At 40.1% G+C, this 41,157-nt stretch carries 31 protein-coding genes, 1 pseudogene and 1 riboswitch (1 of these 33 running past the window's edge); of the genes and pseudogenes, 23 read left to right on the forward strand and 9 right to left on the reverse strand.

Annotated elements, in window-relative coordinates:
* The 3 genes from OQ279_RS06460 to OQ279_RS06470 all read right to left on the reverse strand — a co-directional run.
* Positions 1-1,652: the 5' portion of a zinc-dependent metalloprotease gene (locus OQ279_RS06460; RefSeq protein ID WP_266069037.1), read on the reverse strand. It extends 898 nt beyond the left edge of the window; the window shows 1,652 of its 2,550 coding nt (coding positions 1-1,652); the start codon lies at positions 1,650-1,652; its stop codon lies off the left edge, out of view.
* Positions 1,653-1,748: 96 nt separating this feature from the next.
* On the reverse strand, positions 1,749-3,167 hold the full coding sequence (locus OQ279_RS06465; protein ID WP_266069038.1) for a sensor histidine kinase: 1,419 nt from the start codon (positions 3,165-3,167) through the stop codon (positions 1,749-1,751).
* Positions 3,168-3,381: 214 nt separating this feature from the next.
* On the reverse strand, positions 3,382-4,152 hold the full coding sequence (locus tag OQ279_RS06470; protein ID WP_266069039.1) for a LytR/AlgR family response regulator transcription factor: 771 nt from the start codon (positions 4,150-4,152) through the stop codon (positions 3,382-3,384).
* Positions 4,153-4,857: 705 nt separating this feature from the next.
* On the opposite strand from OQ279_RS06470, the gene OQ279_RS06475 reads away from it, so the two are divergent.
* The gene (locus OQ279_RS06475; RefSeq protein WP_266069040.1) at positions 4,858-7,083 is read left to right on the forward strand and encodes a TonB-dependent receptor; all 2,226 of its coding nucleotides are present in this window, start codon (positions 4,858-4,860) and stop codon (positions 7,081-7,083) included.
* 86 nt (positions 7,084-7,169) lie between these two features.
* Positions 7,170-7,385: pseudogene (locus tag OQ279_RS06480) on the forward strand (OmpA family protein); the annotation flags it as partial.
* Positions 7,386-7,520: 135 nt separating this feature from the next.
* Here the strand turns inward: OQ279_RS06480 and OQ279_RS06485 are convergent.
* Positions 7,521-7,688: a hypothetical protein gene (locus tag OQ279_RS06485; protein WP_266069041.1), complete on the reverse strand. Its 168-nt coding sequence runs from the start codon at positions 7,686-7,688 to the stop codon at positions 7,521-7,523.
* Between the two features lie 300 nt (positions 7,689-7,988).
* Between OQ279_RS06485 and OQ279_RS06490 the strand changes: the two genes are divergently transcribed.
* From OQ279_RS06490 to OQ279_RS06500, 3 genes are read left to right on the forward strand one after another with little or no spacing between them, the layout of a single operon-like run.
* A complete protein-coding gene (locus OQ279_RS06490; RefSeq protein ID WP_266069042.1) occupies positions 7,989-9,236 on the forward strand; it encodes a Glu/Leu/Phe/Val family dehydrogenase in 1,248 nt (415 codons plus the stop codon).
* 11 nt (positions 9,237-9,247) lie between these two features.
* On the forward strand, positions 9,248-9,664 hold the full coding sequence (locus tag OQ279_RS06495) for a GreA/GreB family elongation factor (RefSeq protein ID WP_266069043.1): 417 nt from the start codon (positions 9,248-9,250) through the stop codon (positions 9,662-9,664).
* 8 nt (positions 9,665-9,672) lie between these two features.
* A complete protein-coding gene (locus OQ279_RS06500; protein WP_266069044.1) occupies positions 9,673-10,086 on the forward strand; it encodes a hypothetical protein in 414 nt (137 codons plus the stop codon).
* 436 nt (positions 10,087-10,522) lie between these two features.
* On the opposite strand, the gene OQ279_RS06505 is transcribed toward OQ279_RS06500, so the two are convergent.
* Positions 10,523-11,848: a sigma-54-dependent transcriptional regulator gene (locus tag OQ279_RS06505; RefSeq protein WP_266069045.1), complete on the reverse strand. Its 1,326-nt coding sequence runs from the start codon at positions 11,846-11,848 to the stop codon at positions 10,523-10,525.
* A gap of 3 nt (positions 11,849-11,851) precedes the next feature.
* Entirely contained in the window at positions 11,852-12,949 is a 1,098-nt protein-coding gene (locus OQ279_RS06510) for a sensor histidine kinase (RefSeq protein WP_266069046.1), read from the reverse strand.
* A 474-nt stretch (positions 12,950-13,423) separates the two neighbouring features.
* A riboswitch (adenosylcobalamin-variant (AdoCbl-variant) riboswitch) is annotated at positions 13,424-13,518 on the forward strand.
* A gap of 133 nt (positions 13,519-13,651) precedes the next feature.
* On the opposite strand from OQ279_RS06510, the gene OQ279_RS06515 reads away from it, so the two are divergent.
* The 3 genes from OQ279_RS06515 (at position 13,652) to OQ279_RS06525 (ending at position 17,456) form a co-directional block, all read left to right on the forward strand.
* Positions 13,652-14,626, forward strand: coding sequence for a ribonucleotide-diphosphate reductase subunit beta (locus OQ279_RS06515; RefSeq protein ID WP_266069047.1), 975 nt, complete (start codon positions 13,652-13,654; stop codon positions 14,624-14,626).
* Positions 14,627-14,662: 36 nt separating this feature from the next.
* Complete coding sequence (locus OQ279_RS06520) at positions 14,663-16,357, forward strand: ribonucleoside-diphosphate reductase subunit alpha (RefSeq protein ID WP_266069048.1); 1,695 nt, start codon at positions 14,663-14,665, stop codon at positions 16,355-16,357.
* 700 nt (positions 16,358-17,057) lie between these two features.
* Complete coding sequence (locus tag OQ279_RS06525; RefSeq protein ID WP_266069049.1) at positions 17,058-17,456, forward strand: PEGA domain-containing protein; 399 nt, start codon at positions 17,058-17,060, stop codon at positions 17,454-17,456.
* Between the two features lie 543 nt (positions 17,457-17,999).
* Here the strand turns inward: OQ279_RS06525 and OQ279_RS06530 are convergent.
* Entirely contained in the window at positions 18,000-18,992 is a 993-nt protein-coding gene (locus OQ279_RS06530) for an endonuclease/exonuclease/phosphatase family protein (protein ID WP_266069050.1), read from the reverse strand.
* Between the two features lie 1,428 nt (positions 18,993-20,420).
* On the opposite strand from OQ279_RS06530, the gene OQ279_RS06535 reads away from it, so the two are divergent.
* The 10 genes from OQ279_RS06535 (at position 20,421) to OQ279_RS06580 (ending at position 33,903) form a co-directional block, all read left to right on the forward strand.
* Complete coding sequence (locus tag OQ279_RS06535; RefSeq protein ID WP_266069051.1) at positions 20,421-21,644, forward strand: outer membrane beta-barrel protein; 1,224 nt, start codon at positions 20,421-20,423, stop codon at positions 21,642-21,644.
* Between the two features lie 1,477 nt (positions 21,645-23,121).
* On the forward strand, positions 23,122-23,964 hold the full coding sequence (locus OQ279_RS06540; RefSeq protein ID WP_266069052.1) for a hypothetical protein: 843 nt from the start codon (positions 23,122-23,124) through the stop codon (positions 23,962-23,964).
* 160 nt (positions 23,965-24,124) lie between these two features.
* Positions 24,125-25,300, forward strand: a complete 1,176-nt coding sequence (locus OQ279_RS06545; RefSeq protein ID WP_266069053.1) for a hypothetical protein — start codon at positions 24,125-24,127, stop codon at positions 25,298-25,300.
* A 182-nt stretch (positions 25,301-25,482) separates the two neighbouring features.
* Positions 25,483-26,802: a TolC family protein gene (locus tag OQ279_RS06550; RefSeq protein WP_266069054.1), complete on the forward strand. Its 1,320-nt coding sequence runs from the start codon at positions 25,483-25,485 to the stop codon at positions 26,800-26,802.
* 233 nt (positions 26,803-27,035) lie between these two features.
* Positions 27,036-28,118 (forward strand): efflux RND transporter periplasmic adaptor subunit, encoded by a 1,083-nt coding sequence (locus OQ279_RS06555; protein ID WP_266069055.1) that lies wholly within the window; start codon positions 27,036-27,038, stop codon positions 28,116-28,118.
* A 124-nt stretch (positions 28,119-28,242) separates the two neighbouring features.
* Positions 28,243-31,494, forward strand: coding sequence for an efflux RND transporter permease subunit (locus OQ279_RS06560; protein WP_266069056.1), 3,252 nt, complete (start codon positions 28,243-28,245; stop codon positions 31,492-31,494).
* Between the two features lie 436 nt (positions 31,495-31,930).
* Positions 31,931-32,236, forward strand: a complete 306-nt coding sequence (locus OQ279_RS06565; RefSeq protein WP_266069057.1) for a hypothetical protein — start codon at positions 31,931-31,933, stop codon at positions 32,234-32,236.
* Positions 32,237-32,297: 61 nt separating this feature from the next.
* On the forward strand, positions 32,298-32,519 hold the full coding sequence (locus OQ279_RS06570; protein WP_266069058.1) for a YgaP family membrane protein: 222 nt from the start codon (positions 32,298-32,300) through the stop codon (positions 32,517-32,519).
* Positions 32,520-32,664: 145 nt separating this feature from the next.
* Complete coding sequence (locus tag OQ279_RS06575) at positions 32,665-33,723, forward strand: Tll0287-like domain-containing protein (RefSeq protein ID WP_266069059.1); 1,059 nt, start codon at positions 32,665-32,667, stop codon at positions 33,721-33,723.
* Between the two features lie 12 nt (positions 33,724-33,735).
* Positions 33,736-33,903 carry a hypothetical protein gene (locus OQ279_RS06580; RefSeq protein WP_266069061.1) on the forward strand — a complete coding sequence of 56 codons (168 nt, stop codon included), beginning with the start codon at positions 33,736-33,738 and terminating at the stop codon, positions 33,901-33,903.
* A 114-nt stretch (positions 33,904-34,017) separates the two neighbouring features.
* Here the strand turns inward: OQ279_RS06580 and OQ279_RS06585 are convergent, their stop codons facing one another.
* Positions 34,018-34,485: a hypothetical protein gene (locus OQ279_RS06585; protein ID WP_266069062.1), complete on the reverse strand. Its 468-nt coding sequence runs from the start codon at positions 34,483-34,485 to the stop codon at positions 34,018-34,020.
* 250 nt (positions 34,486-34,735) lie between these two features.
* On the opposite strand from OQ279_RS06585, the gene OQ279_RS06590 reads away from it, so the two are divergent.
* The 4 genes from OQ279_RS06590 (at position 34,736) to OQ279_RS06605 (ending at position 39,000) form a co-directional block, all read left to right on the forward strand.
* Positions 34,736-35,209, forward strand: coding sequence for a DoxX family protein (locus OQ279_RS06590; protein WP_266069063.1), 474 nt, complete (start codon positions 34,736-34,738; stop codon positions 35,207-35,209).
* Between the two features lie 75 nt (positions 35,210-35,284).
* Positions 35,285-35,899: a glutathione peroxidase gene (locus tag OQ279_RS06595; RefSeq protein WP_266069064.1), complete on the forward strand. Its 615-nt coding sequence runs from the start codon at positions 35,285-35,287 to the stop codon at positions 35,897-35,899.
* 99 nt (positions 35,900-35,998) lie between these two features.
* The gene (locus OQ279_RS06600; protein WP_266069065.1) at positions 35,999-36,439 is read left to right on the forward strand and encodes a MarR family winged helix-turn-helix transcriptional regulator; all 441 of its coding nucleotides are present in this window, start codon (positions 35,999-36,001) and stop codon (positions 36,437-36,439) included.
* A 197-nt stretch (positions 36,440-36,636) separates the two neighbouring features.
* On the forward strand, positions 36,637-39,000 hold the full coding sequence (locus OQ279_RS06605) for a GH92 family glycosyl hydrolase (RefSeq protein WP_266069066.1): 2,364 nt from the start codon (positions 36,637-36,639) through the stop codon (positions 38,998-39,000).
* Between the two features lie 287 nt (positions 39,001-39,287).
* Here OQ279_RS06605 and OQ279_RS06610 read toward each other — a convergent pair whose 3' ends face one another.
* Positions 39,288-39,716 carry a CBS domain-containing protein gene (locus OQ279_RS06610; RefSeq protein WP_266069067.1) on the reverse strand — a complete coding sequence of 143 codons (429 nt, stop codon included), beginning with the start codon at positions 39,714-39,716 and terminating at the stop codon, positions 39,288-39,290.
* A 168-nt stretch (positions 39,717-39,884) separates the two neighbouring features.
* On the opposite strand from OQ279_RS06610, the gene OQ279_RS06615 reads away from it, so the two are divergent.
* A complete protein-coding gene (locus tag OQ279_RS06615) occupies positions 39,885-40,913 on the forward strand; it encodes a M28 family metallopeptidase (RefSeq protein WP_266069068.1) in 1,029 nt (342 codons plus the stop codon).
* The last annotated feature ends 244 nt before the right edge of the window (positions 40,914-41,157 follow it).

The raw sequence follows: 41,157 nt of genomic DNA on the forward strand, positions 1-41,157 counted from the left end.
CCATAAAAATAGTCAGGATCATCCTCATGCTCCCTAATCCACTTATTTAATTCAGGTAATTCCTGGTGAGCGTTTTCAGCATCAAGCCAACGATATCCCCAGTTTATGGCATATTTATCATACACTCCAATCTTTGGGGTAATGTCCACCACACTGTCTTCGGGCTGGGCGACATAATTGAACCTCGCATAATCCATTATGGATGGAGCTGTACCTCCCATTCGAGAAGTGAAATTTTTAGATCTTAAAGAGTCTACAGGATAACTGAAGGAAGCCCCCATATTATGTTTAAGACCAAACGTATGACCAACTTCGTGTGAGGAAACAAACCTAATAGCATCTCCCATATGCTCATCTGAAAATGTATTTGCTCTGGCCTTAGGATCTATAGGACCTGTCTGCACACGTATCCATGAATGCAATCCTTTCATCAAATTGTGCCACCAAATAATATCTGATTCGAGAATTTGACCGCTCCTGGGGTCAACAACTGAAGGCCCCATGGCATTTTGCTTTTCTGATGCTGCGTATGTAATAACAGAATACCTCACGTCATCCACATCAAAATTCTCATCCTCTTCTAAAGGCACCTTTACCTCTACCGCATTTTTGAAACCAGCCGATTCAAAAGCAGTATTCCAGTCATACACCCCCTGCATGATATATGGCACCCATTGATGTGGAGTGGACGGATCTATATAATATACAATGGGCTCCCTTGGCTCTACAAGGATCCCTCGCTTGTATTTCTCTACATCCTCAGGTTTAGGCTTCAGCTTCCATCGCGTGATTAATCCTCTGGATTCTACTTCGTGCTGATTATCTGAAAAATAATCCATTGGCGTGGTAAAATACCCAATCCGTTTATCAGAAAAACGTGGCGTCATCACTTCAGAAGGCAATAAGACAATATTCGTAGTGACTCCAATAGATAACGGTAAATCGGGGCCTCCCCCCTCACTTACTGAAGTAGTATAAAGGGATTTTACCACAATATTCTCCGGAAAAGGTTTCACCTCTTCTAAAAGAGACAAGTTGGTTTTTATACTCCCTCCTAACCCGGTATTGGCAAGAATGTCGCTGAAGCTTTTTTCTTTCCCGTTAAAAACTTTATTTACTTTAATAAAAACAGAAGTAGAGTCTGTATTTTTTGCTTCAATTTCAAATTCTTCAATAATTGACTCTCCAAAATTAGCATTAACAGAACGTGTTATTGCATCAGCTACAGGAGACTTCACGCGCGGATTTAGAGTTTTGACCCAAACCTTATTAAGCACAGTATCTTTATAAAACCGTACAAGCTTTGTTTCAAAAGTCATCCCTTTATTTAATCCATGACCATTCAATTCATAGGGAACACTTGAAACTTTGTTAACGATTAATAAATCCCGGGCCATCAAAGAATCCGGTATCTCAAAAAAATAATCTTTCTTAATATTATAGACGTTGAAAAGCCCTTTCTTAACATTACCATTCTTCAGAAACTGCTGATAGGATAACTCCCCTCCATCATCGCTTGTGGAGTCTTTTTCTTTTGTGGTGTGCTCACCTGTATTCTCATCTCCCTGCGCAAAAACCGCAAAATTACTCAAACAAAAAATTACTAAGATCACAAATGATCTATTCCTTACTGTAGACAAGGGGTTCCCCATAAATATTTAACATTAAAACGTTAAATATCCATGTATTGAAGTGTTAGTAAAAATCAAATGGAGTGAACTCAATAAAAAGTGGAGTGAATTATTAAATTAAGACAATAAAGGAAGTATGCATTTAAATTTGCCATCGATTATTTCGGTTTTGAACCTACTTTCCTGATGATGTAAATAAATATTCTTCAAGTATGTTAACCCCAGCTTGTGACTATCCTTATCGTTAAATTTCCTCGGAGTATAATTGTTAAGCACCTCAATAACTTCCTGATGTATTATAATTTCAATAATAAGGGGATTCGACTTTGTAAATTCATTGTGTTTAATGGCATTTTCCACCATGGTTTCCAAAGATAAAAAAGGAATTTTCCTGAAAAACACCAGCTCATCACCTTTATTTATAATTTCAACCTTTAAGCTATTCTTAAACCGGATTTCCTGTAAAAACACATATTGCTTTAGAAAATAAAGTTCTTTTTTTACTGTAGTAAGATTTCCCTCCCGGTTTTCTAATAGATACCGGTATACTTCTGCCAGTTTCAAAACAAACTCCTGAGACAATTCCGGTTTTGACTCTATTAACACATGTAAAGAATTTAAGCTGTTAAATAAAAAATGGGGATTCATTTTCTTCTTTAACTGGTTTAATTGCAAAACTGCATTTTCCTTCTGATATTTTTCATTAGTATTTACTAATCGCTCTTTCTCTTCCAGGACTTTAAGATTATCAACATACTCCTCTTTTAATTGAATCCTCGAAATCATTAATAGTAATATAAAAGTTAGAAAAGCTACCAGACTAATCCAGGAAAAATATTCCTGTATATTTTGAGTGGTTTCCTTCAAATTAATTTCTACAGGAAAACTTTCCACAATAATTAAAGCAGATTTCCCAATGTTTATCTGATCAAAATAACGCACCACTTCTAAACCAAGAAATTCAGAGGTAGCAGTATCTTTCAGCACATCTCCTGAAGCAGATTCTATTGATTTACGAAATGAAGGATCTTTACTGCTTAAAACATCATCAATAGATACAGCCCCAAAGAATCCATCTAATCTTTTGCCTATAAATTCTGGTTCAGGATGTAAAAGGCATACTCCTTCTTGATTGGTTACAACTGTATAACCACTGTCTCCTTTATATTTTTCAGAAAAGTATTTCCAGAAATTAAGCAAATCGATATCATACCCCACTACAATAGCTGTATCTTGATCAATTTTCTTAAAATAAAATTTCCTATTAATTACTCTTTGCGGGGTTGATATAATAGTATCAAAAAAGGTGTTATCTTCAAAGGAGTTCAAGTGCTTTGAAAAGTCTTTTAAATCTGGTTCTTTCAAAGTTTCAGAGCGATGAATTTTTTGAATTTCCCCTAATGTAACTGCATAAATAAAACTGTTGGATATAACCTCTGTAGATCTGGCCAGTTCTGTAATAAATAGTAGATTTTCTTTAATCCTGTCAAACGGAAGATCGGTAGAATCATTAATTACTTTTTCTGAATATTCCAAAAAGCTATCAAGTCTGTTAAACTCAAATGCAACAATATTTTTTTTTGTTTCTAAATTTTCCCGAAGAATTTCCTCCAGTAATTTTTCCGCTACCAGGGTGATGTTTGGGGTTATTAGAGCACTGGTAGCAAAGAATCCAGCAATGACTAGAACACTTAAATAAAAAAATTTCCGGTGCTTTCTAAACCCCTGTAGAAGATTGGTTGACATCATATTAATGGTTTAACCATTCCTTGAAAACCTGCACATTTTTAGAACTAATTAAAACAGGTTCATTATTCCCAGGGGAAGGCTGAAGGTTAACTTTTAATCTATTCTGACTGTAGCGTATTATAGACTGTATGGCATTAAGGCGAACAATGAATTTTCTGTTAACTTTAAAAAAATCCTTTTCTGACAATTTCTCATCTAGATTCGAAATTGTATCCTCATATAAATAAATTTCACCAGCCCTGGTAAACAAAAAAAGCGTTTTATTCTCGGCCATAAAGTAAGCTATTTCTTCACTGGAAATGGAAATAAATTCTTCACCTCTGGATACCAGAAACCTCGTTTTGTTTGGATTAACTTCTGGGGAAGCTTTTAATCGAATTATTAATTTTTCTAAATCCTGAGACCTCTTAAAGGATGAATTAGTATAACTCATATACTTTTCAATTGCAGTAGTGAGTTTGGCCTTATCATAAGGCTTCAGCAAATAATCAACTGCATAATACTGAAAAGACTGTATGGCATAATGATCAAACGCAGTTGTAAAAATAATAGGAGTATCAATTTTTAAAGCTTCAAATATTTCAAAACTTTCCCCATCTCCTAAATGAATATCACTAAAAATTAATTCACAGGTATTTTTACTAAACCATTCAATGGCCTGCTTCACACTTTCAAGACGTTTTTTTATAACTAAGTCGGGTCTTATTTTGAGTAATAAACCTATTAAAGATTCAGCGGCCAAATCTTCATCTTCTATAATAACAATATCCATTATTTATTTTTTTATAGGTCTTATAATGTTCTTTACCTTACTTACGGGCATTAATTATTTCTAACCTTCAAAAATTAAAGTTCCTCCCATTTGTTAGGGCAACTTGGCTGCTAAATTAAGTTCTATTTTCCATTTGTTATGCAGCTTTTCTTTGTTGTTTGAGTATCTGACAATTAGGTATTGCATTGTTTATCCCCTCACACCCCCTTTCGGTGATTGTAAAAAATAAATTATTGATGGAGTTTCCAGTAAAGATCTACCATCGCCACAAAAAACATAATCCTTTCCGCATGGGGATTTAGGCAATGTAAATAGGCCAAATTGGGTTGGGCCGTTCTACTTTTTAAAGGGCATAATAAATAGAGATAAACCTTGTGATCTTTTTTTCGTCTGGAAGTATGTTTTTTGGGCATAGTGTCTCTTTAGCCCATAATGTAGGGACAATCGTTCAATCCGTTTTTTATTGATCTTAATACCTTGCTCAGGGTCAATGTCATTTAAAGAAGAACCTCTCAGAAGCTTGTAGAAGTTTTCTAGATCTTCTCCAATAATAAGTAGATCATGTTTTCTAAACATATATTATTTAACACACTGACCTATAAATATCTAACTAATTTTATAAAAAATTTCTTTCAGTTTGCTAGCATTTTACTGTTTGTACTACAAAGAATGTGTTAAAATTGCAGCTTCAAAAATACCAGTTGCATGTACCTTTCTACCCCCTACAAAATTCTTTTACTTTTACTTGTTATCTTCAGTTTTATATCGGTTAAAGCCCAAACCATAACGGGAACTGTAATTAACCATAAAAAATCTCCTGTTTCAGATGCATATATCTATAACCTGAACAATGAAAATCACGCCCATACTTCTTCACTAGGACAATTTTCATTGCAGGCCAAAGCCGGGGATTCTATTAGGGTGAGCCATATGGGTTACAAAACCCTCACATTTATAGCCCATACAGGTAAAAATAATATTGAGATGCAGGAAAAGCTCAACCTCATCAATGAAGTCGTCCTCACCCCCAGACTTAATTCATTGGAGGTCTTCAGCAAAGTAAATATCAACATTAATCCGGTTACTTCCTCCCAGGATCTACTTCGAAAAGTTCCGGGTTTGATCATTGGGCAACATGCAGGTGGTGGAAAAGCCGAACAAATCTTCCTTCGGGGTTTTGATATTGATCACGGAACAGATATTAGTATTGGAGTAGACGGAATGCCGGTAAACCTCGTCTCCCATGCTCACGGCCAGGGTTATAGCGATTTACACTTCCTTATTCCTGAAACAATTGAAGGAGTTGCCTTTGGAAAAGGGCCTTACAATGCTGAAAAAGGCAATTTTGCAACTGCAGGTTTTGTTTCCTTTAAAACCAAAGACAGGCTTGAGAACAGCCTGATTAAAGCCGAAGCAGGACAATTTAATTCACAAAGGCTGTTGGGAATGTTCAGCGTGCTTAATAAGCAAAACCACAGCCTTTATCTTGCGTCAGAATATCTGGCAACAGACGGCCCTTTTGAGAGTCCGCAGCACTTTAACCGCATCAACCTCATGGCAAAATATGCCGCAAAAGTTGGGGCAAACAGTTCTCTAAAAGCCAGTATTTCAAATTTTTACAGTACATGGGATGCCTCGGGGCAAATTCCTGTAAGGGCGGTAGAAAGTGGCATGATCTCCAGGTTTGGCGCTATAGATGACACCGAGGGAGGCGAAACTTCACGCACCAACCTTATTGTAGAGTACGATCATCAAGTAGATGAAAAATCTTTTGTTAAGAATAATATTTACTATTCAAAATATGATTTTCTGTTGTTCTCAAACTTCACTTTCTTTCTTGAAGACCCCAAATTTGGTGACCAGATAAAACAGCAGGAAACAAGGACCATGATGGGATTAAATTCTGAATACAACAACCGGTTTAATTTTAAAAAATGGTACGGTGACCTGCAGGCGGGAATTAGTTTACGAAATGACCAAAGCGAAGAGAACGAATTGTCGCACACCTACCAGCGCCTTTCCACCCTCTCCAACTTTAGCCTGGGCGATATTAACGAGACCAATCTTGCCGCTTATATTAATGCTGAATTACACCTCGGAAAATGGACCATCAACCCCGGAATTAGGGTTGACCATTTTAATTTTAAATACTATGATCGTCTCGCTCCCAAATATGCAACGCTTTCTGAAGAAAAAAGCATTATTAGCCCAAAACTCAACTTTCTTTATAACGCCAAAAACAATTTACAGCTCTACCTGAAGGCAGGTAAAGGTTTTCATTCTAATGACACCAGGGTGGTTGTGCGAAAAGCTTCAGAAAATATTTTACCGGCAGCTTACGGCAGCGACCTGGGAATGATTTGGAAACCGGTTCCAAGAATGATGATAAATACAGCTTTTTGGTACCTTTTTCTCGAACAGGAATTCGTTTATGTAGGTGATGCCGGTATCGTGGAGCCCAGCGGCAAAACAGAACGTAAAGGAATAGACTTTAGCCTGCAGTACCAGCCCCTAAACTGGCTGTACGGGAACCTTGATGCCACTTACACCGTTGCCCGCAGCCTGGATGTTCCCGGCGACAGTAACTACATTCCCCTGGCACCAGATTTCACCCTTACAGGTGGCCTTAATGTAGACTTACCTTCGGGGATTAACACCGGAATTTCCATGCGGCACCTCTCGGCGCGCCCTGCCAATGAAGACAACAGCATAGTGGCCGAAGGCTACACGGTATTTGACTTCAATCTGGGATATAAGTTCCAAAAATGGCATTTTGGAGTGAATATTCAGAACCTCTTTGATACTGAATGGAATGAAACCCAATTCGCAACAGAATCCCGGCTTTCTTTTGAAACAGAACCTGTTAAAGAAATCCATTTTACCCCGGGAACACCATTTTTCTTGAGAGGAATCATCAGTTATACCTTTTAGTAGCTCAAAACTGAAGTTATGATAGTTCGCTTTTTTATAAGGACTGAAAAAGAAAACTACTTTAACAATAAAAATCCCATACCGTCAGCAGAGGAACGGCTTCCTATAATATGCAGCTGTCAAAACAAAGGGCCAGGGCTTCGGCTGACTACCTGCTCAAAAAAGGCATTTCTCCCGACCGGCTTTCTTATGAGGGACTGGGTGAAACCCTTCCTCTTAACAAATGTGTTGATGGCAGCGCCTGTCCCGAAGATCTTCATCAAAAAAACCGAAGAAGTGAATTTATCCTTGTCGAATTTTAATCAGAAAACCCGCGCTATCCACCAAATAATGGTTTTTAGAAAATCCCTAAGTAAAAACGGATAGCGTAAAGAAAAAACAGGCCGTTTTTTACATAAAGGAGGCTCAAAAATGTCATTTTTGAGCCTCCTTTATGTTTATCTTTTCCCTACCCCACTTTCAGGTAACTCCTTCAGTATTTCCAAAAAATACTCCACTTCATGGGAAGTAGCAGCTCTAAAATGCCCTTTTTGACACCGGTACAATTCTCCCCGTCCGGGTAATTTCTCCCCACTCCACCCTTTGCTCATTTCAGTTCTAAACATATCTAATTCATTGATTTACAAAGTTCTATGAATAACATCTTCAGTAATTATTGAAGAAGGCACGGGCTTTGTCTTCAGGAATGCAAAACAAATTTTGAACTACTATGCTAATTGAAAAAACAATGATCAATTCTAAAACAATGGAAGTCAATAATAGCTTACCCCAGGAAATTCTTAAGGGGCTCTGTTTTAATTGTGATCATAGAACTCACTGCACCTGGAAAGAAACAAGAAAACAAAATTGTGAACACTTTGAATAATAAAAATATGATTACTGCTAACAAGAATAATAAACAGAGCATGTTTAAGACTGTACAAAACCAGTTTAATAAAACTGCCGACTTAATTGATCTCAACCCAAACATCCGTAAGATCCTCGCTATTACCAACAACGAACTCATCGTGCATTTTCCTGTGAAGATGGATAACGGGAAGGTGGAAATCTTTACAGGTTACAGAGTTCAGCATAACAATGCGCTGGGCCCGTACAAAGGCGGATTGCGTTACCACCCTACGGTAGATGTAGATGCTGCAAAAGCCCTGGCTATGTGGATGACGTGGAAAACTTCTTTGGCTGGCTTACCTTACGGGGGTGCTAAAGGTGGGATTCAAATAGACCCAAGAAATTACAGCTTATCTGAGCTGGAGCGCATTACCCGAAGATTCACTTATGCATTGGGCGAAAATATTGGGCCCGAGCATGATATCCCTGCGCCCGATGTCAATACCAATGCCCAGACTATGGCGTGGATTGCCGATACTTACATGTCAACCAAATCTACATCAGAGCGATCTCAGAATCAGCATGTGGTTACCGGGAAACCTGTGGGTTCAGGGGGGCTCGAAGGTCGCGACAGGGCTACAGGCTTCGGCGTGTTCTTGTGTATCAAATTATACTTTGAGGCACTTGGAGAAACTCTTAACGGCAAAACTTTTAACGTTCAGGGGTTTGGAAACGTGGGTTACTGGGCCTCTCATTTCTTAGTTCAAGAAGGTGCCAAACTCTTGTCAGTACAGGATGCACATGCTACCATATTCAATTCTGAAGGTATTGATGTTGAAAGTTTATTTGAACACTCCAAACCCAGAAAAGGCTCTATAGAAGGATTTTCTGAAGCCAAAGAAATTGATCCTGAAGAATTCTTCGGATTAGCCTGTGACATATTGATTCCCGCAGCTTTGGGCAACCAGATTACTGAAGATAACGCCTATAAGATTCAGGCGAAATTAATTGCAGAAGGCGCCAATGGCCCTACCAATGATGAAGGTGAAAGCATTCTTCTGGAAAGGGGAATTCCTATTATTCCCGACATCTTATGTAACTCGGGAGGAGTAATAGGAAGTTACTTTGAATGGTTACAAAACCGAAATGGCGAATTGTGGCAACTGGACGAAGTGATGGAAAAACTCGAGAAGAAAATCACCCAGGTGTTTAAAAATGTTGCTGCCGAAGTTGATCAACGCCAGGTAGATTGGCGTACTGCAGCCTACATCATTGCTATAGCCCGAATTGAAATGGCTTATGTACAACGCGGAATTTTCCCATAAATGAGACAGCTATGAAATACTCGCAAATAATAATTGAAAAAAAAGAATTTGAGCTTTTAAGAAACCTGATATCAACAGAATCATATTATAAAGACAAGACCTACAAGTCTTCTCTTCATAAACTGAAAAAGGAACTGGAAGATGTAAAGATCTTACCAGATAACAAGATGCCCGGCGATGTTATACGCATCAACTCTAATGTAACTATTGAGACCCCGTGGAATGTACAGAGAACTTACCAGATTGTAGTTCCTGAACAAAGTGACATCAGGAACAATAAGATATCTGTTCTCGCCCCCATGGGCCTGGCTCTGTTTGGATATGCCCAGGGAGATGAAGTGGAATGGGAATTCCCCATGGGCATTAAAACAATAAAAATACTGGAAGTAGAACAGTCTAACACAACATTTAAACTGGAAGCGCTGTAATGAATGAAATGAAGAACCACTATAGAGACGAAGAAATATTGAAGCTCAATATGAGATCAGAATTAAAGCTGTGGCAGGAAAACATCAGCTTTATGGAGCAGGAAATCGGTTTTTATTTAAGGCTACTCCAAAAGAGTTCGTTCTTTAAAACTGAAAAGAATGTAGAAGATTTGAAGTTCCTGGTAAAGCAACTGCAGGAGATCCATGAAATGAACAGCCTCAATTCAAAAATATTGAGAGATTACAAACTAAAGGCAGAGAATATTCGGGAATGCGATGACGTGCAGTGTGAAAATCAATATGTTCAGGAACATCTGCATGTAAAGAATTCTTTTCAGAAGCATTTAAAAAAGTCTCAGATAGTTAAAGGTTTTGTATTTAAATACATACTCGAAAACATGCAGGAGGTTCAGCATTCCTGAGGCAATACTTCTGAAAATTTTTCAGAAAAATCAGCTTTTAAAACAACTCACTTGATCATGAAAAACAGGTCTGCAAAAATTAAAATCATCTTTCTGCCTTAAAGCACCTTTTCTAAAACGGGATCGTCCAAACCTATGGATGTATCCCGGTGAAAAAGGTGCACCCCGGCAAACAAGATATATAATTTTTAAACCAGGATCATGAAAAAAGGAAATTTAAAACATTCAACAATAGATTTAAAGGCTAAAAAGCAGGAAAAAATTCAGAAGAAACTCGAGGATAAGAAAATGAAAAAAAGAAAGTCGAGAGTTTAGAAGTTTAATTAGTTTTTTTGAAGGGTCTGCCGCTGGCAGACCCTTTTATTTTACTGAAAGATCTATTCAGATATATATTTTTTTCAACATCTAAAAAACTACCCCTTCAAAAATGCCGTTTTTACTTCAGCTTTTGCCGAAGGGTTTTCCGATCGATTTGAAGGATTTCTGCAGCCCTTGTTTTGTTGTTGTCTACCGAAGCCAGCACTCTCTGAATGTGTTCTCTCTCAACTTCCCTTAAAGATTTATGCACATCATTTTCAGCAGAAGGTTCGGCTAATTTTATATGTTTCGGAATTTCCTGTACGTCAATATTCTTATCACACAAGATAATTGCCCGCTGCACCACATTTTCCAGCTCCCTGATGTTGCCGGGCCAGGAATATCTCGTGAGCAACTCCATCGCTTTATCTGTAATGGTGACGAAGGGTTTTTTATATTCAACCCCGTACTTTTTGATGAAATTATGGACTAAAGGAAATATGTCTTCTTTCCTTTCCCTAAGCGGTGGCGTGAGAATATTCACCACGTTTAAACGGTAATAAAGGTCTTGCCTAAAAGTGCCTTTTTCAACCATCTGGTAAAGGTCGCTGTTGGTTGCCGCGATGATACGCAACTCTATTTTCTCTGACTTCTGCGCTCCAATCCTTCTAACTTCCTTTTCCTGTAAAACCCTTAAAAGGCTGGTTTGTACATTTGCAGGTGCCGTTCCTATTTCGTCCAAAAAAATAGTTCCGCCTGCCGCTGCCTGGAAGAATCCCTGCCGGGAATCTCCTGCCCCGGTAAAAGCGCCTTTTACATACCCGAATAATTCCGATTCCAGTAAATTTTCAGGAATAGCACCACAGTTCACAGCTATAAAAGGATTGCCTGCATAAGCGCCTTTGTAATGAATGGCACGTGCCACCAGCTCCTTGCCTGTTCCACTTTCACCCTGTATAAGTATGGTTGCCCTGTTGTTCTTTACCCGCTCAACAACATCGATCATTTCCTCAAAACTTTCCGAAGAGCCTATCATCCCGGCGTAAGCATTGGTAATCGGTTTTTCTTTTTTTTGATCAAAGGTGTCGCTTCTTTTTTCCTGAAGACTTTTCTCAATGGCCAACTTCAGTTCGGCCTGGGTGAAAGGTTTTACCAGGTAATCTAAAGCCCCCGATTGTATAGCCGATATTGCCCCGTCTACTGATGGAAATCCTGTAATGACCAGTTTTGGTATCTCCGGGTAATGTTCATCGGCATATTTTATGAGCTCAATGCCGTTCACGCCGGGCATTTGCAAATCGGTAATTAAAAGGTCTATTCGCGACGATTTCAGTATTTCTATAGCTTCTTTTACCGATATCGCCCGGTAAGTGTGAAAGTGAAGTGCACTGAGGTTGCGATGAATTAACTCGAGCATATCAAAATCATCGTCAACTATTAAAACGTTCTCTTTATGAAGTGCCATAAGTTAATTTCTAAGAGGTATACTTATTTGAAAAATTGTTCCCTGGGGCTTATTATCAAAAGCAACAATATTGCCTTTATGACTTCTAATGATACCGTGTACCACACTTAACCCCAGCCCCGAGCCATCTCCAATAGGTTTAGTGGTAAAAAAAGGTTCAAAGATCTTTGATTTCAACTCTTCTTTAATGCCCGGGCCCTCGTCTGCAATCTCTATAAAAAAGCTGGTGTCATCCTGGTAGAGTTTCACTTCTATAGCCGAACCTTTTGGAGAAAAATACAGGGCATTGATAAGGAGGTTAAAGAGTACCTGCGTTAGCTGAATTGGGTCCAGCTGTGCCTCAATCCTCTTGTCTGCCACTCTAAAATGGCATTCTACACCTGCTTTTCTAAAATTCGGTTTCAAAAGTGAAAGCGCCTGTGCAATTATAGGCTGAATTCTTATGATCTTCATTTCCTGCGGAATTTCACAGGCAAAGAACATGAGTTTTTTCACTACCTCCCGCGAATAAATGGCTCCTTTAATGATCTTGCCAATGTCCTTTTTTGTCTGCTCATTTTCGGCCCTGTCTTTTATGAGTTCGGCAAAACCCAAAATGTTACCCAAAGGCGTGTTGAGCTCGTGGGCAATCCCTGCAGTGATCTCCCCAAGAATCGCTAACCTGTCATTGCGGTGTACGGTGCGCCTTAACAGCTCTTCCTGCTCTTTTTGCTTTATTTTTTCGTAAAAAGATCCTATTTCCTGCGCCGCTTTTTCGAGTAGTTTCTGTTCTTCAGGCAGAAAAGACAGCAGGCTGAATTCAGGATCGGGATAATAGATCTTTATACTGCCCTTAACTTCATTGAAGGTATAAATTGGCGCCTGTTGCACCACGTTTTTCTTCGGAATTTCCCCGGTGCTATGTTCAAACCCGTTTAACCTTAGTTCTACAATGGCATTTTCGGGGAATCTCCAGGCCTGTTTTAGTACTTCTGAAATTTTTTGAAGCGTAGCTGCAATCTCTCCTGTATGATCTCTAATGATAGAAGATATTTCATACAAACAGCTGAGCTCTTTAATTCTCTCCTGAAGTTCTATTTTGGTTGAAATTGTGCCGGGCATCCTGAAAAAATTAAAGAGGAATGAATTATCAAATATAAAACATTTATAACGAGAAAAGGGGCTTGAAAGCAGTGCCTTCCCTCCCATTCCGCTCACAGTTTTTTGCTGATCATACTGATGACTATATCATAAATAGTTTTTTTGAATCCAGCTGCTGAAAACGAGGGGTTGATAAAATTACTCCCGCTTTTCTGAAGTAAAAAGAACTTCCTTTTTATCAATGTGCCTTCAGCAGTAATCTAAGCTCTTCCACTTCCTGCAACGTCCAAATATTTCCGAAGAAAATGACATCCAAAAATTACATTTTTGACACCTCTTTCCGAAGCATTAGAAAATGAAAACCTTAGAAACGCCGTTGCCGCTTACCTTCTGGATCAACCTGAATTTTGCCTTTGTGAAAAACTGTGTTGATAAGTAAACGCAGCACAAAATGATTGCTGCTTCTTTCTTTCTAATTTTACATTGAATAATTGATCTGATATTTTCAGGAGGGGAATCATGTGAAAATCATGAGCTGTTGCGCAACTGTCAATAATCTTTAGGTTATAAGCCAGAGTACCTTTTTCAGATCGATGACTTTGCTTTCGCATAAAAAGTAATTGTCGTGGAATTCTACAGATTGGCCCTGCTTTATTTCCTGGCCCTTATCTTCTCTTCCATTGGTTATTTTTTAGGCTTTTGTTTAATCAAAATGAATAGATTATGAGCATTTTTGAAAAGAGAATAAACTACAAACCCTTTGAATATCCCGGAGTTCTGGATTTTACTGATGCCATAAACAAGGCATTTTGGGTACATTCTGAAGTTGACTTTACAGCCGATGTACAGGATTTTCACTCCTATCTTTCAGACGGTGAAAAAGATGTGGTAAGAAAGAGTTTACTTGCTATTGCACAAATTGAAGTTGCTGTAAAATCATTTTGGGGCGACCTTTACAAGCATTTGCCAAAACCGGAATTTAACGGTCTGGGCAGTACTTTTGCCGAATGTGAATTCAGGCACTCTCAGGCGTATTCAAGGCTTCTCGAGGTTTTGGGCTACAGCAATGAATTTGCAAATGTCATTGAAGTACCGGCAATCAAAAACCGAATTAACTACCTGTCTGAAGCTTTGGAACACACCAAAGCAAAAGATCCAAAAGATTATATTTCTTCCCTCATCCTGTTTTCAATATTAATTGAAAATGTCTCTCTTTTCAGCCAGTTTGCTATCGTTTTGTCTTTTAACCGCTTTAAAGGCGTGATGAAGAACATCAGCAATATTATAGCGTGGACTTCGGTTGATGAGCAAATACACGCAAATGCCGGCATGTACATCATCAATCAAATCCGTGAAGAATTTCCCGATTATTTTGATGAGGAATTGATTCAGAATTTAACCAGCACCGTAAAGAAATCTATAGAAGTTGAAGGTGAGATCCTGGACTGGATCTTTGAAAATGGCAAACTGGAGAATATCGATAAAAAGAACCTCATGGATTTTATGAAGTTCCGCGTAGATGACAGCTTAAAAAGCATTGGTATGTCTAAGATCTACAACGTGAGCGCAGCAGATTATCAACCCATGCTGTGGTTTGAGGAAGAAGTTTTTGCCAACAGTCTTGATGATTTCTTTGCAAGACGCCCGGTAGATTACACCAAGCACGATAAAAGTATTACCGCAGCCGACCTTTTTTAATTAAGCCTGAATTCCCGAATTAAACCTGAAATCCCCATGACAACTAATGTACAAGCCCAGCCTTTAATTGGCGATGAAACTACGAACGAAAGACTTTGGTGGCTAAACGACGAGAGCCAGCAGATCCTTAACCGCGGCTATCTGCTGAAGGGTGAAACTGTGAAATCGGCCATTGAACGTATTGCCAATGCTGCAGCCAGGCGCCTGTACAAACCCGAATTAGCCGAAGCATTTATTGAAATGATCGAGCGCGGCTGGATGAGTTTAAGTTCTCCCATTTGGGCAAATATGGGCACCGAACGCGGCTTGCCTATTTCCTGCTTTAACGTGTACGTGCCCGACAATATTGAAGGCATCACCCACAAGCTTGGCGAGGTGATCATGCAAACCAAGATTGGCGGCGGAACCTCGGGGTATTTTGGGGAATTGCGTGGCCGTGGAAGTGCTGTGACCGACAATGGAAAAAGCAGCGGCGCCACCAGTTTCATGAAGCTTTTTGATACGGCTATGGACACCATTTCGCAGGGTGGCGTACGTCGTGGCGCTTTTGCTGCCTATCTTGACATTGACCACCCCGATATTAAGGAATTCCTGGAGATCAAGAATATTGGTAACCCTATCCAGAATTTGTTCAACGGGGTGTGTGTGCCCGATTACTGGATGCAGGAAATGATTGATGGCGACATGGAAAAACGGGAGATCTGGGCGAAAGTTTTGGAAAGCCGCCAGCAAAAAGGATTGCCATATATTCTGTTCAAAGACAACGTGAACAGGTTTAAGCCGCAGGTTTACAAAGACAACAACCTCACGATACACTCCAGTAACTTATGTTCTGAAATTGCTTTGCCTTCTACTGAAGATGAATCTTTCATCTGCTGTCTCTCTTCTATGAATTTGGAATTGTATGATGAGTGGAAAGACACTGAAGCGGTTAAAATGGCAGTTTATTTTCTTGATGGGGTGCTACAGGAATTCATAGCAAAGACCGAAGGTAATCACTACCTGGCTGCAGCAAACCGTTTTGCAAAGAATCACCGGGCGCTTGGTTTGGGTGCGATGGGCTGGCATTCCTATTTGCAAAAGAACAGGATCCCTTTTGAAGGCATGCGTGCAAAAGGCTTAACTCATAAGATCTTTGAAGACATAAGCACAAAAGCGACCAAAGCAAGTAAAGAGCTGGCAACGATCTACGGCGAGCCCGAAATCCTCAAGGGCTACGGACTCAGAAATACCACCTTAATGGCCATTGCGCCAACCACATCATCTTCAGCAATTTTGGGGCAAACCTCACCGGGAATTGAACCTTTTAGCAGTAACTATTTTAAAGCGGGGCTTGCAAAAGGGAATTTTATGCGGAAGAATAAGTACCTGAAAGAGCTACTTCAGGAAAAAAATCTGGATAATGAAGATACCTGGAGAAGCATCATGCTACACCACGGCAGCGTGCAGCACCTGGATAGTTTAAGCCAGGAAGAAAAAGACATTTTTAAGACCTTTAAAGAGATAAGCCAGTTAGAGATCATCCAGCAGGCATCTGTACGCCAGAAGTTCATTGATCAGGCACAGAGCTTAAACCTAAACATCCCTGCAGGGCTTCCGGTAAGAGAGGTGAACAAGCTACTGATAGAAGCCTGGAAGCTCGGCGTAAAAACATTGTACTACCAAAGAAGCCAAAGCGTTTCAAAAGAATTTGTTTCAAATATTGTGAGCTGCTCGAGTTGTGAAGCTTAATAATTTGCAGAAAAATACCTTCTGAAAATGCCATTTTTGGAAGGTATTTAAAAGCTGGATCTAAGCTTCAAATCAACACATCTTCAATTCCTCAAATTCTTAAATCAACACATCTTCAAATCATTTTTTGATTTCTAAATAACCATTATACAATATTCATTATACCTTATTCAATAAAAAATTGCCACAGATGCACAGATGATTTTTACTCTACACTCCTTCTCATCTTAAAATCTCAAATCCTCAAATCCGCACTTCTTCAAATTAACTTTGGAATTTGGTGTCTGGATTTTAAAAATACTACCGTCTAAAGCCTAACTATTTTCACGCAATCCTACAAAGTCAAAAAAGAAGAATACGAAAACATCATTTCGAAGAAGCCTTTTCTAGTAATGAAAATAGACAGGCAATAAATTTCAAATTTATTCCGCCTGAATACTTCTTTAATTTTTTAGCTTAATCCCTTTTGATCAATACTTTACTCCTTCAATTAGCTGGGATTAGATTAGAAACCGTATCTCAAAATTATTTTATTACGGTTTTCCGTAAAAGTTTTAGATAAAATTATGTTAAATTAGCACTTCTTTAAGAAGATTACCCCTACAATATCTTCCTCTTATTTTTGTGGAGAAGAACCCACATAAAAAACGGGCGATACCCGAAAAGCCTATGAGTAGGGACACTAAACCAATTTATTATTATGAAGAGAATTTTATTATCAGTTTTTGCCGTATTATTTATAGGCATGACTTTCACCAGTTGTGCTACTTTATTTGGCAAAAAATCTCACCCTCTTGCTTTAAGTTCAGAGCCAGATGGAGCTGAAGTCTATGTAAATGGATTTAAAATGGGAGTAACTCCGGTGGAATTAAATCTTAAAGCAGATAAATCTTACACAATTGAATTTAGAAAGAATGGATTTGACTCTGTGACTCGAGTGGTGAACACTAAAGTTGGTGCAGGATGGGTAGTTCTAGACGTTTTAGGTGGTGTAATTCCTGTTGTAATTGATGCAGCTACAGGTAACTGGAATAAACTGGATCAAGATGCGGTTAACGCTGCACTGGTACAGCAAAAAGAAATTGCAGGAACAAAATAAATATCGAATTATTTAAAGTAGTGAGCCTTCCATTACGGAAGGCTCTTTTGTTTATACACCAGCTTAACTTTGGTATCTGCCATCTTCATATCTTTATTGTAAATTATTGTATTTCAGAGCACAAAAAGCACAAAGCTTCCTGTTCATTACTAATTGATTACTTTTTATTTAAATCATTGAAATTTGGTGCCTGGAATTTTGGTATATATGAAGTTGATGTCATTCCGAAGTAGCTTTTTTGCGACTAAAAAATCTGTGTTTCCTTCCTTCCCAATTATACAATATTCAAATTTTCAAATCAACACATCTTCAAATTAACTTTGGAATTTGGTGCTTGGTGCTTGAAATTTATTGACTTAACCATTATACAATATTCATTATACCTTATTCAATAAAAAATTGCCACAGATGCACAGATGATTTTTACTCTCCACTCCTTTTCATCTTTAAATTTTCAAATTTTCAAATTATCTCATTTTCAAATCATTTTGTGATTTCAAAAAAACATTATACAATATTCAATATACCTTATTCAATAATGAATCAGGGTAAAACGAATTCCGCGTAAACAGGAAAATGATCAGAGCCAACTTTTCCGAGGGTTTTGAGATCGGCCAGTTGAAATTCTTTGGTGACATAAAAATGATCCAGGGGCCATCTCATGATCATGGAATTTGCGTCAAAACTGTTGTACAATCCCCGGCCAATCCGTACGTTATTTAGCTCTCCCGATTTTCCGAAGAGCCTGGCAGTTTTAGACCAGGAGACATCATTAAAATCTCCTGCTACCAGAGAAGGAATGTTTTCACCGGCTACAAAATCTCCCACTTTGAGAAGGGCAACCTCTGCTTCCCCAACATTATCGGGGTATTTGTCGCTGGGCATTGGCGCCACCGGATGCACGGCGTGAAGCATAAATTCTTTTCCTGATTTCAGCTGAACCCGCGTATGAAATGAGGGCACATTTTTATGTTTCAGATATTTTATTTGTTTTTGTTTTAGAGGCAGCTTCGAATACAGTGCCATCCCATAGGCCTCATCATTTGGCTGCTCCATAACATAAGGATAATCCTGTTTGAGGACCTCCAGTTCATCCAGCCACCATTGATTCACTTCCATAGCCAGGAAAATATCGGGATCGGCCTCTTTAACAACTTCTATCACCTTAGCAGCTTCCCGGTTGGTCATCAAAACATTGGAGAGCAACAGGCTAACTGAACTCTCTTCTGAATAATTTTCAGCTGCATCGGGTACAGCTTTATCCCCGAACCAGTAAGGATAGATGCGGATAGATTGAATGAAAATAGAAGCCAATAAACCAGCGACGAGCAGTATGGAAGGCCACTTCCATTTTTTGTTGAGTCCGGCAACGAAAATAATGCACAAGATTGCCAGGATGAGGTACTGCAATCGCGGAAAATCCAGGAGTTTCGAGTACCAGTACGGCAAATCGTGAATAAGGGAAAGCAGGCTCGCCAGGATTACAAGACTGCTTATAAACACGATAAAATAAAAGAAGATTCTTCTAAAGTTCATGGTCGGTTTAATGCGATTGATCTCATTAAGTTAGTGAAAATTAGAAAACAATCCGCATTTTCCTAAACAGGCACAGACATACCTACAACTCCAGTAACAACATCCCTGGAATTTATGCTACTTACCCAATATTCATTATACCTTATACAATAAAAAAGGCCACAGATGCACAGATAATTTTTTTACTCATAAGCCTCCTGATCATTTTCAAATCTTCAAATCTTCAAATCCACACATCTTCAAATCATTTATTAGAATCTCTAAATAAACAATATTCATTATACCTTATACAATTAAAAAGGCCACAGATGCACAAATGATTTATAACTCATATAACTCATATCCTTTTGTTTTTCATCTTCAAATCTTCAAATCCACACATCTTCAAATCATTTTTGGAGTCTTAAAGAACTACCGTCTAAAGTCTACCGACTATTTTCACACAAAGCTCACGAAGTCGAAAAGAAGAGCACAAAGAAAAGGTGCCAAAAATGTCATTTCGAATGAGCTTTTCCGCGACTGAGAAATCTATGTTTCCTGCCTTCTCAATTATACAATATTCAATATACATTATACAATAAATAAATGCCACAGATGCACAGATAATTTGTTTACTCATGTTCTTTTGTTTTCATCTTCAAATCTTCAAATCCACACATCTTCAAATCATTTATTAGAATCTCTAAATAAACAATATTCATTATACCTTATACAATTAAAAAGGCCACAGATGCACAAATGATTTTTTTACTCATACTCCTCTTAGTCATCTTCAAATCTTCAAATTATCAAATCATTCAATCTTCAAATTAACTTTGGAATTTGGTGCCTGAAATTTATTCACATACCCATTATACAATATTCATTATACCTTATACAATTAAAAAGGCCACAGATGCACAGATGATTTTTTTTACTCATACTACTCTTAGTCATCTTCAAATCTTCAATTTCTCTCATCTTCAAATTTACTATGGAATTTGGTGCTTGGTACCTGAAATTTATTCACATACCCATTATTCAATATTCATTATACCTTATACAATTAAAAGGCCACAGATGCACAGATGATTTTTTTTACTCATACTCCTCTTAGTCATCTTCAAATCTTCAAATCTTCAAATTTACTTTGGAATTGGTGCTTGAAATTTATTCACATACCCATTATTCAATAATCATTATACCTTATACAATTAAAAAACGTCTCCCGTCTAAAGTCTACCGACTATTAAAGTTTTAGTACTTACTTATTGGAATTTCTTCTTACAAACTACGGTTTTCCGCAATTTCCTTTAACAAAATATTAATAAGTTTACAGAATCTTGAGAATCTATCTGTCAACCCGCGTTGAAGAAGGATTATTCTGAGATTTACTTATAATTTTTACGGCCGGGACAAATTGGGTCCGGACTTAACGAACAAATTAAAATGAAACCATACCTATTACTCTTTTTAACTGCACTTCTCAGCCTTAATGCTTATTCCCAAATCAAATTCGAAAAAGGATATTTCATTGATAATGGCGATCAAAAAGTAGATGTCCTGATCAGGAATGTGGATTGGAGAAGTAACCCTTCTCAATTTGAATATAAGCTTTCCGCAGATGGGGCATCTAAAAATGCCTTAATAAAGTCAGTTAAGGAATTTGGTATTGCCGATGGGGCAAGATTCGTAAGGCATACGGTGAACGTGGACAGATCTAGTGGGAATATCAAGAATCTGAGCGAAGACAGAAATCCTGAATTTAAAGAAGAAGAACTTTTTTTAAAGTTGCTCGTAGAAGGGAAAGCTAATTTATATTCCCTGGAAGACGGTAATATTACCAGGTATTTTTACAGCAAGGATGATTCAGAGATCATCCAGTTGATTTATAAAAAGTACATAACCCCCGAAAAAAGTATCGCCACAAATGACGGTTTTAGACAGCAAATATGGAATAGTCTAAAATGTTCGGATCTTACAATGAAAAAGGTGGAGAACCTGGATTATAAAAAGAAGGATCTAACCAGCTTTTTTGTGGATTATAATGAATGTCATGATCAGGCCTATACGATCTACGGACAAAAACAACAAAAGGATCTGTTCAATTTAAGCGTGCGTCCGGGGTTAAATTTTTCATCTCTTTCCATAACGAATGCAAATTCAGGTTCTAAAAACACAGATTTTGATGATGAAATAAGGTTGAGACTTGGAGTTGAGGCAGAATTCATTTTGCCATTTAATAAGAACAAATGGGCAATCATTTTTGAACCCACCTATCAACATTTCAAATCGGAACAGACACAGGAAAAAGACAATGTTTCAGGAGGGGTCCTTATTTCAAAGATCGACTACCCTTCTATCGAATTGCCAGTGGGAATAAGGCATTATTTATATTTAAATGACAGCTCAAAGCTCTTTTTAAACTTTTCTTACGTAATTAATTTTGATACCAATGCCACCATGGATTTCTACAGACAGGATAACACCCTGTATTCTTCCCTGGAAATTAAAACCCAGGGAAATGTAGCCTTTGGTGCCGGATATAAATTTAAGGACACCTATAGCATTGAACTGAGATACAATACCAGCCGGGAAATACTGAGTAATTATTCTTACTGGAGTTCAGAATATAAAACCATTTCCATGATACTTGGCTATTCCTTCTTTTAAGTCAGGAGATTGCAGGCAGGATTCTCAAAAAGATTTCACACAAAGCGCACTAAGTTCAAAACAGAACACGAAGAAAAGGTGCCAAAAATGTCATTTTGAAGAAGCTTTTTCACGACTGAGAAATCTGTGTTTCCTACTTTCTCAATATTCAATATTCATTATACCTTATACAATTAAAAAGGCCACAGATGCACAGATAATTTTTTTTTACTCATACTCCTCTTAGTCATCTTCAAATTCTCAAATCATCCAATCTTCAAATTAACTTTGGAATTGATGCTTGGCGCTTGAAATTTATGAATGTCATTTTGAAGGAGCTTTATCGCAACTGAGAAATCTGTGTTCCCTACCTTCTCAATTATTCAATATTCAATATTCAATATTCATTATACCTTATACAATAAAAAAGGCCACAGATGCACAGATGACTTTTTTTACTCATACTCCTCTTAGTCATCTTCAAATCTTCAAATTCTCTCACCTTCAAATTAACTTTGGAATTTGGTGCTTGGTGCTTGAAATTTATTGAGTTACCCACTATACAATATTCATTATACCTTATTCAATAAAAAAACGTCCACCGACTATTTTCACACAAAGCTCACGAAGTCAAAAAATAAGAGCACGAAGAAAAGGTGCCAAAAATGTCATTTCGAAGGAGCTTTTTCTGCGACTGAGAAATCCGTGTTTCCTACCTTCTCAATTATTCAATATTCAATATACCTTATACAATCAAAAAGGCCACAGATGCACAGATGATTTTTTTACTCAAACCCATTTGTTTTCATCTTCAAATTTTCAAATCATTTAATCTTCAAATTAACTCTGGAATTTGGTGCTTGGCGCTTGAAATTTATGAATGTCATTTCGAAGGAGCTTTTTTTGCGACTGAGAAATCTTTGATTCCTGCCTTCTCAATTATACAATATTCATTATACAATAAAGAACGCCACAAATTCACAGTTAATTTTTACTCACTATCCCCTTCTTCTTATCTTCAAATCCTCAAATCCACACATCTTCAAATCATTTTTGGAGTCTTAAAGAACTACCGTCTCCCGTCTAAAGTCTACCGACTAATCCCACACAAAGCTCACAAAGTCAAAAAAGAAGATCACAAAGAAAAGGTGCTAAAAATGTCATTTCAAAGGAGCTTTTCTGCGACTGCGAAATCTATGTTTCCTGCCTTCTCAATTATACAATATTCAATATACATTATACAATAAATAAGTGCCACAGATGCACAGATAATTTGTTTACCCATGTCCTTTTGTTTTCATCTTCAAATCTTCAAATCCCCGATTATCCATTAACCACTAACTTTCATCGAATTACGGTTTCCCCTAACTGCTCCTTAACAAAATTTTAATAGATTTACGGAAGTATCATAAATCCTGATGTTACCCTGCTGCTGATGGTTAATGGCATCAAAAATTTTGTGGTTGTAAAGAGTTGTATAGCATTACTTTATTAAACTATGGAAGATAATAATACAAATTATTTTGTTAGAACATTAATTGTTTTTGTATGTATTGGTATTGGCACCTTAATAGCATACAATTTTTTCAAATCTGAGCCAATCGGCGAAATAAATTCTGGCCTAATTATTTTGATAACATTTTTAATAGTTCTGGTTTTGTCAGAATCCTTTGATAACTTTTCTATAGGAAGATTAATGACTTTGAACAGAAGAATTGAAAAAAAGGAAAGAAAAAATATAGAATTAGAAAGAAAAAATTCAGAATTATTAAACCAAATCATCAGTATTACCAATAATCAAAACCAGAGTCAAAATCTTACAAGCGTATATGGTGATTATTATGCTGATATGAAAAAAGGTAGTCAATCTAAAGAAATCGATCAGAATGTTGTTAAAGAATTACTCGATTCGATAGAAGATACTCCATTAATAAAGGAACAAGTTGATTTAATAAAAGAGGATCTTGATCAAAGAAAGCTACCATACGATTCTCCAACAGACGAAATTCTCATTAAATTTTTAGCGGGTACTCAAATAGCTTTACAATTTGAGGTTACGCATAATTTGATTTTCGGAAGTCAACTAACCCTCCTTAAAGAATTAAATTCCATTAAACCAGAAGGATTACCTGAAAAAGATATCCATAGCTATGTCTCAAAAGTTTTTAAACAATTTCCTAATGCCTATAAGGATTGGGGATACGAAAATTATCTTAATTTTCTTTATTCACATATTCTTATCCTAAAATCAGAACAAGGAAAAATACATATAACAAAAAGAGGAGTAGAATTCCTTGCTTGGATGATAAGAAATAGTAAAAGAGAAGATAATCCACTGTGAAAAACGCTGAATAAAAAGGCCATATGAAAAACCCTAAACCAGTCTACAATGGAGAAACATACTCTCTCTTGTAACGCCTAATTCTCCTGATGTCAGTCAAGCTCGCCCGCTCGCACTGTTTTTATACGGGACGTTGATTGAACATGAAAAAAAACGAACTATGAAACAAATATTAACAATTTTATTTTTTTTCGCTTTTTTATTTTCATTCGCACAGACAAATCCGAATCATGTATACGTTAGCGGATATTACAGAAGTAATGGGACATACGTACAGCCTCATTACCGAACAGCACCGAATAATACTAATCGAGATAATTTTTCAACAAGAGGAAATACCAATCCATACACAGGACAGGCTGGATACATTACGCGAGATAGTAATACATCTTCTACATATACCCCAAGCTCATATTCTAATTCAACTTCGACCTACCCTAATTCCACCTACAAAACAACTTCAACGAGTACATCAAATAACTCGTATAATTCAACAAATATTTATACAACTACAAGCTCTTATGGTCAGTTATGGAGAACACCCTCGCAGTTTGATGCAATTCGCCCAATTCAGAAAGGAAGTAGTGTCAATGTAATCGAATATGATAATGGATTTTATAAAGTAATATCAAAGGGTACAATTGGATATATAAATTCTATTACCATTAATGAAAATTCAAAAATGAAAGCCCTGAAAATTGGTGCAAAGGACTATTCGAACACAAAAGGAGACAAAGCTACCATAAATGAAATATTTGACATCGAGGTTTCGAAAATCTATGCCTTACCAACCAAGTATATTTCTGCAAGAGAAGCCAATTTAAGATTAGGACCAACTACAATCACTAATACATTGACTACAATTAAGCGAAATGATAAAATTAGAATTATTGATAATTCAACTTATAATTCATGGACGAAAATAATTGTTGAAGCTGATGACGGATTTTACATAGGATTTTTAAATAACAGTTTAATCTCTGCTTACAAAATAGAAAACCAAGAACAGACTGATGGTCCAACCTCAGTTGTAAAGAGCTTCCTTAAACATTTAGACCAAGAAGAATTTTATAGTGCATACTCATTAACTAATAACCCAAGTTGGAATAAAAATGGTGGATTTAGTTGGTTTTCTTCTACAGATGCATATGGCGGAATTGATTATGTAACAATTTATGAAGTTAGACTTGAAAATGCTTATGACGACCAAGCTGTTGTATTCGCAGATTATTACTCCAGCGACCCTTTACATACTTCCAGAAGATGGAAACAAATTTTGATTTTAGAATACCAATATGGCAAATGGAAAATAGTCAAAACCAAATTAGCGGAATAGTACTACACACAATAAATACTAGAAATCTCACCTAAACAGGTCCGAGATCTCCTTCCCAACATCCCCTCCCCAAAACCCCCATTCCCCAACCTCCTTCTGTAACAAATGCTACACTTGTAGGTAACAAAAGTTACTGACCACCGCCTTCTCTAAGGGTACTTTTGTCTCACAAATTTTAAGAGATGAAAAGAACAAGAACCCTATTCTTATTTCCGCTACTGTTTTTTGGACTCCTGTTACAGGCCCAGGAACCAGTTTCTATAGGAAAAGAAGAAGTCCTGCAACGAGTGCAGGAGAATAACAGCCAATTGAGGATCTCCCAACAGGAGTTCCTGGCAGCCCGGGCACAATACCGGCAGACCAACGCGGTCTTTTTACCTAACATAAGCGTCTCCCACACCGGGATGACCACCAATAATCCCCTGATGGCCTTCGGTTTCAAACTGAACCAGGAGATCGTCACCCAGGCCGATTTTGATCTGTCAAGGCTCAATAACCCCGACCGTATCGACAATTTCGCTACCAAAGTGGAAGTTCAGCAACCACTGGTGAACCTCGATGGCTTCTGGAAACGCGGTGCTGCGAAGAACAAGATGGAGGCTACCGAGCTGCAGGGCGTACGCACCGGGGACCACATGAAACTCGAAACCGAAAAAGCCTATATGCAGTTACAGCTCGCCCATAAAGCGGTGGCCGTACTGGAGCAGGCGCTGGAAACAGCGCAGGCGAACCTGAGACTGGCCGAAAATAATTTTAAACAGGGATACCTGCAGCGATCTGATGTGCTGGCCGTGGAAGTCCGCGTGACCGAGGTAAATAATCAGTTACAGTACGCCAGGAGCAACGTGCAGAACGCGAGCGATTACCTCATGTTCCTCATGGGCGAATCCCTTGACGTGGTGCTGCTGCCTGCAGATTCTTTGAGCGTGCAGATGAACGTAGTGACCTCTCCTGCCCTTCCCGGCGACCGTGCCGACATTAAAGCTATGGAGCTGGCTACCGATGCCCGTAAGAAAATGTATACGGCCTCAAAAATGGCATTTTTACCACGCCTTAATGCCTTTGGAAGCTATGAATTGTATGACGACGAGATCTTCCAGGGAGACGCAAACGGATACATGGCAGGAGTGGCACTGACATGGGACCTTTTTGAAGGAAGCAAACGCTTCGGAAAGACCCAGCAATCCAAAGCCGAATACAAACAGGCAGAACTGGAACTGGAACAACACGTACAACAGAGTCAGCTGGAACTAAACCGCGCCATCCGTGCTTTACAGGATGCAGAGAACAAACTGCACCTCACCCAACTGGCCCTGGAACAATCAAAAGAAGCCCTGCGAATCCGTAACAACCGCTATGAGCAAGGCCTGGAAAAAACCACAGATCTGTTAGGAGCCGAAACCCAGTTTTCAGAAAAACAACTGGAGTATTACCAGACGGTATATGAGTATAACTATGCGGTAGCGTATATAGAATTTTTAACGAGTAGTATTGAGAATTGAGTAGTGAGTATTGAGATGAAGCACCAAATTCCAAGCACCAAAACCACTCTAAAATGCTTTTTTCGGCTCCCTTTAGGGCGGGGCAAAACGAAAAAAGAGTTTGAAAAACAAATGTCACACTGAGCCCAACAGCGAAGCAGGAGGAAAAGTCGAAGTGCTTCGTGACCGAGAACCGAGAACCGACAACCAAAAAAACCTTGAACATTAAACCTTGAACATTGAACTATATAGAAATGAAAAAAACAATATACACAATAGCATTAGCTTCCCTGGGATTATTCGCGACGAGCTGTGGGAGCGATGATAAAAAACAGGCTGCGAATGAAGGGCCGGTAGTGCCCGTGCAGGTGGAAACACCATCGGGGGCGGGAGACAGATTTCTCACTGCCAGCGGACAAATTGAAGCAGTGAACAGCGCCAACCTCAGCACCCGCATGATGGGATTCATAGATGACATCCATGTGAATGTGGGAGACAAAGTGAACAAAGGCCAGTTACTGGTCTCTATCAATAACTCTGACCTGCAGGCAAAACGCGCCCAGGTAAACGCCGGCATCACCGAAGCTGAGGCCGCTTACCGAAATGCTGAAAAAGATTACCAAAGATTCAAAGCGCTTTTCGAAGAGCAATCGGCATCTCAGAAGGAAATGGACGACCAGACTGCCCGTTTCGAGATGGCGCAGGCCCGCCTGGAAGCCGCCAAACAAATGAGAAATGAGGTGAACTCGCAGTTCGCTTATGTAAATATTCGCGCTCCGTTTAGCGGGGTCATCACTAACAAGTTCGCCGAGGAAGGTACTATGGCCAATCCGGGTCAGCCGCTTTTAGCCGTAGAAGCTCCGGGGAATTTCGAGGTGACTGCAAGAGTTGCGGAGTCCAATATCTCAAGGATAGAAACAGGAACAAAAGTGGACGTCATTGTAAAGTCTGTTGAGCAGACTGTTCCCGGCACCGTGGCGGAAGTTAGTACTTCGGCCAGTAACACCGGCGGACAATACCTGGTGAAAGTAGCTCTTGAAGATACTGAAGCAGATTTGAAATCGGGGATGTATGCTACAGTGAGATTTCCGGTGGAGAAGCAGGAAAGTACTGCTCAAGCGGTAATGATCCCCACAGAAGCTATTGTGACCCGCGGCGACCTGAAAGGTGTTTACACGGTGAGTCAGCAGAATACCGCGATGCTGAGATGGCTAAGGCTGGGAAGGACTTATGGAGACCGGGTAGAAGTCCTTAGCGGACTAAACCCTGACGAGGCCTACATAGTTACGGCAGACGGAAAATTGTTCAACGGAGCAAAAGTGAGCATTCAGGAGTAAAAATATTGCGTGAGGGATAGAGGCAGCTACCCCGCCTGCCGGCAGGCAGGCGTGTAGCGCCGAAAGCCCGACCCCACTGAAGCTTCAGCGAAAGTGGGGGCACGCCCAACCAGATATAAAAAATATGAAAGAAGGATTAGCAGGCAAGATCGCCAAAGGCTTTATAAATTCGAAATTGACGGTGTTGCTCATGATCGTGTTCATGATCGTGGGGGTGTACGCGTCGTTTTTAATTCCGCGCGAGGAAGAGCCGCAGATCGACGTGCCCATGGCCGACATTTTTGTAGGCTACCCGGGTGCCAGCCCTACCGAGGTGGAACAGCGCATTATCAAACCCCTGGAAAAGATGGTTTCCAATATTCCGGGTGTGGAGTACGTCTACTCTACCTCCATGGAAGAACAGGGGATGTTGATCGTGCAGTTCTACGTGGGCGAGGATATTGAACGTTCGTATGTGAAGCTCTACAACGAGCTCATGAAGAACATGGACCAGTTTCCGCCAAATGTTACTCAGCCGCTGGTGAAGACCCGGGCTATTGACGACGTTCCGGTACTGGGACTCACCCTGTGGAGCGAAAATTATGATGATTACCAGCTGCGCCAAATGGCCAACGAGCTGCGCCATGAGATCGAAAAGGTGGAGGATGTTTCTATTGTGAACACCATTGGTGGCCGTGACAGGCAACTGCGCGTGGTGCTCGACAAGGACAGGATGGCTGCCAGCGGAGTTGATATGCTGAGGGTTTCTGAAAAGATCCAGGCATCGAATCAGCAACTTTCCTCCGGAAGTTTTGACCGCAACGACAGTGAAATCCTGGTTAGTTCCGGAAGCTTTTTGGAATCCCCTCAGGATGTGGAAAACCTCATTGTAGGCGTAAACAATGGGCAGCCGGTGTACCTGAAACAGATCGCAACAGTAAAAGACGGACCTGAGATCTCTAAATCCTATGTGAATTTTGGATTTGGGCAGGCAATAAATGCTTCGGAAAATTATCCTGGGGAATATCCCGCGGTAACCTTATCTGTCGCCAAACGTAAGGGAGCAGATGCGATGAAGATCGCTGATGTTATCCTGGAGAAAGTTGAGCACCTGCAAACAAACCTTATCCCCGAAGATGTACACGTGGAAGTAACCCGTAACTACGGGGAAACTGCTTCGCACAAGGTAGGAGAACTTTTACTGCACCTTATTGGTGCGATCATAGCGGTAACTCTTGTTGTAATGCTGGCCATGGGATGGCGCGGCGGACTGGTAGTATTCCTTTCGGTACCTATCACCTTTGCCCTTACGCTGCTCAGTTATTACATGCTGGATTACACCCTGAACAGAATTACTTTGTTCGCCCTGGTTTTCGTAACAGGTATCGTAGTGGATGACTCGATCATTATTGCCGAGAACATGCACCGGCACTTTAAGATGAAACGCCTGCCGTTCAAACAGGCTGCACTATACGCCATCAACGAGGTAGGAAACCCTACAATCCTGGCGACCTTTACTGTGATCGCTTCGGTACTGCCGATGGCTTTCGTAAGCGGACTGATGGGACCTTATATGAGCCCCATGCCGATTGGAGCTTCCATTGCAATGATCCTGTCACTTTTCGTGGCACTTACAATTACTCCGTACCTCGGATTCATCTTTTTGCGTGAAAAGGAGAAGAAAGGTAAACCGGTAAAAGAGGCTGAAAAAGGAATCGAGGATTCGATGATCTATCGCGTCTATAAACGCTTTGAGGAGCCACTTATTGACAATGCCAAAATCCGTTGGGGATTCCTTGGTCTTACCATTCTACTTCTGCTGGGCTCTGTTGCCTTATTCTTTACGGAAGATGTGGCCGTGAAAATGCTGCCTTTTGACAACAAGAACGAATTCCAGGTAGTCATTGACATGCCGGAAGGAACAACTTTAGAAAGAACAGCGGTAGTGACCAAAGAAATAGGTCAATACCTGAACCAGAGTCCGCAGGTGGTGAATTACCAGACGTACATTGGCACCTCTGCCCCTATCACCTTTAACGGATTGGTGCGGCACTACGACCTGAGAGGCGCGAGCAACACCGCCGATATTCAGGTGAACCTGCTTCCAAAAGGAGATCGTGACCTACAAAGTCATGACATTGCTAAACTGCTGCGTCCGGATATCCAGGCCATAGGAGATAAATACGGAGCAAACATCAAGCTGGTGGAAGTTCCGCCCGGACCTCCGGTTTTGTCTACCATAGTCGCGGAGGTCTACGGACCCGATTATGAGACACAGATCGCACTGGCTGACAGTATTCAGACCATACTTCACAATACCGAAGATGTGGTGGATATCGACTGGATGGTGGAAGCCGATCAAAAGGAATACAAGTTCGAGATCGACAAAGAAAAAGCGATGCTGTATGGGATCGCACCTCAGCAGATCGTGTACACGTTGAACTCTGCTTTAGGAGAAAGGGCGATCACGCAACTGTACGATGAGGAGGCTACCCAGCGGGTAGGCATTGTACTGGCGCTGGATGAGGAAGAAAAATCTTCGGTTGAGGATATCATGAACATTCAGATCGCTTCCCAAAGTGGTCAAATGATCCCTATTACCGACCTGGTAACACCAACGGAGGTGACCAGGGACAAAAGCATCTATCGCAAGAACCAGAAGCGCGTGGTATATGTGCTGGCCGATATGGCCGGGGAACTGGAGAGTCCGGTTTACGCGATCCTGGGAATGGAAGAAAAACTGAAGGAGATAGAACTGCCTGCAGGATACGAGATCAGCGACCTTTATATGGGTCAGCCGCAATATGAAGATGACTATACCGTGAAGTGGGACGGAGAGTGGCAGATCACCCTGGAGGTATTCCGCGATCTTGGAATTGCCTTCCTCGGAGTAATTGTGATCATTTACATCCTGATCGTGGGCTGGTTCCAAAACTTTAAGGCACCGATCGTTATGATGGTAGCTATTCCGCTATCGCTTATCGGGATCGTGCTGGGTCACTGGATCATGGGCGCCTTCTTTACCGCCACCTCCTTCATAGGGATGATCGCGCTGGCCGGGATCATGGTGCGAAACTCGGTGCTGCTCATTGACTTTGTGAACCTGCGACTGGAAGACGGAATTCCGTTGAAACAGGCGGTGATCGAAGCCGGAGCAGTGAGAACAACGCCTATCCTGTTAACTGCAGGTACGGTAGTGATCGGAGCCTTTGTGATCCTCTTCGACCCAATTTTCCAGGGACTTGCTATTTCGTTGATGGGAGGAACGATCGTTTCAACATTCCTTACGCTATTAGTAGTGCCGTTAGTGTACTACATGATTGAAAGGAAGAAGTATGAGGACAGGGATGTGAAGCCTGAAGTTGAAGAAAAACGAGAAACTGAGGAAGTTCTTTAGTTGTAAGTTATCAGTTGTGAGTTGTCAGTTGTGGGTTACGAGTTGCGGGTTGCGAGTAACGGGTCGTGAGTTGTAGGTGAAGCTCCAAATTCCAAGCACCAAATTCCAAACCTGTCACCTCGGCACCAATTTGAAGTACAATCATGTTCTGTAGCTTCTTTTTTGTAAGTGTAGTGATTCACCGGCGTTAAAAATTTTTGAAGCCTTAGAGAAAATTTAGCCGGGGGAGCACGGTTCCAATTTGCGGGAGCAAAATTGGAAACACCTATCAAAAAAGTGTCCTTTTTTTGGTTCGTTTTTATTGCATCCGACGAACGAAGAGAGAGGAATGCACAGCAAAAAAATGAACAGACATGAAAAGAAGTGAATTATAATCGACCAGAGGGAGTAAATAAAACTTGATGCTCCCCGAAGAATTAAACTTAAATCCAAGTAAATGAAATTACTAATAGTCACCAGCGTAGTCGCCTTCCAGAAAGATGTACTAAAGCTGTTCAAAAAAGCAAATATTGAAGCCTTTAGTTCTTCGGAAATAGACGGCTACAAAAATGGAAATTCCCTGGTCGCGACGCAGAGCTGGTTTCCGGGGGAAAAAGGTGGCAATGAATCCGTTATGCTCTTCTCCTTCACAGATGAAGAAAAGATCTCAGATCTTTTTAAGTACCTGAAAGAGTACAATCAAAAACTGGAAACCAATAATCCCGTGCGTGCGGTAGTGTTACCTGTAGAACAATCGCTTTAACACTAAACAACGATCAATAAACAATTAACAATTATCAGTTAACCACTAAAAATTAAAGATTATGCTAAACAGAGTAATACGCGGTATAGCCGGAACATTTATCCTCATAAGCCTTTTACTGGCCGTTTATGTGAATATCAACTGGTTGTGGTTCACAGCTTTTGTGGGAGTGAATCTGCTGCAATCCTCCATTACCCGCTGGTGTTTGATGGAAGACATCCTGAAGAAATTCGGAATAAAAGATGAAAAAGCACATAATCAGAAGTCCGGTTCAAAGATATGAGTTGCGGGTTTCGGGTTCAGGTCAACGATCAAAATCCCATTCTTTATAGAATTTATTTAGACTACAGCTGAAAATTCCAGAATATGATAAATCGCATGTTTTGGATATTGCCGGCTGTTTATATTTATCTGTTAAACCACTGTTTATGAAAACGTTTCTTCTTCCTTTTCTCGCATTTTTCCTGCTCTTTGGGTGCCAGGAAAAAAAAGCAGCATACACTGCCCCTGAAAAAGCCGAAATGAAAATTTCATCCCAACAGCAGGATCATCAGGGTAAAAAGCTGATGGAAACTTATTGCTACGGCTGTCACAGCCCCAATGCTCCAATGAATGAAGGCAGGATAGCCCCGCCCATGGCAGCTGTAAAAGCTCATTACCTTTTGAACAAACCCAAACGAGAAGCTTTTGTGCAGCAGGTTGTGAGTTTTGTTGAGGAACCTGCTGCCGGAAAATCAATGATGCCCGGTGCAATCAGAAAGTTTGGATTAATGCCTTACCAGCAATTTCCTGATGGTGCCTTAGAAAAGATTGCGGAATACCTGTACGAGTACCAGGTCGAAGAACCGGAATGGTTTGCCAAACATTGGAAAGAAGGTCCCGGAAATGGAAAATACCGCCAGCAGGGAAGACAAATGGGCAAAGGCATGAGACAGGGACAGGGTTCCGGTAAAATGGGTAAAGGAATTGGTCAGGGAAAAGGAATGGGGATGCAGCGACAAAATGGAGCTGACAAAGGCATGGAGATCGCGCTGGAAACCAAAAAGCTACTGGGCCAAAACCTGATGGGAACCATTCAAAAGGAAGGTACAGTACATGCTTTAGATTTTTGTAATGTGGAGGCAATTCCGCTGACAGCTTCTATGGCAAAGAAATACAACGCTTCAGTACAGCGGATTTCAGATAAACCTCGAAACCCCACCAACGCGGCAAATGCTGAAGAAACCGCACTCATAGATCTTTTTTCGCACCAGATAAGTGCAGGTAAAGATCCGCAGCCGGTGCTAATGCCACAAAATGGCAAAACCCGCTTCTATTATCCCATAGTTACCAATACCATGTGCCTACAATGTCACGGGAAACCTGAAGATATTGAGCCGCAGGTAAAAGAGAAAATACTCAAACTATATCCGCAGGATAAGGCAGTGGGGTATTCAGAAAATGAGGTTCGGGGAATCTGGAAGATTGAGTTCAAAAACAGACGTTAAAAATTATAAGCCATGAAAACACTAATCAATAAAGAATGGCATGAAACGCACAGGATGCCCCAAAATCCGACCTTGGATCAACGAATCGACTGGCATCTGGAACATTCGAAGAATTGCAGGTGCCGCAAGATACCCGGTAAACTTTCCGAAGAAATGAAGAAACGAGGGATTAAATTTTGAAATTCAGTTTCAGATTTTCTTTAAGCTCCAACAAAATATTACCTCTCAAAAATGGCATTTTTGAGAGGTAATATGGCAGGTTATAAGCTTTCGTAAATACGGTTGTGACATATCTCAAAGCTCTTCTCCCGTCATGGGATTCCTTAAAACAGGAGTATCAGATGAAATCTTCCTGAAGTAGCCTTTTGCCACCACGGCATGCCCGAAGCCGCAACCGGAATTAAAATCTTCAGTTTCTTCATTCACTCTTACCCCTTCCCTATCAAATGCAAACGTGATCTTGCAGGATTCATCAAATTGCGGGGTTCGGTAAATGGCCACCTTATTTTCGACAATCAAAGTATCTATAAAAGAGCCCGAGTTATAACCTGGAGCACCTTTGTTGATCATAAAGGTCATTGCGATCTTGTTAGAATCTATCTGTTTTACCTGGATTTCTCCGAAGTACTCCCTTATTTCTTCAGCCGACTCAGGATTATAGTTTCCGAGTTTATAAGTTCCGGTGGCATCAAATTTCTCAACTTCCGAAGTTTTACATTGAATCAAGGTAAAGATCAGAACAAAATATACCAGTCTTTTCAATTTTTCAGTTTTAGTAATTCAATAATATCCTCGCTAAAGATCCGAAAATGTAGCCTGTAATAAATCGACTCGTTTAGCGAAAACAACTCTGTGATGTTGTTGTGCATTTTTTTGCAGATACAATAGCGCTTTTCTGCATACATAAATGTAATTTTTTTGAAGTAACTATTTATGTCGCTTGCGATATAATAAATAGCTGTATATTTACATCGTGCACGATACAAAAAATAAAGATTTAAAAATTTCTCTTATGAACGGGATCATTCAAAACTTAAAATGGAGCTATGGCGTAAAAACCCACTGGTTTCGTGCGGTTTTCAGAATTTTATTAGGCCTCAGCTTAGCCTATGCAGGAATTGGCCACCTTACATTTTCGAGGCTCGAATTTGTAGCACAGGTACCAAACTGGGTGCCCCTGTCTGATGATCTTGTGGTTGTACTTTCTGGGCTTGTGGAAATTTCATTAGGCCTTGCCCTTGTGCTTCTGCCCAAATGGAAAGCCTTAATGGGATGGATGGTCGCTATCTTCTTTGTCCTCATCTTCCCGGGGAATATCGCCCAATACCTCAACGGGACAGATGCTTTTGGCCTGGATACAGACCATGCAAGGTTGATCAGGCTCTTCTTTCAACCGGTATTGATTCTGTGGGCATTGTGGTCAACGGGTGCTTATAAGGCATTCGTGGAGCGGAATATTTCATCAAACAGCAATAATAATTCCTGATCAGCTCTTTAGAGTATTTACTTCGGAATAAAAGAAGTTGAGAATCATATTAACAAATCAAATAATTATTCAGAAATGAAAAATAGATCAACAACAGTAAAAAGTCAAAGCCTGAAGCAAAAAGTTTTACGTTTCATGTACCCATTAATCAGGAAACTTGGCAAAAAAGGTGAAAATGGCACTGTCTTAACCAATGAACAAAAAAGCCAGCCGCTCACTTCTTTGCACAATCTGAAAGTTGACCTTAATACCGGAAAAACGCTGGAGCTGCAGGAATTTAAAGGAAAGAAATTGATTTTGGTGAACACTGCTTCCAACTGCGGATACACTGGCCAGTACTCCGAACTTCAATCTTTACAGGAGCGTTACGGCAATTCTCTTCAGGTCATCGCCTTTCCTGCCAATGATTTTGCCGAACAGGAAAAAAGTGACGACAATGAAATAGCCGAATTTTGTCAGATGAATTATGGGGTAACTTTTCCGGTAGCCAAAAAAAGCGTGGTGGTCAAAAATGAGGAACAGCAGGAACTTTTCAAGTGGCTGACAAGTAAAGACCTCAACGGCTGGAACCAACATGCGCCCGACTGGAACTTCAGTAAATATATAGTGGATGAAAATGGCCTTTTGACGCACTATTTCGGTCCTTCTATCTCTCCATTGGAAGAACAATTTTTAAGAGCTTTGGAATAATTCTAGTGATACTTCGTTTTCAGAAGAGAAGTTTTTTATCGCAGGCGATTATTTCATTTATTTGTAGCACCCTGAATAATTCCTGCAATACATTGTACTATGGAATACGAACAACTCAAATTAGAAAATCAATTATGTTTCCCTGTTTATGCAGCATCGCGGTTAATTACGAGGGAATATCAGCCATTTCTAGACCGGCTGGAGATCACTTATCCACAGTATCTGGTACTCATGGTTTTATGGGAGACCAATGGCCTTACCGTAAACGATATTGCCAGGAAGTTACTTCTCAACACAAACACCATCACTCCCCTGCTTAAACGCATGGAACAACAGGCACTAATTACCCGGGAACGCTCTAAGAAAGATGAACGCAAGGTCCTGGTGAAACTAACTTCAAAAGGAAGAGACCTGCAGGAACAGGCTGCTCAAATCCCTGAAGCATTAGAAAAACGCCTGTTAGATAGTCAGCTCGAAATCGATGATCTTGTTAAGCTGAAGGAAAGACTTAATGATGTCATCGAATTTTTATCTAAGTAAAAAGATCAGCACCCTATTCTCATTTTTGTAACTTTGACCATGGCTCCGGCTTTTTTGTCCGTATTTTTCGGCAGGAAAAGCAACGGAGCCATTGAAGCTTCACGCTATTCAGCTAACCAACGTTAAACAAAAAAAGGACCTGCAAATTAAGTTTCCATTACCCGCTTTCCATGAACAGGTCCAGAAACAGTATCCAAATGAGAAAAAACATTTTTAGCCCCAAACTTTTTATGGGTGTTGTTCTGGTAGTTTCTGCCGTATTTCTGCACTCCTGTAAAAAATCTGCCGCAAGGGAAACTGAAAATAATCAGCACCTCGAATTAAAAGACCTGGCACAGTATGTAGACCCCATGATAGGTACGGCAAAAATGGGCCACACTTATCCCGGCGCTACAGTTCCCTTTGGGAGCGTACAGCTAAGCCCCGATACCGATACCATTCCCTATGCCGTCAATGGACAGTACAATCCTGATGTTTATAAGTATTGCGCCGGCTATCAATACGACGATGAGACCATCGTCGGCTTTAGCCACACTCATTTTAGCGGCACCGGCCATTCAGATCTCGGGGACTTTTTGATCATGCCCACTACCGGAGATCTAAAGCTGAATCCCGGAACAGCATCTGATCCCGATAGCGGATACCGCTCGAGATTTTCTCACGACAATGAAACTGCCCAACCAGGTTATTACAGCGTCTTGCTTGAAGATTACAACATCAAAGCCGAAATGACAGCTACCAGCAGGGTGGGAATGCACCAGTACACCTTTCCGGAAGCTGGCAAATCGCACATCATCTTAGACCTTGTTTCAGGCATTTACAATTATGACGATAAAAATGTGTGGACCTTTGTGAGGGTTGAAAATGACACTTTGGTGACCGGTTTCCGGCAAACCAATGGCTGGGCCCGCACCAGGAAAGTGTATTTCGCGCTCTCCTTCAGTCAGCCGATTGAGAACTACGGAAGGGAACGTTATGATAAGCAGCCTTACAACGGATTTTGGAGGAAGTTTGACCAGGATGAAAACTTTCCGGAGATAGCGGGGGAAAAAATCAGGATGTATTTTGATTTCGACATGAAAGAAAATGAAAAGCTGAATATCAAATTGGCGATCTCACCGGTTAGTGCTGAAGGAGCCTTGCAGAATATGAAAGAGGAAATCCCGCACTGGAATTTTGAACAGGTAAAAACTGAAGCCCGGGAAACCTGGAACAAAGAGCTTAACAAAGTCATTGTAGAGACTGAAAAACCTGAAGATATGGTCAATTTCTATACGGCTATGTACCACGCTTTTTTAGGACCCACAGAATATATGGATACCGATGGAAAATACCGCGGAATTGATATGGGAATCCACCAGGCCGACGGCTTTACCAACTACACCAGTTTTTCACTTTGGGACACCTACAGGGCTTTACACCCGCTTTTCAACGTGCTCCAGCCAGAAAGAAATGCCGATATGGTAGAAGCCATGATGGCACATTATGACCAGAGCGTACATTCCATGCTGCCGGTGTGGTCGCATTACGCCAATGAGAACTGGTGCATGATAGGCTACCACAGTGTTTCGGTCATTGCAGATGCCATAGTAAAGGGCAATGCCGACTTTGACCAGGAACGGGCGCTTGATGCCATGGTGCAAACAGCTAAAACAAGTTATTACGACGGCCTGCAGTATTATATGGACATGGGTTATGTGCCCGAGGATAAAAATGGTGCATCGGTATCAAAGACCCTGGAGTATGCCTATGACGACTGGGCCATTGCACAGGCTGCAAAAAAGTTGGGTAAAAATGACATTTTTGAAGAGTTTATGAAGAGGTCAGAAAACTACAAGAACGTCTTTGATCCAAAATCGGGTTTTATGAGACCTAAACTGAGTGACGGCAGCTTTAAAAAAGAGTTTGATGCATTAGACACTCATGGGCAGGGCTTTATTGAAGGTAATGCCTGGAACTACAGCTTGTACGTGCCCCACGCCCCTGCTGAAATGATTGAAATGATGGGAGGCAAAGAAAGATTTTCTCAGCACCTCGATTCCCTGTTCAGCATGGATCTTCCGGATAAATATTTTGCCAATACAGAAGATATTTCGAGAGAAGGAATTATAGGAAATTATGTGCACGGCAACGAACCCTCTCACCATGTGGCCTACCTGTACAATTGGACCGACACGCCCTGGAAATCCCAGGATAAAATAAGGATGGTTTTAAAAGATCAATATCAAACCGGGGCCGATGGTTTGGGTGGGAATGATGATTTTGGCCAAATGAGCGCGTGGTATATCTTCAGTTCTTTAGGATTTTATCCTGTAGCACCCGGCAGCGAAGAATATGCCCTTGGCAGCCCGGCCATTAACCAGGCTACTATCAATCTCGAAAACGGAAAGACCTTCAGGGTAATTGCCGAAAATCAAAGTGAAGAAAATGTATTCGTAGAGAAGGTTGAACTTAACGGAAAGAAACTTGAAAGTCCTTTTATCAACCACCATGATGTAATGAAGGGGGGAGAATTAAAATTCTATATGGCAAGTACTCCAAACCAGGAGCTGTATAATTAGAATTCCGGCTATTCTTTTGTTGCTCTGTGCAGTAGAAATATGAGTGAATAAAACTAGTCTTACCTAATCGGTTTCGCATAGAATTGAATACTTTTCAAAAAAAAGCAGATTTTTTCGCTTTCGTTAGAGAAAGTTCTTACACATTATGTTAAACACAGGTTAAACCGTATAAAAACATATTTTTCTATAGAAAGAAATGACTTATTTTGATATTAATATTCGCCTGTAAAGGCACTACAAGTGAGAAGTGTACCCCCTACAATACTCTTCTCACTTTTTTATTTTCTTTATTCTTTGCTTTTATTTTCAAGGAAGAACCTAATCACATCTGTAGTCGTAACAATTCCGGTTAGACAATCATCATCTACCACAGGTAAGGCGTGAAACTCGTGCTCCAAAAATAATTTGGCTACATCTGTGACTGTGTGGCTGGAAGTGATATATTCTACCTTCTGTGTCATCACCTGCTCTACCGTGAACATTTCATACACAGTGGTTTCAACATCATCCCCACCGCCATCGGTCGCATCTGCAAAAGAGATCCTAAGCAGGTCGTTGAGGCTTATCATGCCTACAATATGCTCATTTTCTACTACCGGAAGATGCCTTATGTGGTTCTTCTTCATAAGAGATTCGGCTGTCGAAAGACTGTCAGACAGCGAGAGACGCAAAATGTTTTTGGTCATTATCTGGGAAACGGAAATATCATTTTTCATCGGAGTTCTTTTTATCAGGAGCTATCTAAAAATACAACAATTCTGCCTCATTTTAAATTCAGAATAAGGAAATATTCTTCAGAAAATGCGCCGGAAATAACTTCAAAATGTAAGAATTCTTTTAAATCTCTTATATTGCCGTCTTTATTTTAATCCCTAACATTTAACATGAAAAAAGTTTTATTGTTTTCTCTTGCCGTAAGCCTCATTGGCTGTAAAGCGCAGCAACCACGAGACATCTCGGAAGCCAACCCAATGGAGTATGCCAGCACCATCACTTCCAAAGAATTAAAAGATCACCTGTACACCTTTGCAAGTGACGAATTTGAAGGACGAGAAACAGGAGAGCCCGGCCAGAAAATGGCGGCAGATTATCTTAAAAAAGAATATCAAAGTCTCAACATTGCCTCGCCTTTAGGTGGTGATGATTATTTCCAGGAAGTTCCCGGCAGCTATTTTACACGCGGAAATGTAAAAGATACCGAAAATGTTTTGGCATATATCAAAGGAAGCAGTAAACCTGAAGAGGTGCTTGTAATATCTTCTCACTACGACCATGTGGGAATTGATGACGAAGGAAGGATCTATAATGGTGCCGATGACGACGGCTCGGGCACAGTTGCAGTACTTGAAATTGCCGAGGCTTTCAAAAAGGCACAGGAAGATGGCTTTGGCCCTGCACGTTCTATTCTTTTCCTTAATGTTACCGGAGAAGAAAAAGGGCTTGTGGGATCAAAATTTTATTCCGAAAATCCTGTATTTCCCCTCGCTAACACCGTAGCTAACCTCAATATTGATATGATAGGCCGCATTGGAAAAGATATGGAAAGTGCGGGAGATTATGTCTATCTTATAGGAAGTGACAAATTAAGTACCGAACTCCATGAGCTAAGTGAGGCAGTCAATGAAAAGTACCTGAACCTCAACCTGGATTATACTTTCAACGATGAAAACGATCCAAACAGGTTCTATTACAGAAGCGACCACTACAATTTTGCAAAACATGATATTCCAATCATATTTTACTTTAATGGAGTGCATGAAGATTATCACCGTCACACAGACACACCAGATAAGATAGAATACGATTTACTTGAAAAGAGAGCTAAGCTGGTATTCCTTACCGCCTGGGAAATAGCAAACCGCGACACCCGCCCTTACGTTGATAAACCTACCCTGACTGAAGCAGGAGAGTAGTTTACGGGAAATATCTTTATTACCCAATCCTCACAGGTTTTTATAACCTGTGAGGATTTTTTTATTCTGTCTCCTCCCCACCCCCGACCTGCGGTCACCCCTCCAAACAAGGGGGTGGGTCAATGGTAACTTTTGGATTTTAATACCCTGAGTAAAAAGCAGAGAATAGTAAATAATCCTCGGGGCAAGCCCCGAGGCATTAGCTAGAATAGTTTTAATTGTGAGTTGTCACTTTTATGCAGTA

The sequence above is a fragment of the Salinimicrobium profundisediminis genome (assembly GCF_026241755.1).
Lineage (GTDB): Bacteria > Bacteroidota > Bacteroidia > Flavobacteriales > Flavobacteriaceae > Salinimicrobium > Salinimicrobium profundisediminis.

What these genes read in the sequence shown, in the direction of transcription:
- OQ279_RS06470 (WP_266069039.1), bottom strand. Translation starts at nt 4,152, where the DNA reads ATGGATATTGTTATTATAGAAGATGAAGATTTGGCCGCTGAATCTTTA.
- OQ279_RS06475 (WP_266069040.1), top strand. Translation starts at nt 4,858, where the DNA reads ATGTACCTTTCTACCCCCTACAAAATTCTTTTACTTTTACTTGTTATC.
- OQ279_RS06485 (WP_266069041.1), bottom strand. Translation starts at nt 7,688, where the DNA reads ATGTTTAGAACTGAAATGAGCAAAGGGTGGAGTGGGGAGAAATTACCC.
- OQ279_RS06490 (WP_266069042.1), top strand. Translation starts at nt 7,989, where the DNA reads ATGTTTAAGACTGTACAAAACCAGTTTAATAAAACTGCCGACTTAATT.
- OQ279_RS06495 (WP_266069043.1), top strand. Translation starts at nt 9,248, where the DNA reads ATGAAATACTCGCAAATAATAATTGAAAAAAAAGAATTTGAGCTTTTA.
- OQ279_RS06500 (WP_266069044.1), top strand. Translation starts at nt 9,673, where the DNA reads ATGAAGAACCACTATAGAGACGAAGAAATATTGAAGCTCAATATGAGA.
- OQ279_RS06505 (WP_266069045.1), bottom strand. Translation starts at nt 11,848, where the DNA reads ATGGCACTTCATAAAGAGAACGTTTTAATAGTTGACGATGATTTTGAT.
- OQ279_RS06510 (WP_266069046.1), bottom strand. Translation starts at nt 12,949, where the DNA reads ATGCCCGGCACAATTTCAACCAAAATAGAACTTCAGGAGAGAATTAAA.
- OQ279_RS06515 (WP_266069047.1), top strand. Translation starts at nt 13,652, where the DNA reads ATGAGCATTTTTGAAAAGAGAATAAACTACAAACCCTTTGAATATCCC.
- OQ279_RS06520 (WP_266069048.1), top strand. Translation starts at nt 14,663, where the DNA reads ATGACAACTAATGTACAAGCCCAGCCTTTAATTGGCGATGAAACTACG.
- OQ279_RS06525 (WP_266069049.1), top strand. Translation starts at nt 17,058, where the DNA reads ATGAAGAGAATTTTATTATCAGTTTTTGCCGTATTATTTATAGGCATG.
- OQ279_RS06530 (WP_266069050.1), bottom strand. Translation starts at nt 18,992, where the DNA reads ATGAACTTTAGAAGAATCTTCTTTTATTTTATCGTGTTTATAAGCAGT.
- OQ279_RS06535 (WP_266069051.1), top strand. Translation starts at nt 20,421, where the DNA reads ATGAAACCATACCTATTACTCTTTTTAACTGCACTTCTCAGCCTTAAT.
- OQ279_RS06540 (WP_266069052.1), top strand. Translation starts at nt 23,122, where the DNA reads ATGGAAGATAATAATACAAATTATTTTGTTAGAACATTAATTGTTTTT.
- OQ279_RS06545 (WP_266069053.1), top strand. Translation starts at nt 24,125, where the DNA reads ATGAAACAAATATTAACAATTTTATTTTTTTTCGCTTTTTTATTTTCA.
- OQ279_RS06550 (WP_266069054.1), top strand. Translation starts at nt 25,483, where the DNA reads ATGAAAAGAACAAGAACCCTATTCTTATTTCCGCTACTGTTTTTTGGA.
- OQ279_RS06555 (WP_266069055.1), top strand. Translation starts at nt 27,036, where the DNA reads ATGAAAAAAACAATATACACAATAGCATTAGCTTCCCTGGGATTATTC.
- OQ279_RS06560 (WP_266069056.1), top strand. Translation starts at nt 28,243, where the DNA reads ATGAAAGAAGGATTAGCAGGCAAGATCGCCAAAGGCTTTATAAATTCG.
- OQ279_RS06565 (WP_266069057.1), top strand. Translation starts at nt 31,931, where the DNA reads ATGAAATTACTAATAGTCACCAGCGTAGTCGCCTTCCAGAAAGATGTA.
- OQ279_RS06570 (WP_266069058.1), top strand. Translation starts at nt 32,298, where the DNA reads ATGCTAAACAGAGTAATACGCGGTATAGCCGGAACATTTATCCTCATA.
- OQ279_RS06575 (WP_266069059.1), top strand. Translation starts at nt 32,665, where the DNA reads ATGAAAACGTTTCTTCTTCCTTTTCTCGCATTTTTCCTGCTCTTTGGG.
- OQ279_RS06580 (WP_266069061.1), top strand. Translation starts at nt 33,736, where the DNA reads ATGAAAACACTAATCAATAAAGAATGGCATGAAACGCACAGGATGCCC.
- OQ279_RS06590 (WP_266069063.1), top strand. Translation starts at nt 34,736, where the DNA reads ATGAACGGGATCATTCAAAACTTAAAATGGAGCTATGGCGTAAAAACC.
- OQ279_RS06595 (WP_266069064.1), top strand. Translation starts at nt 35,285, where the DNA reads ATGAAAAATAGATCAACAACAGTAAAAAGTCAAAGCCTGAAGCAAAAA.
- OQ279_RS06600 (WP_266069065.1), top strand. Translation starts at nt 35,999, where the DNA reads ATGGAATACGAACAACTCAAATTAGAAAATCAATTATGTTTCCCTGTT.
- OQ279_RS06605 (WP_266069066.1), top strand. Translation starts at nt 36,637, where the DNA reads ATGAGAAAAAACATTTTTAGCCCCAAACTTTTTATGGGTGTTGTTCTG.
- OQ279_RS06610 (WP_266069067.1), bottom strand. Translation starts at nt 39,716, where the DNA reads ATGAAAAATGATATTTCCGTTTCCCAGATAATGACCAAAAACATTTTG.
- OQ279_RS06615 (WP_266069068.1), top strand. Translation starts at nt 39,885, where the DNA reads ATGAAAAAAGTTTTATTGTTTTCTCTTGCCGTAAGCCTCATTGGCTGT.